The organism is Leifsonia sp. C5G2, from assembly GCF_013359685.1.
In the GTDB taxonomy this organism is placed as follows: Bacteria; Actinomycetota; Actinomycetes; order Actinomycetales; family Microbacteriaceae; genus Leifsonia.
Window position 1 is genome coordinate 1 of sequence record NZ_JABFMV010000018.1, and the last position, 56651, is coordinate 56651.

Annotated in this window: 54 protein-coding genes (1 of these 54 running past the window's edge); 12 read left to right on the forward strand and 42 right to left on the reverse strand. The window is 70.2% G+C overall.

The window, feature by feature from the left end; all coding sequences use genetic code 11:
- Nucleotides 1–112 precede the first annotated feature (112 nt).
- Genes dhaM through trpD form a run of 4 tightly spaced genes read right to left on the reverse strand, consistent with a single transcriptional unit; the run spans nt 113 to nt 3567 of the window.
- Nucleotides 113–817 (reverse strand): dihydroxyacetone kinase phosphoryl donor subunit DhaM, encoded by a 705-nt coding sequence (gene dhaM / locus HNO83_RS18095; RefSeq protein ID WP_175338930.1) that lies wholly within the window; start codon nt 815–817, stop codon nt 113–115.
- Nucleotides 814–1446 (reverse strand): dihydroxyacetone kinase subunit DhaL, encoded by a 633-nt coding sequence (dhaL, locus tag HNO83_RS18100; RefSeq protein WP_175338931.1) that lies wholly within the window; start codon nt 1444–1446, stop codon nt 814–816. Before dhaL ends, dhaM begins: the two co-directional genes overlap by 4 nt.
- A gap of 32 nt (nt 1447–1478) precedes the next feature.
- Entirely contained in the window at nt 1479–2477 is a 999-nt protein-coding gene (gene dhaK / locus HNO83_RS18105; RefSeq protein ID WP_175338932.1) for a dihydroxyacetone kinase subunit DhaK, read from the reverse strand.
- 40 nt (nt 2478–2517) lie between these two features.
- Nucleotides 2518–3567 carry an anthranilate phosphoribosyltransferase gene (trpD, locus tag HNO83_RS18110; protein WP_175338933.1) on the reverse strand — a complete coding sequence of 350 codons (1050 nt, stop codon included), beginning with the start codon at nt 3565–3567 and terminating at the stop codon, nt 2518–2520.
- Nucleotides 3568–3698: 131 nt separating this feature from the next.
- Between trpD and ctaE the strand changes: the two genes are divergently transcribed.
- From ctaE to HNO83_RS18135, 5 genes are all read left to right on the forward strand, one after another.
- The gene (ctaE, locus tag HNO83_RS18115) at nt 3699–4337 is read left to right on the forward strand and encodes an aa3-type cytochrome oxidase subunit III (RefSeq protein WP_175338934.1); all 639 of its coding nucleotides are present in this window, start codon (nt 3699–3701) and stop codon (nt 4335–4337) included.
- Between the two features lie 24 nt (nt 4338–4361).
- Nucleotides 4362–5207 (forward strand): cytochrome bc1 complex diheme cytochrome c subunit, encoded by an 846-nt coding sequence (qcrC, locus tag HNO83_RS18120; protein WP_175338935.1) that lies wholly within the window; start codon nt 4362–4364, stop codon nt 5205–5207.
- A 45-nt stretch (nt 5208–5252) separates the two neighbouring features.
- A complete protein-coding gene (gene qcrA, locus HNO83_RS18125) occupies nt 5253–6320 on the forward strand; it encodes a cytochrome bc1 complex Rieske iron-sulfur subunit (RefSeq protein ID WP_175338936.1) in 1068 nt (355 codons plus the stop codon).
- A complete protein-coding gene (gene qcrB / locus HNO83_RS18130; protein ID WP_175338937.1) occupies nt 6317–7936 on the forward strand; it encodes a cytochrome bc1 complex cytochrome b subunit in 1620 nt (539 codons plus the stop codon). The genes qcrA and qcrB overlap by 4 nt, the downstream gene beginning before the upstream one ends.
- Nucleotides 7937–8029: 93 nt before the next feature.
- Complete coding sequence (locus HNO83_RS18135; RefSeq protein ID WP_175338938.1) at nt 8030–8842, forward strand: methyltransferase domain-containing protein; 813 nt, start codon at nt 8030–8032, stop codon at nt 8840–8842.
- Nucleotides 8843–9333: 491 nt separating this feature from the next.
- On the opposite strand, the gene HNO83_RS18140 is transcribed toward HNO83_RS18135, so the two are convergent.
- From HNO83_RS18140 to HNO83_RS18160, 5 genes are all read right to left on the reverse strand, one after another.
- The gene (locus tag HNO83_RS18140) at nt 9334–9756 is read right to left on the reverse strand and encodes a cytochrome c oxidase subunit 4 (RefSeq protein ID WP_175338939.1); all 423 of its coding nucleotides are present in this window, start codon (nt 9754–9756) and stop codon (nt 9334–9336) included.
- Between the two features lie 3 nt (nt 9757–9759).
- On the reverse strand, nt 9760–11508 hold the full coding sequence (gene ctaD, locus HNO83_RS18145) for an aa3-type cytochrome oxidase subunit I (protein ID WP_175338940.1): 1749 nt from the start codon (nt 11506–11508) through the stop codon (nt 9760–9762).
- Nucleotides 11509–11518: 10 nt separating this feature from the next.
- Nucleotides 11519–12415 (reverse strand): aa3-type cytochrome oxidase subunit II, encoded by an 897-nt coding sequence (ctaC, locus tag HNO83_RS18150; RefSeq protein WP_175338941.1) that lies wholly within the window; start codon nt 12413–12415, stop codon nt 11519–11521.
- A gap of 145 nt (nt 12416–12560) precedes the next feature.
- A complete protein-coding gene (gene erpA / locus HNO83_RS18155) occupies nt 12561–12917 on the reverse strand; it encodes an iron-sulfur cluster insertion protein ErpA (protein WP_018191347.1) in 357 nt (118 codons plus the stop codon).
- Between the two features lie 77 nt (nt 12918–12994).
- Nucleotides 12995–14449: a dipeptidase gene (locus HNO83_RS18160; RefSeq protein ID WP_175338942.1), complete on the reverse strand. Its 1455-nt coding sequence runs from the start codon at nt 14447–14449 to the stop codon at nt 12995–12997.
- Nucleotides 14450–14488: 39 nt separating this feature from the next.
- Here HNO83_RS18160 and HNO83_RS18165 point away from each other — a divergent pair, with 39 nt between their 5' ends.
- Nucleotides 14489–15082: a DUF3043 domain-containing protein gene (locus HNO83_RS18165; protein WP_175338943.1), complete on the forward strand. Its 594-nt coding sequence runs from the start codon at nt 14489–14491 to the stop codon at nt 15080–15082.
- Nucleotide 15083: 1 nt separating this feature from the next.
- Complete coding sequence (locus HNO83_RS18170) at nt 15084–16016, forward strand: RNase H family protein (protein WP_175338944.1); 933 nt, start codon at nt 15084–15086, stop codon at nt 16014–16016.
- Here HNO83_RS18170 and HNO83_RS18175 read toward each other — a convergent pair.
- The 3 genes from HNO83_RS18175 to hisD are packed head-to-tail and all read right to left on the reverse strand — an operon-like array spanning nt 15984 to nt 18844.
- Entirely contained in the window at nt 15984–17027 is a 1044-nt protein-coding gene (locus tag HNO83_RS18175) for a quinone-dependent dihydroorotate dehydrogenase (protein ID WP_175338945.1), read from the reverse strand. The genes HNO83_RS18170 and HNO83_RS18175 overlap by 33 nt on opposite strands.
- A gap of 19 nt (nt 17028–17046) precedes the next feature.
- On the reverse strand, nt 17047–17517 hold the full coding sequence (nrdR, locus tag HNO83_RS18180) for a transcriptional regulator NrdR (RefSeq protein WP_175338946.1): 471 nt from the start codon (nt 17515–17517) through the stop codon (nt 17047–17049).
- A 16-nt stretch (nt 17518–17533) separates the two neighbouring features.
- Entirely contained in the window at nt 17534–18844 is a 1311-nt protein-coding gene (gene hisD, locus HNO83_RS18185; RefSeq protein ID WP_175338947.1) for a histidinol dehydrogenase, read from the reverse strand.
- 60 nt (nt 18845–18904) lie between these two features.
- Between hisD and HNO83_RS18190 the strand changes: the two genes are divergently transcribed.
- On the forward strand, nt 18905–19435 hold the full coding sequence (locus tag HNO83_RS18190; protein ID WP_175338948.1) for a flavin reductase family protein: 531 nt from the start codon (nt 18905–18907) through the stop codon (nt 19433–19435).
- A gap of 90 nt (nt 19436–19525) precedes the next feature.
- On the opposite strand, the gene dnaE is transcribed toward HNO83_RS18190, so the two are convergent.
- From dnaE to HNO83_RS18305, 23 genes are all read right to left on the reverse strand, one after another.
- Entirely contained in the window at nt 19526–23044 is a 3519-nt protein-coding gene (gene dnaE / locus HNO83_RS18195) for a DNA polymerase III subunit alpha (protein WP_175338949.1), read from the reverse strand.
- 70 nt (nt 23045–23114) lie between these two features.
- A complete protein-coding gene (locus HNO83_RS18200; protein WP_175338950.1) occupies nt 23115–23540 on the reverse strand; it encodes a helix-turn-helix domain-containing protein in 426 nt (141 codons plus the stop codon).
- Between the two features lie 45 nt (nt 23541–23585).
- Nucleotides 23586–23795, reverse strand: a complete 210-nt coding sequence (locus HNO83_RS18205) for a type II toxin-antitoxin system HicA family toxin (RefSeq protein WP_175338951.1) — start codon at nt 23793–23795, stop codon at nt 23586–23588.
- Between the two features lie 80 nt (nt 23796–23875).
- The gene (locus HNO83_RS18210) at nt 23876–24796 is read right to left on the reverse strand and encodes an RluA family pseudouridine synthase (RefSeq protein WP_175338952.1); all 921 of its coding nucleotides are present in this window, start codon (nt 24794–24796) and stop codon (nt 23876–23878) included.
- Nucleotides 24797–25369 carry a signal peptidase II gene (gene lspA, locus HNO83_RS18215; protein WP_175338953.1) on the reverse strand — a complete coding sequence of 191 codons (573 nt, stop codon included), beginning with the start codon at nt 25367–25369 and terminating at the stop codon, nt 24797–24799. It lies immediately after the preceding gene.
- A 31-nt stretch (nt 25370–25400) separates the two neighbouring features.
- Nucleotides 25401–26216, reverse strand: coding sequence for a DivIVA domain-containing protein (locus HNO83_RS18220; protein WP_175338954.1), 816 nt, complete (start codon nt 26214–26216; stop codon nt 25401–25403).
- Nucleotides 26217–26364: 148 nt separating this feature from the next.
- On the reverse strand, nt 26365–26661 hold the full coding sequence (locus HNO83_RS18225) for a YggT family protein (protein WP_115697119.1): 297 nt from the start codon (nt 26659–26661) through the stop codon (nt 26365–26367).
- A 74-nt stretch (nt 26662–26735) separates the two neighbouring features.
- On the reverse strand, nt 26736–27263 hold the full coding sequence (locus tag HNO83_RS18230) for a cell division protein SepF (RefSeq protein WP_175338955.1): 528 nt from the start codon (nt 27261–27263) through the stop codon (nt 26736–26738).
- A 39-nt stretch (nt 27264–27302) separates the two neighbouring features.
- Nucleotides 27303–28004: a YggS family pyridoxal phosphate-dependent enzyme gene (locus HNO83_RS18235; RefSeq protein WP_175338956.1), complete on the reverse strand. Its 702-nt coding sequence runs from the start codon at nt 28002–28004 to the stop codon at nt 27303–27305.
- Complete coding sequence (ftsZ, locus tag HNO83_RS18240; RefSeq protein WP_175338957.1) at nt 27970–29148, reverse strand: cell division protein FtsZ; 1179 nt, start codon at nt 29146–29148, stop codon at nt 27970–27972. The genes HNO83_RS18235 and ftsZ overlap by 35 nt, the downstream gene beginning before the upstream one ends.
- 142 nt (nt 29149–29290) lie before the next feature.
- Nucleotides 29291–30283 carry an FtsQ-type POTRA domain-containing protein gene (locus tag HNO83_RS18245; protein ID WP_175338958.1) on the reverse strand — a complete coding sequence of 331 codons (993 nt, stop codon included), beginning with the start codon at nt 30281–30283 and terminating at the stop codon, nt 29291–29293.
- 12 nt (nt 30284–30295) lie between these two features.
- On the reverse strand, nt 30296–31726 hold the full coding sequence (gene murC, locus HNO83_RS18250) for a UDP-N-acetylmuramate--L-alanine ligase (protein WP_175338959.1): 1431 nt from the start codon (nt 31724–31726) through the stop codon (nt 30296–30298).
- A 67-nt stretch (nt 31727–31793) separates the two neighbouring features.
- Nucleotides 31794–32864: a UDP-N-acetylglucosamine--N-acetylmuramyl-(pentapeptide) pyrophosphoryl-undecaprenol N-acetylglucosamine transferase gene (locus tag HNO83_RS18255; RefSeq protein WP_175338960.1), complete on the reverse strand. Its 1071-nt coding sequence runs from the start codon at nt 32862–32864 to the stop codon at nt 31794–31796.
- A complete protein-coding gene (gene ftsW, locus HNO83_RS18260) occupies nt 32861–34102 on the reverse strand; it encodes a putative lipid II flippase FtsW (RefSeq protein ID WP_175338961.1) in 1242 nt (413 codons plus the stop codon). Before ftsW ends, HNO83_RS18255 begins: the two co-directional genes overlap by 4 nt.
- A gap of 163 nt (nt 34103–34265) precedes the next feature.
- Nucleotides 34266–35783 (reverse strand): UDP-N-acetylmuramoyl-L-alanine--D-glutamate ligase, encoded by a 1518-nt coding sequence (gene murD / locus HNO83_RS18265; RefSeq protein ID WP_175338962.1) that lies wholly within the window; start codon nt 35781–35783, stop codon nt 34266–34268.
- Entirely contained in the window at nt 35780–36895 is a 1116-nt protein-coding gene (gene mraY, locus HNO83_RS18270; RefSeq protein ID WP_175338963.1) for a phospho-N-acetylmuramoyl-pentapeptide-transferase, read from the reverse strand. Before mraY ends, murD begins: the two co-directional genes overlap by 4 nt.
- Nucleotides 36892–38316 carry a UDP-N-acetylmuramoyl-tripeptide--D-alanyl-D-alanine ligase gene (locus HNO83_RS18275; protein ID WP_175338964.1) on the reverse strand — a complete coding sequence of 475 codons (1425 nt, stop codon included), beginning with the start codon at nt 38314–38316 and terminating at the stop codon, nt 36892–36894. Before HNO83_RS18275 ends, mraY begins: the two co-directional genes overlap by 4 nt.
- The gene (locus tag HNO83_RS18280; RefSeq protein WP_175338965.1) at nt 38317–39861 is read right to left on the reverse strand and encodes a Mur ligase family protein; all 1545 of its coding nucleotides are present in this window, start codon (nt 39859–39861) and stop codon (nt 38317–38319) included.
- Between the two features lie 11 nt (nt 39862–39872).
- Entirely contained in the window at nt 39873–41615 is a 1743-nt protein-coding gene (locus HNO83_RS18285) for a peptidoglycan D,D-transpeptidase FtsI family protein (RefSeq protein ID WP_175338966.1), read from the reverse strand.
- A 19-nt stretch (nt 41616–41634) separates the two neighbouring features.
- Nucleotides 41635–42318 (reverse strand): cell division protein FtsL, encoded by a 684-nt coding sequence (gene ftsL, locus HNO83_RS18290; protein WP_175338967.1) that lies wholly within the window; start codon nt 42316–42318, stop codon nt 41635–41637.
- Nucleotides 42318–43298 carry a 16S rRNA (cytosine(1402)-N(4))-methyltransferase RsmH gene (gene rsmH, locus HNO83_RS18295; RefSeq protein WP_175338968.1) on the reverse strand — a complete coding sequence of 327 codons (981 nt, stop codon included), beginning with the start codon at nt 43296–43298 and terminating at the stop codon, nt 42318–42320. Before rsmH ends, ftsL begins: the two co-directional genes overlap by 1 nt.
- Nucleotides 43299–43411: 113 nt before the next feature.
- Nucleotides 43412–43843 carry a division/cell wall cluster transcriptional repressor MraZ gene (mraZ, locus tag HNO83_RS18300; protein WP_115697105.1) on the reverse strand — a complete coding sequence of 144 codons (432 nt, stop codon included), beginning with the start codon at nt 43841–43843 and terminating at the stop codon, nt 43412–43414.
- A gap of 241 nt (nt 43844–44084) precedes the next feature.
- On the reverse strand, nt 44085–44465 hold the full coding sequence (locus HNO83_RS18305; RefSeq protein WP_175338969.1) for an SCO2097 family morphological protein: 381 nt from the start codon (nt 44463–44465) through the stop codon (nt 44085–44087).
- Between the two features lie 77 nt (nt 44466–44542).
- Between HNO83_RS18305 and HNO83_RS18310 the strand changes: the two genes are divergently transcribed.
- Nucleotides 44543–45673: a polyprenyl synthetase family protein gene (locus tag HNO83_RS18310; protein ID WP_175338970.1), complete on the forward strand. Its 1131-nt coding sequence runs from the start codon at nt 44543–44545 to the stop codon at nt 45671–45673.
- A gap of 82 nt (nt 45674–45755) precedes the next feature.
- Here the strand turns inward: HNO83_RS18310 and HNO83_RS18315 are convergent, their stop codons facing one another.
- Nucleotides 45756–46097 (reverse strand): Rv2175c family DNA-binding protein, encoded by a 342-nt coding sequence (locus HNO83_RS18315; protein ID WP_175338971.1) that lies wholly within the window; start codon nt 46095–46097, stop codon nt 45756–45758.
- Nucleotides 46098–46249: 152 nt separating this feature from the next.
- On the opposite strand from HNO83_RS18315, the gene HNO83_RS18320 reads away from it, so the two are divergent.
- Nucleotides 46250–47356 carry a LysM peptidoglycan-binding domain-containing protein gene (locus HNO83_RS18320; RefSeq protein WP_175338972.1) on the forward strand — a complete coding sequence of 369 codons (1107 nt, stop codon included), beginning with the start codon at nt 46250–46252 and terminating at the stop codon, nt 47354–47356.
- Nucleotides 47357–47442: 86 nt separating this feature from the next.
- A complete protein-coding gene (gene pknB, locus HNO83_RS18325) occupies nt 47443–49344 on the forward strand; it encodes a Stk1 family PASTA domain-containing Ser/Thr kinase (protein WP_175338973.1) in 1902 nt (633 codons plus the stop codon).
- A 111-nt stretch (nt 49345–49455) separates the two neighbouring features.
- Here pknB and HNO83_RS18330 read toward each other — a convergent pair whose 3' ends face one another.
- From HNO83_RS18330 to HNO83_RS18340, 3 genes are all read right to left on the reverse strand, one after another.
- Nucleotides 49456–50787: a class II 3-deoxy-7-phosphoheptulonate synthase gene (locus HNO83_RS18330; RefSeq protein WP_175338982.1), complete on the reverse strand. Its 1332-nt coding sequence runs from the start codon at nt 50785–50787 to the stop codon at nt 49456–49458.
- A gap of 108 nt (nt 50788–50895) precedes the next feature.
- A complete protein-coding gene (locus tag HNO83_RS18335; protein WP_175338974.1) occupies nt 50896–51585 on the reverse strand; it encodes a lysophospholipid acyltransferase family protein in 690 nt (229 codons plus the stop codon).
- Between the two features lie 28 nt (nt 51586–51613).
- The gene (locus tag HNO83_RS18340) at nt 51614–52564 is read right to left on the reverse strand and encodes an ROK family glucokinase (RefSeq protein WP_175338983.1); all 951 of its coding nucleotides are present in this window, start codon (nt 52562–52564) and stop codon (nt 51614–51616) included.
- 148 nt (nt 52565–52712) lie between these two features.
- Here HNO83_RS18340 and HNO83_RS18345 point away from each other — a divergent pair, with 148 nt between their 5' ends.
- Nucleotides 52713–54542 carry an AMP-dependent synthetase/ligase gene (locus HNO83_RS18345; protein ID WP_175338975.1) on the forward strand — a complete coding sequence of 610 codons (1830 nt, stop codon included), beginning with the start codon at nt 52713–52715 and terminating at the stop codon, nt 54540–54542.
- Nucleotides 54543–54562: 20 nt separating this feature from the next.
- Here HNO83_RS18345 and HNO83_RS18350 read toward each other — a convergent pair whose 3' ends face one another.
- The 3 genes from HNO83_RS18350 to def all read right to left on the reverse strand — a co-directional run.
- Nucleotides 54563–55312: an endonuclease domain-containing protein gene (locus HNO83_RS18350; RefSeq protein ID WP_175338976.1), complete on the reverse strand. Its 750-nt coding sequence runs from the start codon at nt 55310–55312 to the stop codon at nt 54563–54565.
- A gap of 309 nt (nt 55313–55621) precedes the next feature.
- Nucleotides 55622–56467, reverse strand: coding sequence for an NAD-dependent epimerase/dehydratase family protein (locus HNO83_RS18355; RefSeq protein ID WP_175338977.1), 846 nt, complete (start codon nt 56465–56467; stop codon nt 55622–55624).
- 23 nt (nt 56468–56490) lie between these two features.
- Nucleotides 56491–56651, reverse strand: the final stretch of a protein-coding gene (def, locus tag HNO83_RS18360; protein ID WP_175338978.1) for a peptide deformylase. 331 nt of this gene lie beyond the right edge of the window; 161 of the gene's 492 nt are visible here — the last part of the coding sequence; the start codon falls outside the window, past its right edge; the stop codon is at nt 56491–56493.

Here is a 56651-nt window from a genome sequence, read left to right on the forward strand (position 1 = left end):
CCCCCTCCCCCTCCCCTGAAGCCAAGAGCTCCTGAGTTCTTCGACCCGAAACGCCGGGCGGAGGTCGAAGAACTCAGGAGCTCTTGGCTTGGCGGGGGGTGGGGCGAGCGGGTCAGACCTCGCCGAAGCCGGTGTCGACGAGGTCGGCGAGGGCGTCGACGGCGGGGCGGCCGTCGGGCGCGTCGGTCGCGATGCGCGCGGTGGAGCCGGCGGTGAGGCCGAGGGACATGATGCCGAGGAGGCTCTTCGCGTCCTTGCCGTTGACGGTCACCTTCGCGGGGAAGGTGTTCGCGAGCTTCACGAACTCGGCCGCCGGACGCGCGTGCAGGCCCTCGGGGTTGCGGACGAGCACCTCGCGCTCATAGGGGCCATCGGCGGGCGCCTCGGCCTGCGCGGGCTCCTCCGATGCCGCGGCGGCCGTGCCCGCCCAGGCGTCGATCGCACCCTCGGCGGCCGCCACGACGTCGTCCAGGCTCCCGCCGGACTCGGCGGCCACTGCTGCGGCCACGCCGCCCTCGACGAACGGCACGTCGACGACGCGCACGCGCGAGCGCTGCTCCTCGTCCAGCATGTCGAGCACGGTCTCGGCGGTCAGCAGCGCCGAGCCGAGGTCGCTGATCACGACGACCCCCGCCCCGCCGTCGGCCTCCGACACACCGGACATCACCTTGGTGAAGCTGGTCCCGATCCCGTCGTCGTCCGTGCCGCCGGCCGGGACGAGCGCAACGGATCCGGCCATCTGACCGGCGAGCGCCACCATGCCGGCGGCGATCTGCGGGCTGTGCGAGACGAAGACGACACCGACCTTCGCGCTCATCCGGCGACCCCGGCCGCCGCGCGCAGCAGCAGCGCCGTCGACTGTGCGCCCGGGTCGCGGTGGCCGGCCGACCGCTCGCCGAGGTAGCTCGCCCGGCCCTTGCGGGCGACGAGCGGGATGGTCGCGTCCGAGCCCTTCTCGGCGGCCTCCGCCGCCGCGGCCAGGACGCCGGCGGCCGAGGCCCCCGACTCCTGCGCCGCGGCGGCGGCGTCCACCGCCGGTGTCCAGGCGTCGACCATGGTCTTGTCGCCCGGCTCGGCCTTCCCACGGGACACGATGCCGTCTCGCCCGGCCCTCAGGGCCGCGACGAGCGCCTTCTCGTCGATCGCCTCGGCGTCGCCCACCGGCTCGGCCGCCTTCAGGAACGCCGTGCCGTACAGCGGCCCCGACGCACCCCCCACCGTCGAGATCAGGGTCATGGCCACCGATCGCAGTGCCGCGTTCGGCGTCGCGTCGTCCGGGAGCTTCTCCAGGGCGGCGACCGACGCCTTCAGGCCGCGGTCCATGTTCTCGCCGTGGTCGCCGTCGCCGATCTCACGATCGAGCGTGTTCAGCTCCTGCTTGTGCTCGCCGATGGATGCGGCGGCCGCGGTGATCCACTCCTTGACCCAGTTCGTGTCCAGCGTCATCGACGCCTCCTTGTCTTGTCGGTTCCGGCTTCCTACAGACCCCAGCGCAGTGCGGCCGTGTGGACGGGCGCATCCCACAGCTGCGTGAACTCGTCATCCAGCTTGAGCACGGTGATCGACGCACCCTGCATCTCCAGCGAGGTGACGTAGTTGCCCACGAGCGACCGGCCCAGCTCGATTCCCCGCTCGTCGAGGATCTCGGCGGCGCGGCGGAACAGGATGTAGAGCTCCGACAGCGGCGTTCCGCCCATGCCGTTGACGAACAGCAGCACCGGCGAGCCCTCGAAGGACAGGTCGGAGAGGATCGCGTCCATCATCCGGTCCACCAGGCGGTCGGCCGGCTCCAGCTTGATGCGCTCGCGGCCGGGCTCGCCGTGGATGCCCACGCCGAACTCGATCTCGTCCTCCGGCAGCACGAAGCCGGGCTCGCCCGCGTGCGGCACCGTGCCGTCGGTCAGTGCGAGGCCGATCGAGCGCACGTTGGCGTTGACGCGCTCCGCGATCGCCGTGACGGCGTCGAGGTCGTCCCCGCGGTCGGCGGCGGCGCCCGCGATCTTCTCGACGAGCACGGTGCCCGCCACGCCGCGACGGCCCGCGGTGTACAGGGAGTCCTGCACCGCGACGTCGTCGTTGACGATGACGGAGCGCACCGTGATTCCCTCGGCGCCGACCAGGTCGGCCGCCGTTTCGAAGTTGAGCACGTCTCCGGTGTAGTTCTTGACGATGTGGAGCACGCCGGCGCCGCCGTGCGCGGCCTTGGTGGCCTCGACGATCGGCATGGGGGTCGGGGAGGTGAAGACCTCGCCCGGCACCGCCGCATCCAGCATGCCCTTGCCGACGAAGCCGGCGTGGAGGGGCTCGTGGCCGCTGCCGCCGCCACTGACCAGTCCGACCTTGCCCTGCACGGGGCCGTCGGCGCGTGAGACGAACTTCGGATCCTGCGACACCCGGACGATGTCGGCGTGAGCCCGGCCGAACCCCGCCAGGGACTCGGTCACGACGTCGGGTACGTCGTTGATGAGCTTCTTCATCGAAACCATTCCTTCCACTGCAGTGGGGTCTCCACTGCTGTCAGTGCGTCGCCGCCACCCATTCTTCGAGCTTCGCGGCCGCAGCCCCGGAGTCGATCGCGTGGGCGGCGACCGCCATTTGCGAACGGAACCGATCCAGGATGGACTCCTGGACCCTCGACGGGTCGGACGCGAGCTCGTAGGACACGAGCCCGGCCGCCGCGTTGAGCAGGACGATGTCGCGCACGGGGCCTTCTTCTCCCGCCAGCACGGCACGCACGACAGCCGCGTTGAACGCGGCGTCCTTCCCGAGCAGGTCCTCGATCCTGGCGCGCGGGATGCCCAGATCGCGCGGATCGATGTCGTGCTCGGTGACGAGGCCCCTCGAGACCTCCCAGACGTGGCTGTGACCGGTGGTCGACAGCTCGTCGAGCCCGTCGTCGCCGCGGAAGACCAGCGCGGTCGCGCCGCGGGTCTGGAACACGCCGACGATGAGCGGGATGCGGTCGAGCGTCGCGACGCCGACCGCGGACGCCTCGGGTCGCGCCGGGTTGCAGAGCGGTCCGAGGTAGTTGAAGACGGTGGGGACCCCGAGCTGGGCCCGCACGGGGCCGGCGTGGGCGAATCCCGGATGGAACGCGCTCGCGTACGCGAAGGTGATGCCGGCGGTCTCCAGCACCTCGGCCACGCGCTCCGCCGGGAGCGTCAGGTCGATGCCGAGGGCGGCGAGCACATCCGACGACCCGGATGACGAGCTCGCCGCGCGGTTGCCGTGCTTGATGACCGGCACGCCGGCCGCCGCCGCGACGATGGATGCCGTGGTCGAGACGTTCACGGTGCCGAAGCGGTCGCCGCCGGTCCCGACGATGTCGAGCGCCATCGGGTCGACCTCGAGCGGCACGGCGTGGTCGAGGATGGCGTCGCGGAAGCCCACGATCTCGTCGACCGTCTCGCCCTTGGCCCGGAGCGCGATGAGGAATGCGGCCAGCTGGGCGTCCGTGGCCTCGCCGGTCATGACCTGGTCCATCGCCCACGCCGCGTCCGCCACGCTCAGGTGCTCCCCGGCCAGGAGCGAGGTCAGCACGGACGACCAGGACTGCGTGTGGGACATGAAGCGATCCTATCGGCGGGCGACACGCCACGGCGACACCGGCCCATCGGGCATCCAGAACCCGCTCTAACCTCGATTCCGGCCGATTCAAGCCCTCTAGGTGGGAAAACCATGGGTTCTTTTCAGCCATAATGGGTTACGTGACGAGCACCTCCATTTCTCCTGCAACGAGTGCGCCGGCGATCAACCGGCCCAATGTCGTGGCCGTCGGCACGATCGTCTGGCTCGGCTCCGAGGTGATGTTCTTCGCGGGTCTGTTCGCGATCTACTTCACGCTCAAGTCGACGTCGCCCGATCTGTGGGCCGCCGAGACGCAGCACCTCAACGTCCCGTACGCGCTGACGAACACGATCATCCTGGTGGCGAGCTCGTTCACCTGCCAGTTCGGCGTGTTCGCGGCGGAGCGCCTGCAGCCGCGCCGCACGGGGTGGAGCCCGGCCAAGTGGGGAATGGTCGAGTGGTTCACCCTCTCCTACCTCCTCGGCGCGATCTTCGTCTCCGGCCAGGTGCTCGAGTACGCCACGCTGGTCTCCGAGGGCGTCTCGCTCAGCGCCAACGCCTACGGGTCGGCCTTCTACCTGACCACCGGGTTCCACGCTCTCCACGTGACGGGCGGCCTCATCGCCTTCCTGCTCGTGATCGGCCGCGCGTTCGCGGTCAAGACCTTCGGCCACAAGGAGGCGACGAGCGCCATCGTGGTCTCCTACTACTGGCACTTCGTCGACGTCGTGTGGATCGGGCTGTTCGCGGTCATCTACATCATCCGATAAGGAAACAGGAGCGTTCTTCACCCCATGCGTCCCCGTACACCCGGAAAAGCACCGGCCTCGCCCGTCCGCACGGCGAAGCCCGCGCGCAAGGCCGGCCGCCGTCACCCCCTGGCCACCGTCGCGCTCCTCGCGATCGGCCTCGGCCTGACCGGCGGAGCCTACGCCGCGTTCACCACCACCACGGCGTCCGCCGAGGAGCCGCAGGTCGCGGCAGCGAGCCAGACCTCGGTCGACGAGGGCAAGAAGCTCTTCCAGTCGAACTGCGCCACCTGCCACGGCCTCGACGCCCAGGGCAGCTCGGTCGCGCCGAGCCTCATCGGCGTCGGCGCCGCCGCGGTCGATTTCCAGGTCGGCACGGGCCGCATGCCGATGCAGATGCAAGGCCCGCAGGCCGAGCAGAAGCCGGTGCAGTTCACCGACGAGCAGGTCAAGGCGCTGGCCGACTACGTCGCGTCCCTCGCCCCCGGCCCGTCGATCCCTGAGCAGAAGTACCTCGACGGCAAGGGCAACGCCGCCCACGGCGCCGAGCTCTTCCGCATCAACTGCGCCATGTGCCACAACGTGGCCGGCGCGGGCGGTGCGCTCACCGAGGGCAAGTTCGCTCCGCCGCTGACCGGCGTCAGCGCCCAGCACATCTACGAGGCCATGATCACCGGACCGCAGAACATGCCGGTCTTCAACGATCTGAACATCACGCCGCAGGGCAAGGCCGACATCATCACGTACCTGAAGTACATCCAGAACAACCCGTCGCCGGGTGGCTTCGAGCTCGGCTCGCTCGGCCCGGTGGCCGAGGGCCTCTTCCTCTGGATCTTCGGTCTGGGCGCCATCGTCGCCCTCACCGTGTGGATCACGGCGAAGTCCAACTAATCCGGATCCAACTTCGGTTACGAACACAGCGTAAGAAGGAGAGCAATGGCACAGGACGACAACGGCGGTCACGAGCTGACGCCCGCCCGTTCGTCTGAGGAGCACCGCACCGGCGACCCCGGTACCGCGGTGGTCATCCGCGACGCCGTCGAGAACCCCGGGTTCCCGCCGCACCGCCCGCGGGTCACCGACCTCGACCCGCGGAAGGAGCGGCGCGCCGAGCGCACCGTCTACACGCTGTTCTACCTCTCGATCGCAGGATCGGTGTGGGCGGTCGCCGCCTACCTCGCCTTCCCGATCGTCGACGGCGACCCGGGCTCCGTGCGCCTGAACAATCTCTTCATCGGCATCGGCAGCGCCCTGGCGCTGCTCGCCATCGGCATCGGCGCCGTCCACTGGGGCAAGGCGCTCATGCACGAGAAGGAGGGCGTCGACCTCCGCCACCCCGTGCGCGGCAGCGAGGCGACCACCGAGCGCGCGGCGGAGATCTTCCGCCAGGCCGACGAGGAGTCCGGCTTCAGCCGCCGCATCCTCGTCCGCAACAGCCTCATCGGCGCGCTGATCGCCTTCCCGCTCCCCGCCGTCGTCCTGTTCCGCGGCCTCGCGCCGGAGAACGAGGACCCAGTGGAGCTGCTCTCCCAGACGATGTGGGCCAAGGGCGTCCGCCTCACCCGCGACCCAACCGGAACGCCGATCAAGGCCTCCGACGTCACGCTGGGCAGCGCCTTCCACGTCATCCCCGAGGGCCTCAACGAGGCTCCGGACATGCTCGAGCAGAAGGCCAAGGCCGCCGTGCTGCTCATGCGCCTCAAGCCCGAGGACCTGCACGTCTCCAAGGGCAAGGAGAACTGGAACTACGACGGCATCGTCGCCTACTCCAAGATCTGCACACACGTCGGGTGCCCGGTGGCGCTCTACGAGCAGCAGACCCACCACCTGCTCTGCCCGTGCCACCAGTCGCAGTTCGACATCACGCACGAAGCGCAGGTCATCTTCGGACCGGCGAAGCGGCCGCTGCCGCAGCTGCCGATCACCGTCGACGCCGATGGCTACCTGGTCGCCCGCAGCGACTTCCACGAGCCCGTCGGCCCGAGCTTCTGGGAGCGCCATTGAGCACCACGACCGCCGCACGCCCTGCGGCACAGACGACGGCTTCGAAGGGCGGGTTCACGGCAGCAGCCGCGAACTACCTCGAAGACCGCACCAGCATCTCGGGCGCCGTCAAGGAGTTCGGCCGCAAGATCTTCCCGGACCACTGGTCGTTCCTGCTCGGTGAGGTCGCGCTCTACAGCTTCATCGTCATCCTGCTGTCCGGAACGTTCCTGACGTTCTTCTTCCAGGCGTCGATGGCGGAGGTGACCTACAACGGCTCGTACGTGCCGCTGAAGGGCATCGAGATGTCCTCGGCCATGCAGAGCACGCTGAACATCTCGTTCGAGGTGCGCGGCGGCCTCCTGGTCCGTCAGATCCACCACTGGGCGGCGCTGCTGTTCGTGGCGGCCATCGGCCTCCACATGCTCCGGATCTTCTTCACCGGCGCGTTCCGCAAGCCGCGTGAGCTGAACTGGGTCATCGGCTTCGTGCTGTTCATCCTGGCGATGGCCGAGGGCTTCACCGGCTACTCGCTCCCGGACGACCTGCTCTCGGGCAACGGCCTCCGCATCATCGACGGCCTGATCAAGGGTCTGCCGGTGGTCGGCACGTGGATCTCGTTCCTGCTGTTCGGCGGCGAGTTCCCCGGCACCGCCATCGTCGGCCGCCTCTACACGCTGCACATCCTGCTGCTGCCGGCGCTCGTCGTCGCGTTCATCGCGCTGCACCTCATGTTCGTGGTCATCCACAAGCACACGCAGTACGCGGCGCCCGGACGCACGCAGGGCAACGTGGTCGGCTACCCGGTCCTCCCGGTGTACGCGGCCAAGGCCGGCGGCTTCTTCTTCATCGTGTTCGGTGTCGTCGCGCTCATGGCGTCGTTCTTCACCATCAACCCGATCTGGAACTACGGCCCGTACGACCCCTCCCCCGTGTCCGCCGGTACGCAGCCGGACTGGTACATCGGCTTCGCGGACGGCGCGCTGCGCCTGGTCCCGCCGGGCTGGGAGTTCGTCTGGCTCGACCGCACCTGGTCGTTCAACATCATCATCCCGGTGGCGATCCTCGGACTGTTCATCGTGACCGTGATGTTCTACCCGTTCCTCGAGGCGTGGATCACGGGCGACAAGCGCGAGCACCACATCCTGGACCGTCCGCGCAACGCGGCGACCCGCACCGCCGTCGGCGCGGCAGGCGTCACGTTCTACGCGGTGTTCTGGGCAGCGGCGAGCTCGGACATCATGGCGACCCACTTCAAGCTGACCATGGAGGGCGTCATCCACGCCCTCCAGGCTCTGCTGTTCATCGGTCCGCTCATCGCGTTCGTCGTGACCAAGCGCGTCTGCCTCGCCCTGCAGAAGAAGGACCGCTCGATCGCCCTCCACGGCTACGAGTCGGGTCGCATCGTGAAGCTGCCCGGCGGCGAGTTCATCGAGGTGCACGAGCAGCTGAGCGACTACGAGCGCTGGCGGCTGGTCTCGCAGGAGGCCTACGAGCCACTGATGCTGCGCCCGAACCGTCGCGGCCGCATCACGGCGGCGAACCGCGTGCGCGCCGGCCTGTCCCGCTGGTTCTTCGAGGACCGGATCCTGCCGCCCACCCGCGGCGAGCTCGAGTCGGGTCACGACCACCACTGACGGTCATCCGTCCTCACCGAAGCGCCGGCGCGGTCATTCGCGCCGGCGCTTCTGTGTCTCCCCCGCCCGCCTGCGCCCACCGGAGCCGCCGTCTTGACCGTTGATCTGCCCCGCCTGGCGTCCTGGCTGCGCTGCCCGGTCTGCACCGCCGACCTGGAACCCGTGGACCGGCTGACGCTCGGCTGCGCCCAGGCCCACCGCCACGACGTGAACAAGCGCGGCTTCGTCTCCCTGCTGGGCGGCGGCACCAAGCTCCTGGGCGACACCCCCGAGATGCTGGACGCGCGCGAGCTGGTGCTGGAGGGCGGCGCCTTCTCCCCCATCGCCGACGCCGTCTCGACTGCCGCCCGTGGCAGCGCCCGGGTGCTCGACGCCGGGGCCGGCACCGGGTACTACCTCCGCGCCGCGCTGGCTGAGACGCCGGACGCCCGTGGCCTCGCCATGGATCTCGCACCGCAGGCGGTCGCGCGTGCCGTGCGTGCCTCCCTCCGCGTAGACGGGCTGGTCGCGGACACCTGGCGGCCGCTCCCGGTGCGCTCGGGGGTCGCGGACACCGTGCTGGACGTGTTCGCGCCACGCAACCTCCCCGAGTTCCACCGCGTGCTGCGTCCTGGCGGATCACTCGTGGTCGTGGTGCCCCGTCCGGACCACCTCGGCTCGCTTCGCGCCGCCGGGACGATGCTCGACATCCCGTCGGACAAGGCGGACGACGTAGCGGCCGCCGCAGAGCCGCTGTACGCCCTCCAGGCGCGCGAAACGGTCGAGTACGACCTCGCGCTCACGGACGCCCTCCGGGCCGCCCTGGCGGGCATGGGCCCGTCGGCGCGGCACGCCGCCGCCGCCGCGCCCGCACACGTCGACACGACGCGCGTCTCCGTCGACGTCCTCCGCCTCACCCGCCGCTGACCGCCGCAGGCCAGACGCCCCCGCCGACGCGCCGCATCCGTGGGACGCAACACGCCGTTCCGGCCGCGCCTTCACGGCGTGTTGCGTCCCACGGATCGCGGCCCGCCCAGGCACCCTGGCGCGACATCGCACATTCGGCACGCGGGTGCAGTCGCGCGCCGAGCCGCGACCACAGCCTGGCGGGGCGCCTGGTTGACGCAACACGCCGAGCCGCGGGCGCAGCAAACGGCGTGTTGCGTCAACCAGGTGGCCGGCGCGGCGCGTGGTCGTTCGACGGCAGCCGCCGAGCCGGCGCGCGTGGGCCGCGCCGGTGGCTGCCTCCCTCGCGGCGCAGAAACGCCAACCGCTGGCACAATCCATGGGACGCAACACGCCGTTCCGGCCGCAGCCCGACGGCGAGTCGTGACCCGTGGATCGTGGGAGTGGCGGGCCGGGACGACGAAAGGGCCGCCTCCGGGTGGAGGCGGCCCTTTCGTGTGGGGTGGTGCGGCTTACCGGGCGAAGTAGCCGCGGTAGTACTCGTAGACCCAGCCGACGATGCAGACCAGGGCGAAGGCGACGCCGATGTAGCAGATCCAGAAACCGACCGCGAGGCCGAGCATGACCAGGCCTGCCGCGAACGCCAGGGCGACCGGCCACCAGCTCCACGGGCTGAAGTGGCCGAGCTCCGGGTCACCGTCGTCGATGTTGGCGTCGAGACGGTCCTCCGGCAGCTCCCCGCCCTGGGAGGCGTGCGAGCGGCCGACGTAGAACGCGATGAACGCGGCCAGGATCGCCGAGAGCAGCAGAGCGACGGTTCCGACCCACTCCACGTTGCGGTGCATCTCATCGAGAAGGTTCCACAGCGTGTAGGTGATCGCCGACAGCAGGAAGAAGACCGACAGGATCCAGAACAGGATGGCATTGGTGCGCATGGGCTACTTCACCTCGTCCTTTGCGACGTCGTGCACGGGAGCGTCGGGGGCGTCCTTCGCGGGGCCCACACCGATCGGGATGCCCGCCTCGGGGTGGTTCAGGTCGAAGGCCGGCGACTCCGAACGGATGCGCGGGATCGACGTGAAGTTGTGCCGCGGCGGCGGGCAGCTGGTCGCCCACTCGAGCGAGCGGCCGTAGCCCCACGGGTCGTTGACGGTGACCTTGGGCGCATTGCGCGCGGTCAGGTACACGTTGACGAAGAACGGGATCATCGAGATCGCGAGGATGCCGGCGCCGATCGACGACACCTGGTTCATCCAGGTGAAGCCGTCCGACGGGAGGTAGGTCGCGTACCGTCGCGGCATGCCGACGACGCCCAGCCAGTGCTGGATGAGGAACGTCGTGTGGAAGCCGATGAACAGCAGCCAGAAGTGCCACTTGCCCAGACGGTCGTTGAGCATCTTGCCCGTCCACTTCGGCCACCAGAAGTAGAAGCCGGCGAACATGGCGAACACGACCGTGCCGAACACCACGTAGTGGAAGTGCGCGACGACGAAGTACGTGTCGGACACGTGGAAGTCGAGCGGCGGCGACGCCAGGATGACACCGGTCAGACCACCGAAGGTGAAGGTGATCAGGAAGCCGATCGACCACAGCATCGGCGACTCGAAGGTGAGCGAGCCGCGCCACATCGTGCCGATCCAGTTGAAGATCTTCACACCGGTGGGCACGGCGATGAGCATCGTCATCAGGGAGAACCACGGCAGCAGCACCGAGCCGGTCACGTACATGTGGTGCGCCCACACCGTGACGGACAGGGCCGCGATCGAGATCGTCGCGTACACCAGCGTCTTGTACCCGAAGATCGGCTTCCGGCTGAACACCGGGAAGATCTCCGACACGATGCCGAAGAACGGCAGCGCGATGATGTACACCTCGGGATGGCCGAAGAACCAGAACAGGTGCTGCCAGAGCAGGGCTCCGCCATTGGCCGCGTCGTAGATGTGCGCGTCGAACACGCGGTCGGCGGCGAGGGCGAACAGCGCGGCGGCGAGCACCGGGAAGGCCATCAGCACGAGGATCGAGGTCACCAGGGTGTTCCAGGTGAAGATCGGCATACGGAACATGGTCATGCCCGGGGCGCGCATCGTGATGATCGTGGTGATGAAGTTCACCGCGCCGAGGATGGTGCCGAAGCCGGACAGGCCGAGGCCCACCACCCAGAGATTGCCACCGATTCCTGGCGAGAACGTCGTACTCGAGAGTGGCGCGTACGCGAACCAGCCGAACGAGGCCGCACCCTGCGGGGTGAGGAAGCCGGCGACCGCGATGAGCGATCCGAACGAATAGAACCAGTAGGCCAGCGCGTTCAGCCGCGGGAACGCGACATCGGGAGCGCCGATCTGCAGCGGCATGAGGACGTTGGCGAAGCCGGCGAACAGCGGCGTCGCGAACATCAGCAGCATGATCGTGCCGTGCATGGTGAACAGCTGGTTGTACTGCTCCTTGGTCTGCACCACCTGCAGGCCCGGCTCGAACAGCTGGGCGCGGATGATGAGGGCCATCACGCCGCCGATGAGGAAGTACACGAACGACGAGATCAGGTACATGTACCCGATGGTCTTGTGGTCCGTCGACGTGATGTAGTTCACCAGGATGTTGCCCTTGCGCTCCGCACCGTTCCTGGTGAGGATCGTGGGCCCTGGCTTCGGGGCGGTCGTGGCCCCCGGTGCCGGTGCTGTCGTCGTCATCTGTGGCGTCCTACTCGTTGCCCTGGGTGCCGGTGGGGGCGCCCGTTCCTGGCAGGTTCTGGTTGCGGTCGTACTCGGAGCCGAGCTGACCCTCGTAGCCCTGGTCGCGCAGCTTCTGGATGTGGGCGTCGTACTCCGACTGCGGCACGATCTTCACGTTGAAGAGCATCGCGGAGTGGTACTCGCCGCAGAGCTCCGCGCACTTGCCCACGAAGGTGCCGGTGCGGTCGGTGGTCTCGAAGTACAGGTAGTTGGTCTTGCCCGGGATCACGTCTTTCTTGTAGAGCATCGCGGGGACCCAGAAGGAGTGGATCACATCGCGCGAGTCGAGCTGGATCGTGATCTTCTTGTTCTCGGGCAGGTACAGGGTCGGGATCTCGCCCTCCTGCACCGAGCCGGGGGTGGCGCTGTTGTCGTCCGGCTGCACCTGGATGCCCGGGTCGTAGACGTTGTCGCTCACGTAGTTGAAGTCCCACGCCCACTGCTTGGCGTAGACCTGGATCTTGAGGTCGGGGTTCGCGTACGGCTTCTCGATGGCCGACTGGTCGCGGGCCGTGAAGGCGAAGAAGCCGAGCACCAGGATGAGCGGCACGATCGTGTAGAAGATCTCGATCGGCATGTTGTAGCGCAGCTGCACCGGGAGGCCGGTCTGGCCCTTGCGGCGACGGTAGACGATGACCGCCCAGAGGGTCAGCCCCCACACGATGATGCCGACGATGAGCAGGACGATCCAGCTCGTCACCCAGAGACCGCTGATGCGCTCGGTGTGGTTCGTGACGGGCGGCTCGCCCTCTACGAAGCCCGGGAGGAATCCGTGCAGCTGGGCCTGCGTGCAGCCCGCCAGGACCGCGACGAGGGCCGCGGCGATCGGGATGGCAGCCCATCGGAGACGGCGATTGTGACGCACCGGTGACCTTTCGAGTGACTACGGGGACAGTTCACATGCAACTGTATGTGGCTGTGTCTACCCTACTCCGACTGACACCCTGATCCGAACAAAAGGGCCGCCCTGTGGAGGGCGGCCCTGAGGTGTTTCGTGTGCTATGGAACCCCTAGTGGAACGAGTCTCCGCAGGCGCACGAACCGGTCGCGTTGGGGTTGTCGATCGTGAAGCCCTGCTTCTGGATCGTGTCCTCGAAGTCGATCGAGGCGCCGTCGAGGTACGGCACGCTCATCTTGTCGACGATGACCTCGACCCCGTCGAAGTCGACGGTCGCGTCCCCGTCGAGCATGCGCTCGTCGAAGTACAGCTGGTAGATCAGGCCGGAGCAGCCGCCGGGCTGGACGGCGACCCGCAGACGCAGGTCGTCGCGGCCCTCCTGCTCGAGCAGGCTCCTGACCTTGGATGCCGCGGCGTCGGTCAGGCCGACTCCGTGGGCCTTCGTCGCGGTCAGCGTTGTGTCGGTCATGGGACTCCTCACCAAAGGTGTTTCGGACGGTGGAACGAAATCTGCGTCGATTGTACGTCGCAGAAGTGGGAATGTGCTCAGGAACCCGTGCGCGCGTTGAGACGGGCCAGCAGCAGCGCCTCCGCGAGCACGGCGCGCTTGAAGACGCCGAGGTGCAGCGACTCGTTCGGGCTGTGCGCCCGCGTGTCCGGGTCCTCCACGCCGGTCACGAGGATCTGCGCCTCCGGGAACTCCCGTACGAGGTCGGCGATGAACGGGATCGAACCGCCGATCCCGGTCTCCACCGCCTCCTTCCCCCACGCGTCGGTCATCGCGCGCTTCGCCTCGGTGGCCGCCCAGCCGGCGGTGTCGACGAGGAAGGGGTCGCCGAGGTCGACGTCCTCGATCGTCAGGTGGGCTCCGAACGGCGCGTGCGCCCGCAGGTGCCGTTCGAGCGCCTCGTAGGCCTCGCGCGCCGGCTGGCTAGGCGCGACCCGCGAGCTGATCCGCACCGACACGCTCGGCAGCAGCGTGTTGGACGCGTTCGCCACGCTCGGCGCGTCGATCCCGGTCACCGTGATGGTCGGCTGCGACCACATCCGGGACAGGATGGGGCCCTTCCCGATGCTCGTCACGCCCGGCAGGAAGCCGGCGTCGTGCGCGAGCTCCTCCTCGTCGAAGGCGGGCGGCTCGGCGGCCGCGTCGTACGAGGTCAGGCCGTCGACGGCGACGGACCCGTCGTCGGCGTGCAGCGTGGCGAGCAGCTTCACCGCGGCGAGCATCGCGTCCGGGGCCGCGCCGCCGTACATGCCCGAGTGCGAGGCGTGCTCGAGCGTGGACACCGTCAGCTTGAAGGTGACGTTGCCGCGCAGCGAGACGGTGAGGGCGGGGGTGTTCACGTCGACGTTGTCGGAGTCGGCGACGATGATGGCATCTGCCGCCAGCGCCTCCGTGTTCTGCTCCAGGAAGGTGGCGAACGAGCGCGAGCCGAACTCCTCCTCCCCCTCGATGAACACGGCGAGACCGAGGTCGAGGTCGTCGCCGAAGACGTCCTTGAGGGCGCGGACCGTGGCGACGTGGCTCATCACGCCGGCCTTGTCGTCGGCGGCGCCACGGCCGTAGAGCCGGTCGCCGCGGACCGTCGGCTCGAACGGCGGGGTGTCCCAGTTCGCCTCGTCGCCCTCCGGCTGCACGTCGTGGTGCGCGTAGAGCAGGACGGTCGGCCGTCCGTTGCGCGCAGCGCGCGTGGCGAGCACGGCCGGCTGCCCGAGGGTGTCACCGTCGCCGATGGGCGCCTGCTTGACCTCCACGCTCTCGAACATCCCGGTGTCGCCGAGAAGACCCGCCACGGCCTCCGCGCTGCGGCGCACGTTGGCCGGGTCGAAGGCGGACCACGAGACGGAGGGGATGCGCACCAGCTGCGAGAGGTCGGCGATCGCCGACGGCAGCCCGGCCTCGACCGCGGCCCGCACCTCCCGCTCTGCCGCGTCCTCCGCGGTCGTCGTGGTGTCGCCGTCGGCGCGCGGAACGGGAGTCTCTTGGCTGGCTGTCATGCGGGTAATCTTAAAGCCCACACAACCGAAGGCTCGAAGTTGGCAAAGCGACAGAACCCGGCCGAGGCGGCGACGCCCGTGGCCGAGACCCCCGAAGAGACGGCAGAGCGGCTGAAGCAGGGCAAGGGCGTCCCCACGCCGAGCCGCCGCGAGCAGGAGGCCGCGCGCAAGCGTCCGCTGGTGCCGACCGACCGCAAGGAGGCGGCCCGCGCCGCCCGAGCCAAGCAGGCGGAGGCCCGCGAGAAGGCGCGCATCGGCATGGCGGCCGGCGACGACCGCTACCTGACCGCCCGCGACCGCGGACCGCAGCGCCGGTACGTGCGCGACTACGTCGACGCGCGGTTCTCGATCGGCGAGTTCCTCATCCCGGTGATGCTCATCGTCATCGTTCTCACGTTCCTCCCCTGGCCCGCCATGCAGGTCTACGGCCTGTTCGCGCTGTGGGGCTTCTTCCTCATCGCGGTCATCGACTGCTTCGTGCTCGGGTTCCTGATCCAGCGGCGCATCGGCGAGAAGTTCGGCAAGACGAAGGTGGAGCGCGGGCTGCGCTGGTACGGCGCGATGCGCGCCCTGCAGCTGCGGGTCATGCGCCTCCCGAAGCCGCAGGTCAAGCGCGGCCAGTTCCCGAGCTGACGTGGCGATCGTCGCGGCGGCGGACGGCTCCGCCCTCGGCAACCCCGGCCCTGCCGGCTGGGCCTGGTACGTGGACGACGCCCACTGGTCGGCGGGCGGCTGGCCGCACGGCACCAACAACCAGGGCGAGCTCATGGCGGTCATCGACCTGCTGGAGTCCACCGCCCATCTGGGCGAAGACCTGCACATCTTCTGCGACAGCCAGTACGTCATCAACGCGGTGACCAAGTGGATGCCGGGCTGGAAGCGCAAGGGCTGGCGGAAGGCCGACGGCGCCCCCGTGCTCAACCGCGAGCTTCTGGAGCGGCTGGACCGCGGTCTCGCCGGGCGCACCTACCGATTCGAGTGGGTCAAGGGCCACGCCGGCCACGAGCTCAACGAGGCCGCCGACGAGCGCGCCCGCGCCGTGGCGCTGGCGTACCAGAAGGGCGACCCCATCCCGATCGGTCCCGGCTGGCCCGACCCTGCCGCGGCGGGGCGCGCCGAGACGGTGGAGGCTGCGGCCGCCGCACCGGAGCCGACGCCTGCCGAGGCCCCGGCCGAGCAGGACACGACGGTCGCCTTCGATCTGTTCGACTCCCTCCCGACCGAGGAGTCGGACGAGGAGGTCGTCGCCCGGCTGGAGCGCGAACTGCTGGAGCCCGCGGTGCGCTCCGACGCGTCCCGGCTCGCCGAGCTGCTGCACCCGTCGTTCGAGGAGATCGGCCGCTCCGGCCGGCTCTGGGGCCGCGACGCGCTTGTGTCCGAGCTCGCCGACGAGGGGCCGTTCACGGCCGGCCTCGAGGTGCTCGGTGTCGACCGGGTCGCCCCCGAGGCACTGCTGCTCACGGCACGCACGACCGACGACCGCGGCGCGACGCTGCGCAGCTCCCTGTGGGTGCGCAGCTCCGGGCGCTGGCGCCTACGCTTCCACCAGGGCACGCCGGAGGCGTAGCAGCCCGCGATTGATCTGCCGCGCCCACAGCGGGCCGCGGTAGAGGAACGCGGTGTATCCCTGCACGAGGGTTGCGCCGGCGTCGAGCCGCTCCTGCACGTCCTCGGCGGTCTCGACGCCGCCGACCGAGATGACGCACAGCTCCGGCGGGACCACCGCGCGGATGAGGCGCAGTACCTCGAGCGACCGGGCGGCCAGCGGGGCGCCGCTGAGTCCGCCGGCGCCCGCGGCCTCGACGACGGCCGGGTCCGTCACGAGACCCTCGCGGGAGATCGTGGTGTTGGTGGCGATGATGCCGGCGAGCCCGAGCTCCACCGCGAGACGTGCGAGGCGCTCCACCTGCTCGTCGGTCAGGTCGGGCGCGATCTTCACCAGCAGCGGCGTCTCCCCCGCGACCTCCTTCACGGCGGTCAGCAGGGGGCTCAGCAGTTCCAGCTCCTGCAGCCCGCGCAGGCCAGGGGTGTTCGGCGAGCTGACGTTGACCACGAGGTAGTCGGCGACGGGCGCGAGCGCGCGGGCGCTGGTCAGGTAGTCGGCCGTCGCATCCTCGACCGCGACGACGCGAGACTTGCCGATGTTGACGCCCAGCACGGGACGTCGACGAGCCCGACGCACCTTCAGCAGCCGGTTCGCTGCGGCCTCCGCGCCGTGGTTGTTGAAGCCCATCCGGTTGATGACCGCACGGTCGGGGATGAGCCGGAAGAGGCGCGGCTTGTCGTTGCCGGGCTGTGGGCGGGCGGTGATCGTGCCCACCTCCACGTGCCCGAATCCGAGCGCGCCGAGGCCGAGGACGCCCTCGCCGTCCTTGTCGAAGCCGGCCGCCACGCCGAAGGGCGAGTCGAACCGGTGCCCGAGCGCCTCCACCGCGAGAGACGGGTCGGCGCCGGTGAACCGGCGCGCCAGGCCGCCCAGACCGACGGCCGGGAGGGTGCGGATCACCACGAAGGCGAGGTGGTGGGCCCGCTCGGGGTCGAGGCGGGAGAGGACGAGGTCGAAGAGTGCGCGATACATGCCGATAGCAGAATATCTGCTATCCGGCTTCGACCGGCTCCGGATGGTGCGCCAGCCGCAGCGAGCGGATGGCCTCCTCGAAGTCGTCGAGCGAGTCGAAGCCCTGGTACACGCTCGCGAAACGCAGGTACGCCACCTCGTCGAGCTCGCGCAACTCGGGCAGGATCGCGAGCCCGATGTCGTTCGCCTCGATCTGCGACGCGCCGGTGGAGCGGATGGTCTCCTCCACCTTCTGCGCGAGCACAGCGAGGTCGGAGTCGGTGACCGGCCGGCCCTGGCAGGCCTTGCGCACGCCGAGCACGATCTTCTCGCGGCTGAACGGCTCCGCCACCCCGCTGCGCTTGATCACGCTGAGGCTCGCGGTCTCCGTCGTCGAGAAGCGGCGGCCGCACTCCGGGCACTGCCGGCGCCGTCGGATGGACAGGCCGTCGTCGCTCGTGCGCGAGTCGATGACGCGGGAGTCCGGGTGGCGGCAGAAGGGGCAGAACATGGAGGGATTCTATCGCTCAGCGGGTGCGGAACCGCTGAGTGACCGCTTCCCCGTGGGCCGGGAGGTCTTCGGCGGTCGAGAGGGCGACGATCCGGTCCGCGACCTCGCTCAGCGCCTCGCGGTCGTAGCGCACCACCTGCTGCGGGCGCAGGAACGAGTACGCGCCGAGGCCCGGCGAGAAGCGGGCCTGGCCTCCGGTGGGCAGCACGTGGTTGGAGCCCGCGAGGTAGTCGCCGAGGCTGACCGGCGAGGTCGGGCCGACGAAGATGGCGCCGGCGTTGTGGATGGATGCGAGCAGCGCCTCCGGGTCGGCCGTCTGCAGCTCGAGGTGCTCGGGGCCGTAGGCGTTGCTGAAGGCCGCAGCCGCGTCCAGGTCGTCCACGAGCACCACCGCGGACTGCGGGCCGCCGAGGGCCGTGCGCACGCGCTCGGCGTGCTTCGTGTCGTCGGCGAGGCGGCCGAGCTCTGCGACCACACGGTCGGCGAAGGCGGGGCTGTCTGTGACGAGCAGCGACGCCGCGGCCTCGTCGTGCTCCGCCTGGCTGACCAGGTCGGCCGCGACGTAACCCGCGTCCGCCGTGTCGTCGGCGATGACGAGGATCTCCGTCGTGCCCGCCTCCGAGTCGATCCCGGTCTGGCCGCGGACGACGCGCTTCGCCGCCGCCACGTAGATGTTCCCGGGCCCGGTGATGACCTGCACGGGCGCGAGGCCGAGCTCCTCGACACCGTAGGCGAGCGCGCCGATCGCGCCGGCGCCGCCCATGGCGTACACCTCGTCGATGCCGAGCAGGCCGGCGGCGCCGAGGATGACGGGGTGGACCGCTCCCCCGAACTCGCGCTGCGGGGGGCTGACCAGGGCGACGGACGCGACGCCGGCGACCTGAGCCGGGACGGCGTTCATCACGACGCTCGACGGGTAGACGGCCTTCCCGCCCGGGACGTACAGGCCCGCACGCTCGACCGGCTCCCAGCGCTGCACGATGCTCGCGCCGGGCCGGATGACGGTCTCGGCGGCAGGCGGCACCTGCGCGGCCGTCGCCCGGCGGACGCGGGCGATGGCCTCCTCCAGCGCCTCCCGGACGTCGGCAGGAAGCCCGGCGACGGCGGCGTCGATCTCGGCCTGCGGCACCCGGACGGAGGCGGGCGCACCGCCGTCGAAGCGCTCGGCCTGCTCGCGCAGGGCGGCGGCGCCGCGCTCCCGCACGTCGGCGATCAGGTCGGCGGCGACGGACATCGCGACCTGCACGTCCACGACGGGACGGGGCACGAGGCGCTGGAAGGCGGCGCGAGTAGGCTGGACACCGCGGAGGTCGATGGTCTGGATCATGGCCTATCCAGCCTACCGACATGGAATCCCGGACCGCCCCAGAACGTTGGCAGAGCATAGATGAACAGCGCATCCCCCGACCCCACCGACGGCGCCGTCAGCGACGCGACCCCGGACCTCGTGGCGTTCCGCCAGGCGTTCCGCCGGCACGCCGCCGGGGTGGCGATCGTCACCGCGCAGCGGGAGGACGGCACGCCCGTCGGCTTCACGGCGACCTCACTGGCCTCGCTCGCGGCGGTGCCTCCGCTCGCGACGTTCAACATGGCCCTGTCGGCGTCGAGCTGGCCGGCGATCGCGGAGACCGATCGCGTCGTCATCCACACGCTCGGCGTGCGCAACCGCGAGGTCGCGCAGATCCTCTCGGGCGACAACCAGCAGCGCTTCCTCGGCGACCACTGGTACCGCGGCCCGCACGGCCTGCCCGTGATCCGCGACACGACGGCGTGGATGGTCGGCCGTATCCTCGAGCGCACCCAGGTGCACAACAGCGCCGTGGTGATCGTGCAGATCGAGGAGGGCGCCCTCGGCGAGGACGACGCCCCGCTCGTCTACCACGAGCGCACCTACTGGCGCCCCGGCACCCCGGTCTGAGCCGCCCGCGTCCGCCGAGTGGTGACATGATGTCGCCACTCGGCGCGGATTACCGCGTCTACTCACCACTCGGCGGGTGAGCGGGCAGGGTCAGACGAGGCAGTTAGGGCCCAGGAGGGCTTTCAGTTCGCCGTAGAGGTCCGGGGAGACCCGGACGGGCTTGGGGACCTCGAACACGCGGGCGACCTGGCCTTTGACCAGGCGCAGGCGGACCTCGGCCTCGCCGGGGTGGCGCGCGAGCACCTCGGCCAGGGACGAGACCGTGTCCGTGGTCGCGCGCTGGTCGGGCATCGTGATCATCAGGGTCCCGCCGACGTCGTCGGCCTGGCCGAGGTCGGGAGTCATCAGCGAGTAGGCGTGGAGGTTCATGCCGTCGTCTCGCATGCTCACCCGGCCGCGCACGACGACGATGGTGTCGCCCTTCAGCGCGTGCGAGTACTCCTGATACGCCTTACCCATGAACATCACGGTGATCTCGCCGCCGAAGTCCTCGACCTGGATCATGCCGTACTGGTTTCCGGACGCCTTCGCCACGCGATGCTGCACGCTCGTGACGAGGCCGGCGACCGTGACCGTGTCGCCGTCCTGCGTGTTCTCCGACGACACCAGCTCGGCGATGCCCGTGCTCGCGAGCTTGGCCAGCTGCAGCTCGAGTCCGGCGAGCGGGTGGTCGGAGACGTACAGGCCGAGCATCTCGCGCTCGAAGGCCAGCTTGTCGCGTTTGGCCCACTCCGGCCTGTCCGGGATGTGGTGCTGGGTCTGCGCCACTTCGTCTTCGCCCCACAGGCTGTCGAAGTCGAAGCCCACGTCGCCGTTGGCCTCGTTGCGCTTGATCTTGACGGCCGACTCCACCGCGTCCTCGTGCACCTCGACGAGCGACCGCCGGGTGTGCCCGAGCGAGTCGAACGCGCCCGCCTTGATGAGCGACTCGACGGTGCGCTTGTTGGCGGCGTGGATGGGCACCTTGTTCAGGAAGTCGTGGAACGACTCGAACCGGCCCTTGCTCTCGCGGGCCTCGCGAACGCCCTCGACGACGTTCGCGCCGACGTTGCGGACGGCGCCCATGCCGAAGCGGATGTCCTCGCCGACGGCGGCGAAGTACAGGTTCGACTCGTTGACGTCCGGCGGGAGCACCTTGATGCCCATTCGGCGGCACTCGTTGAGGTAGAGCGCCATCTTGTCCTTCGAGTCGCCGACGCTCGTCAGCAGGGCGGCCATGTACTCCGCCGGGTAGTGCGCCTTGAGGTACGCGGTCCAGTACGAGATCACGCCGTAGGCGGCGGAGTGGGCTTTGTTGAACGCGTAGTCGGAGAACGGGAGCAGGATCTCCCACAGCTTGTTGACCGCGTCCATCGAGTAGCCGTTGTCGGTCATGCCCTGGGAGAAGCCCGCGAACTGCTTGTCCAGCTCCGACTTCTTCTTCTTGCCCATCGCGCGGCGCAGGATGTCTGCTTGGCCGAGCGAGAATCCCGCGACCTTCTGCGCGATCGCCATCACCTGCTCCTGGTAGATGATGAGGCCGTAGCTGGTCGAGAGGATGTCGGCGAGCGGCTCGGCGAGCTCCGGGTGGATGGGCGTGATCGCCTGCAGGCCGTTCTTGCGCAGCGCGTAGTTGGTGTGCGAGTTCGCGCCCATGGGGCCAGGGCGGTACAGCGCGATGAGCGCCGAGATGTCCTCGAAGTTGTCCGGCTTCATCAGCCGCAGCAGCGAGCGCATCGGGCCGCCGTCGAGCTGGAACACGCCGAGAGTGTCGCCCCGGGAGAGCAGCTCGTACGCGCCGCGGTCGTCGAGCGCGAGGTCTTCGAGGACGAGCTCCTCCCCGCGGTTGTCGCGGATGTTGTCGAGGGCGTCGTTGATGATGGTGAGGTTGCGGAGCCCCAGGAAGTCCATCTTGATGAGGCCGAGGGACTCGCAGGCCGGGTAGTCGAACTGCGTGACGATCTGGCCGTCCTGCTCCCGCTTCATGATCGGGATGACGTCGATCAGCGGGTCGGACGACATGATCACCCCGGCCGCGTGCACGCCCCATTGGCGCTTCAGGTTCTCCAGGCCCAGCGCCGTGTCGAACACGGTCTTCGCCTCGGGGTCGGACTCGACCACCGCGCGGATGTCGACCGCCTCCTTGTAGCGGGGGTGGTCCTTGTCGAAGATCCCGGTGAGCGGGATGTCCTTTCCCATGACGGGCGGCGGCATCGCCTTCGTGAGCTTCTCGCCCATGGAGAACGGGAAGCCGAGCACTCGGCCCGAGTCCTTGAGCGCCTGCTTGGCCTTGATGGTGCCGTAGGTGACGATCTGGGCGACGCGCTCGGAGCCGTACTTCTCGGTCACGTACTTGATGACCTCGCCGCGGCGGCGGTCGTCGAAATCGACGTCGAAGTCGGGCATGGAGACGCGGTCGGGGTTGAGGAAGCGCTCGAAGATGAGCCCGTGCTGCAGCGGGTCGAGGTCGGTGATCCGCATCGCGTACGCGGCCATGGAGCCCGCACCGGAGCCTCGGCCGGGGCCGACGCGGATGCCGTTGCGCTTCGACCAGTTGATGAAGTCGGCGACGACGAGGAAGTAGCCCGGGAAGCCCATCTGCGAGATCACGCCGATCTCGTAGTCGGCCTGCTTGCGCACCTCGGGCGTGATGCCGTCGGGGTAGCGCTGCTCGAGGCCCTTCTCGACCTCCTTGACGAACCAAGTCTGCTCGGTCTCGCCCGCCGGGACCGGGAAGCGCGGCATGTAGTTGGCGGCGGTGTCGAACTGCACGTCGCAGCGCTCGGCGATCGCGAGGGTGTTGTCGCACGCGTCGGGGTAGTCGCGGAACAGCTGCCGCATCTGCTCCGGGGTCTTGAGGTAGAACTCGTCGGCGTCGAACTTGAAGCGGTTGGGGTCGTCGAGCGTCGAGCCGGACTGCACGCACAGCAGCGCCGCGTGGCTCTTGGCGTCCTCAGCGTGGGTGTAGTGGAGGTCGTTGGTGGCGACCAGCGGCAGGCCCAGGTCTTTCGCCAGCCGGATGAGGTCGGACATGATGCGGCGCTCGATGCCGAGGCCGTGATCCATGATCTCGGCGAAGAAGTTCTCCTTGCCGAAGATGTCGCGGAAGTCGGCCGCAGCGGCACGGGCGGCCTCGTACTGACCGAGCCGCAGGCGGGTCTGCACCTCGCCGGAGGGGCAGCCGGTGGTGGCGATGATGCCCTTCGAGTACCGGCTGAGCAGCTCGCGGTCCATGCGCGGCTTGAAGTAGTAGCCCTCCATCGACGCGTACGACGACAGCCGGAACAGGTTGTGCATACCCTCGGTCGTCGCCGCGAGCATCGTCATGTGCGTATAGGCGCCGGAGCCGGAGACATCGTCGCCGCCGCCGTCTCCCCACCGGATACGGGTCTTGTCAGTGCGGTGCGTGCCCGGCGTGAGATACGCCTCGGTGCCGATGATCGGCTTGATGCCCGCGTCGGTCGCCGTGCGCCAGAAGTCGAACGCGCCGAACATGTTGCCGTGGTCGGTGATCGCGACGCCGGGCATGCCCTGCGCGGCCGCCGACTCGATGAGCGGCTTGACGCGCGCCGCTCCGTCGAGCATCGAGTACTCGCTGTGGACGTGGAGGTGGACGAAGGAGTCGCTCATGACCCCTTCAGCCTAAGGCCGACGGCCGACCTTCGCAGGCCGACTCACAGGCCCGGAGTACGACTTCCCGTCAGGCGCTGGCCCGCTCCGGCAACGCCTCGGGCCCGCCGTCTCGGCGCTGCGCCAACTGGTGGACGCGCTGCGGAGAAAGGCCGAGGATCCGGCCCGTGTCTTTCATGGTGAGCCCTTCAGCCCGGAGAGCCTGGACCGCCGCTCGCCTGAGAGCGGCCGCGGTCGCCTCATCCCTCCGTGCCCGATCTTCGAGCGTCACGGCCTCATCCCATGCGGCTCGCGCCGATTCGGGAATCTCGACGGCGACATCCACGTCGACGGTGTCCGGGTCGATGTCGAACCACAATCCGATCACCTCACGGGCGACCTCCTCGACCTCCGAGAGATGACGCGCCTGACCGACCGTATCGGGATCCTCCACCGTGACGAGCCACCATCGCCCGTCGCGTCGGGCTGTGGCGTGATAGGTCTTCCGCTCAATCATTGCCCTGTCCCTCCATCCGTCCGCCTCATCATCCGCTCCGCCTCGTCATCGCCAGCTCTGCGGGGTTTCCGGCAGCTTCTTGATCAGCTGTCCGACGATCCCCGCACTCACCTCGCCGTGAACGGGGATGGACTCCTTCACGGACTCATCGGGCAGACCCCAGAGTTCGTGGCTGCCCTTTGCATGGCGAAGGTAGACCCAGCCGTTCGCTCGGACGACCTTGATGACGTCGCGGTGTTTCTGCGGCTTCGGCATCACGATACTCTAGCCCCCCTAGATGAGTCCATCAACCGGGGCTAGATATATTTGTCCGCTATTGCCGGGGCGCGGACGACCTACGACGCCCGGAGCACGTCCAGGGCGTGTTGCAGGTCCTCCGGGTAGGTGGTCCGGAAGGTGACCCACTCCCCCGTCGCCGGGTGCTCGAAGGCGAGCTGGACGGCGTGCAGCCACTGCCGCGTGAGGCCGAGCTTCGCGCTCAGCACGGGGTCGGCGCCGTACATCGCGTCGCCGACGCAGGGGTGGCGCTGGGCGGCCATGTGCACGCGGATCTGGTGGGTGCGGCCGGTCTCCAGGTGGATCTCCAGCAGGCTGGCCGCGGGGAACGCCTCGATCGTCTCGTAGTGCGTCACCGACGGCTTCCCGCCGGCGACGACGGCGAACTTCCAGTCCGACCGGGGGTGGCGGCCGATCGGCGCGTCGATCGTGCCGGAGAGCGGGTCGGGATGGCCTTGCACGACGGCGTGGTAGATCTTCTCGACCGTGCGGTCGTGGAAGGCGCGCTTCAGCGCCGTGTACGCGCGCTCTGACTTCGCCACGACCATGAGGCCGCTCGTCCCGGCGTCGAGGCGGTGCACGATGCCCGCGCGCTCGGCCGCGCCCGAGGTCGAGATGCGGAAACCGGCCGCGGCGAGGGCGCCGAGCACCGTCGGGCCTTCCCAGCCGACCGAGGGGTGGGCGGCGACCCCCACGGGCTTGTCGACCACGACGATGTCGTCGTCGTCGTAGACGATCGTGAGGTCGGGGACGGCGATCGGGACGATCTCGACGTCCGACTTCGGCTGCCAGGTCACCTCGAGCCAGGAGCCGGCGCTGAGGCGGTCGGACTTGCCTGCTTCACGGCCGTCGACGGTCACCCCGCCGGCCTCGGCGATCTCGGCGGCGAAGCTGCGCGAGAAGCCAAGGAGCTTGGCGAGTCCTGCGTCGACGCGCGAGCCCTCGAGCCCGTCCGGGATGGGGAAGCTGCGCGACTCCATCTAGCTCTTCGGCTCGTCGCGCCGGTCCGGAGCGGGCTCGGCGGCGTCCGGCTCGACATCCAGTCCGGCGTCCGTCTCGTCGACGCCGTCCTCGTCATCGTCGTGCGCGTGCCGCCCGTCCAGCCCGACTCCGCGAAGGGTCAGGATCAGGAACAGCGCCATGCTCGACACGATCGCCACGTCGGCGAGGTTGAAGATGGCCGGCAGCAATGGGATCTGCAGGAAGTCGACCACATGGCCGACACCGAAGCCCGGTTCCCGGAAGAGCCGGTCGGTCAGGTTGCCGAGCAGGCCCCCGAGCAGCAGACCGAACAGCACGGCCCAGGCGGTCGAACGGATGCGCGGGGCGTACCAGATGACAAAGCCGAGGACGCCGACGCCGACGATGGAGAAGATCCACGTCGAACCGCTGCCGATGGAGAAGGCAGCGCCTGCGTTCTTCACGAAGTGGAACTGGAGGAGCTGGCCGAGGACCTCGATCTGCTGGCCCTCGAAGAGGTTCGAGACGACGAGGACCTTGGCGATCTGGTCGATGAGGTACACGCAGAGCGCCACCACCGCCAGGATCACCAAGGCCTTGACGCTGACCTTGGGCCGGGAGGGATTAGCCTCCAAAGCCGGGGAAGACCGGGGGCTGGCCCTGGCTGCTGGAGTCGTCGGAGCCGCCGGCCGGAACGGGTGCGGGCACGCCGCCCGCGTTCACGGACGCGCCGGAGCGGGGAGCAGAGCCGCCGCCCTGGACGGGCGCGTCGAGGTCGCGGAGCTGACCCTCGATGTACGACTTGAGGCCCTTGCGGTAGTCGCGCTCGAACGTGCGGAGTTCGTCGATGCGGCACTCGAGGGTGGTGCGCTCCTGGTCGAGGGCGCTGATCTGGGCGCGCTGCTTCGACTCGGCCTCCGCCACGATGCGGGCGGCGGTGGCGTGGCCCTCGGCGATGAGCTGGTCGCGCTTCTCGACACCCTCGCGCACGTGCTCCTCGTGGAGGCGGCGCGCGAGCTGCAGCAGGTTGTTGGTGGCGTTGGGGTCGTTCGCGTCGTCGGCGGGCGCCTGGTAGGCCGGAGCGGCCTGCTGGGCCTGCTCGGCCTGCTGCTTGGCCGCAGCGGCCTCCTGCTGCGCCTGGGCGAGGCGCTGCTTGAGCTCCTCGTTCTCGCGCTGCAGGCGCTCGGCCTGGCCGTTGTCGGCCTGCGCGGCGGGAGCGGCCGCCGCGGGGGCACCCTGGCCGCCGCTGCGCTGCAGCTCCGCGATGCGCGAATCGCTCGCCACGAGGCGCTGCTTGAGCTCCTCGTTCTCCTGGTTCAGGCGACGCAGCTCGACGACGACCTCATCGAGGAAGTCGTCGACCTCGTCCTGGTCGTAGCCCTCGCGGAACTTCGTCGGCTGGAACCGCTTGTTGACTACATCTTCCGGAGTCAGCGCCATGGCAAGCCACCTTAGATCGTGAAATTGGAACTGGAACGCGTTCAGTCAACGCTAGCAAAGCGGGCGTCTGTCGCGCGATCCGGCGCACGGTCAGCGCGTCGGTCGCTCAACGATACAACGGCCCGTCCCGCGGGAGCCGGAGCGACGCTCAGCGGAATCCCAGGGTGACGTACAAGCCGATGATGACGACGAGCATCGTCAGGCTCCAGCCGAAGTCGAAGGCGACCGGCCCCATGGAGACCCGCGGGATGATGCGGCGGAAGAAGCGGATGGGCGGGTCGGTCACCACGTAGGTCGACTCTGCCAGCACGAGCCCGAAGCCCCGCGGCCGCCACTGGCGCGCGAAGACGCGCACCAGATCCAGCACGAACCGTGCCCACAGCACGAAGAAGTAGATCAAGAGGGCGTAATAGAGGACGGTCGCGAGGATCGAGACGATGATCACCCCTCCAGTATGGACGAAAGCGCACCGGCTCCCCTGTGAGGCAGCCGGTGCGCTTTCGTGCGTTGCTGGAGGCGTCAGGCCTGGGCGAAGAAGGACGCGTCGACCTCGGCGTCCTGGCCGCCGTGCTCGCCGGAGACGACCACGTGGCTCGGCGAGAGCAGGAAGACCTTCGGCGTGACCCGCTCGATCTTGCCGTAGAGGCCCTGCGACAGGCCGCTGGCGAAGTCGATCAGCCGGCGGGCGTCGCCCTCGCTCATCTGCGAGAGGTTGATGATGACCGGGATGCCCTCCCGGAACGACTCGGCGATCGCCTGGGCGTCGCGGTACTGGCGGGGGTGGACCGTGAGGATCTCGTTCATTTCCTGTACCGATGCATTCCGTGCGGTGTTGGTCTTGCGCAGCGGCGTGACCGGAGCGCGGCCGGCCGCGGGCGCGACCGGAGCGGGATGGGGGACGGCCTGGACCGGCGACGGGGCGGGGGTGTGCACCGGCGCCTCGCGTCGCGGCTGGTGCGACGTCTGCTCCTGCGGCTGGTCGTCGAACTCCAGCTCCTCGTCGGCGAGGCCCAGGTAGACCATCGTCTTCTTCAGCGGGTTGGCCATGGCTTCCTCCGTACGCCCTTCGAACTCTTCGTTTCGAGATTAACGAAGCTCCGGCCGATTCCCGGTAATGGCGGTCCCGATCCGAAGGTGTGTCGCGCCCGCGGCGATCGCCTCGGGGTAGTCCTGCGACATCCCCGCGGAGATGAAGACGGCGTCGGGCGCGAGCGACCGGACCCGCTGGGAGGCCGCCCGTACGCGCTCGAACGCGCGCGCGGGCTCCTCCCCCAGCGGCGCGACGGCCATGACACCCAGCAGGCGGAGGCCGGGCGTGGCGAGGACGTGCTCGACCAGCGGCTCCAGATCGCGGTCGGCGACGCCGCCGCGGGCCGGGTCGTCCGTCAGGTTGAGCTGCACGAAGGCGTCGACCGTCGACTCGTCCGATGCCAGCGCGTCCACCAGGGACACGCGGTCGAGCGAGTGGATGACGGAGGCGTACCGGCGCGCCTGCCGCGCCTTCTTGCTCTGCAGCTGCCCGACGAAATGCCAGGTGAGCGCGAGGTCGGCGAGCTCCGCCGCCTTCTCCTGCGCCTCCTGGTGGCGGTTCTCCCCCACGTCCCGCACGCCGAGCGCCGCCAGCTCGCGCACGAGCGAGGCCGGGTGGAACTTGGTCACCACGATGGTGGTGAGCTCCTCCGGCGAGCGGCCGGCGGCCCGGGCGGCGTCGGAGACGCCCTCCCGGACCGCGGCGAGCCGCTCGGCCAGCCCGTTACTTGAGGAAGTCGGGGATGTCGAGGTCGTCATTCTCGTCGTCGAACGCCGGGTCCTTCTGCGGTGCGGCTTCGGCGACCGGCTGCTCGCCGGTCTGCCAGGCCGAGGTCTCCGGGGCCGGGATCTCCCCCGCCTCGACCTCGGCGGAGGAGGCGATCTGCGACTGCTCGGAGCCGGCCTCCACGAAGCTGGCGCGGCGCGCGTCGGCGGTGACCGGACGCGAGTTCGGCTCGCCGCCGTCGAAGCCCGCCGCGATCACGGTCACGCGCACCTCGTCGCCGAGGGTGTCGTCGATGACCGCACCGAAGATGATGTTCGCCTCCGGGTGCACCGCCTCCTGCACCAGTCGCGCGGCGTCGTTGATCTCGAAGATGCCGAGGTTCGATCCACCCTGGATGGAGAGCAGGACACCGTGAGCGCCGTCGATCGAGGCTTCGAGCAGCGGGGACGCGACGGCCAGCTCGGCCGCCTTGATCGCCCGGTCGGCGCCGCGCGAGGAGCCGATGCCCATGAGCGCGGAGCCCGCCCCCTGCATGACCGACTTCACGTCGGCGAAGTCGAGGTTGATCAGGCCCGGGGTGGTGATCAGGTCGGTGATGCCCTGGACACCGGCGAGCAGCACCTGGTCGGCGGTGGAGAACGCCTCGAGCATGCTGATGCCGCGGTCGCTGATCTCCAGCAGCCGGTCGTTGGGCACGACGATGAGGGTGTCGACCTCTTCCTTCAGGCGCTGGACGCCGGCCTCGGCCTGCTGCTGGCGGCGCTTGCCCTCGAAGGAGAACGGCTTGGTGACGACACCGATGGTCAGGGCGCCGATCGACTTGGCGATGCGTGCGACGACGGGGGCGCCGCCGGTGCCGGTGCCGCCGCCCTCTCCGGCGGTGACGAAGACCATGTCGGCGCCCGCGAGCGCCTCCTCGATCTCCTCCGCGTGATCCTCGGCGGCGCGGCGGCCGACCTCGGGGTCGGCTCCGGCGCCGAGGCCGCGGGTGATCTCACGCCCGACGTCGAGCTTCACGTCGGCGTCGCTCATCAGGAGCGCCTGCGCGTCCGTGTTGATGGCGATGAACTCGACGCCGCGGAGGCCGAGCTCGATCATGCGGTTGACGGCGTTGACGCCGCCTCCGCCGATGCCGACGACCTTGATCACGGCGAGGTAGTTCTGTTGTGCTGTCACGTCCGGCCTCCACGGGAACCTTCAACCTCTAGCTGAGGCTTAAAGTCTTGCTGAGTATGCAATTCTCGATCCGACGTTAGGTGCGCCAGGCCCGCGCCCGCGGAAGCTGCGAGGCGTGTCGGAAAACTGCCGTCCATCCCGGCTATCCCGTCGTCACGCTGTGCGGCGAGGAGACGTCGTAGCGGGACGCGTCCGGGGCGCTCGTGAGCAGTGCGGCGAGGTCGGCGGCCTTGAGACCGGAGTCCTCCGCACTCCCCCACACGACGGTCGCCTTGCGGCCGCGGAGCGTGAAGCTCACGTCGTCCTTCGTCTTCGCCGTGATCGTGTCCACCTGGGCGAGGACACCGGCCGGCAGCGCGCTGAGCACACCGGCGGCCGCCGCGAAGCCCGAGTCGGCGTCGACGTCCGCCGCGCCGCCGCCGGCGGTGATCAGCGGGTAGCCCTCTGGCCGCTGCTGGCTGCTCGAGATCGGCACCTTCGCGGCATCCACCAGGGTGAAGGCGTTGCCGCGCTGGATGACGCCGACCGGCTGCCTCTCCACAACGCGGACGACGATCGTGTCCGGCGGATGGCTCTCCACGGTGTAGCTGCGGATGAGCGGGAACGCGGCCAGGTCGCTGGAGATCCCGCCGGAGCTCAGCAGCGGCAGCGGCGTCCCGAGCTGGTCGGAGAGCTTCTTCTCGACGGCGGCCGCATCCAGCCGGGAGGTTCCGGTCACCTGGATGTGGCGCAGCGCCAGCAGCGGCGAGTACGCGACGAGCCCCACCGCCACGACGAGCGCGACGACGACGCCCGCGGCGGCGAGCCAGGCGATGCGACGCCGGCGCGAGCGCTTCGTGAAGCGGCGCACCTCGCCGCGCTCGACGCGCTTGCGCTCCCGCCGCGCGGCGCGCAGGGCCTTGTCGATCTCACGGTTGCTCGGCAGCCGCGAGTACGGCGGCTCGTCGGCGAGCGGGCCGCGGACCGGAGTGGCTCCTGCCGCAGAGTCCGGCCGCAGCACGGGGATGGGCTCGGTGACCGTCTGCACGCTGCGCCCGCGTTCCTCCGCGGCGCGCGGCGGCGAGGCCGCGGCGCTCGGCGGGGCGGCCTCGGGGGCGGGTGCCTCCGACCGGTCGAACCCCTGGGGACGCTTCACCGGAGGGACCCGCTACTCCGCGACGGCGGCGTCCGGGTGCTCCCGGCGCAGCGAGTCGAGCAGCTGGGGCACGATGCGGTACACGTCGCCGCAGCCGAGAGTGATGACGAAGTCGCCCTCGCGCGCGATCTGCGCCGTGTGGTCGGCGGCCTGCTGCCAGTCGGCGATGAAGGCGACGTGCTCGGGATGCTCGAAGCGGTCCGCGACGAGAGCACCGGTGACGCCCGGCTCCGGGTCCTCGCGGGCTCCGTACACGTCGAGCACGACGGTCTCGTCCGCGTAGGTCTCCAGCGTCTCGGCGAACTCCTTCGCGAACAGCCGGGTGCGGCTGTACAGGTGCGGCTGGTGGACGGCGATGATGCGTCCACCCCCGACGACCGTGCGCGCGGCCGACAGTGCGGCGGCGACCTCGGTCGGGTGGTGTGCGTAGTCGTCGTAGACGCTGACGCCCGCGACCGTGCCGTGCAGCTCGAAACGGCGCTCCGTGCCGCCGAACTCGGCGATCGCGGCGAGGGCCGCCGCCGGCTCGAAGCCGAGGCCGGTCAGCACGGCGAAGGCGCCGCCGGCGTTGATGGCGTTGTGGCGGCCGGGGACGCGCAGGCGGGCCGCGTAGTCCTCCCCGCGGTAGCGCAGCGAGAACGAGACGGGACCGTCGGTGACGATGGAGTGGACGCGCACCTCCGCGTCCTCCGCCTCGCCGAACGTGACGATGCGCTTCTCCGGCGCCTGCTCGCGCAGCCGGCCGGTGACGTGCACCGCGCCGGGGTCGTCGGAGGACACGACGACGAACTCGTCCGCTTCGCGGGCGAAGGTGACGAACGCGTCCTCGAAGGCCTCCAGCGACCCGTAGTGGTCCAGGTGGTCGGGGTCGACGTTGGTGATGAGCGCGACCGCGGTGTCGTAGAGCAGGAACGAGCCGTCCGACTCGTCCGCCTCGACGACGAACAGCTCGCCCGTGCCGGTCTGCGAGCTCGTGCCGAGGGAGGCGATGACGCCGCCGTTGACGAAGCTCGGGTCCTGGGCGAGGCCGAGCAGCCCCGTGATGATCATGCCCGTGGAGGTGGTCTTGCCGTGGGCTCCGGCCACCGCGACCAGGCGCGAGCGGTTGATCAGCCAGGCGAGCGCCTGCGACCGGTGCAGCACCGGCAGGCCCTTCGACAGCGCCAGCTGGTACTCCGGGTTGTCCTGCCAGAGGGCTCCCGTGACCACGAGCGTGTCGGCGTCGCCGACGTTCGCGGCGTCGTGGCCGATCGCGATCGTGGCGCCCAGGGCGCGCAGGGTGTCGATGTTGGCCGAGTGACGGACGTCGGAGCCGGTGACCGTGTAGCCGGCCTCGAGGAACAGCCGCGCGATGCCGCTCATCCCCGAGCCGCCGATACCGACGAAGTGGAGCTTTCCGAGCTCCTCCGGGAGGGCGAGGGTCAGGTCGGGCTTGATCGTCACGGGTGCAGCTTTCGGTTACGTGAAGGGGACTCCATCGCGTACCAGGCTACGCGACGAAAGGTTCGGATCAGCCGAGGGCGCGCAGGATGAGCGCGACCATGCGGTCGGAGCCGTCGCGCACTCCGGCCGAGGCGGCGCGCTCCCCCATCCCGGCCACCCGCGCGCGGTCGGCGAGGAGCGGGAGCAGGTTCGCATCCACCCACGCCGGCTCGAACGCGGCGTCGTCGACGAGCACGCCGCCGCCCGCGCGGAGCACGCCCGCGGCGTTGTAGCGCTGCTCGCCGTTGCCGATCGGGAAGGGGACGTACACGGCGGGGATTCCGAGGGCGGCGAACTCGCACACCGTCGCCGCACCGGCGCGTGCGACGGCGACGTCCGCGATCGCGAGGGCCAGATCCATCCGGTCGCAGTACTCGAGCAGGCGGTAGCCCTCGACACCCGGGTCCGCGAGCTCGCCGCGGCCGCCCTGGATGTGCAGCACCTGCCAGCCGGCGGCGGTCAGCTCCGTCGCGCGGGCGGCGACCGTCTGGTTGATGCGGCGGGCGCCGAGCGAGCCGCCGGTGACGAGCAGGGTCGGCAGCGCGGGGTCCAGCCCGAACTCGGCCGCGGCCTCGGGCCGGGCGGCCGCGCGGTCGAGCTGTTCGATCTCGAAGCGCAGCGGCATGCCGACGAAGGTGGGATGCGGTAGCGGCGTGCCCTCGAACGCCACGCCGACCCACGGCGTGTAGCGGGCGCCGAGCCTGTTGGCGAGTCCGGGCCGTGCATTCGCCTCGTGCAGCACGAGCGGCACGCCCTCCGACCGGGCGGCCGAGTACGCGGGCGCCGCCGCGTAGCCGCCGAAGCCGACGACCGCGTCGATCCCGCGGTCCCGGATCAGCTCACGCACCGTGCGGATCGAGCGGCGGTACTCGCCGGGGAAGCGCAGCGCAGCGCCGTTCGGGCGGCGGGGGAACGGCAGCTTCGGGATGGTCGCCAGCTCGTAGCCGCGCTGGGGCACGAGCCTCGCCTCCAGCCCCTCCTTCGTGCCGAGCACCAGCACCTCGGCGCCGGGGTCGTCGCGGCGGAGCCGGTCGGCGACGGCGAGCAGCGGGTTGACGTGACCGGCGGTGCCCCCGCCGGCCAGCAGGTAGCGCGTCACCGCAGCGCACCCGCCTCGGCGGTCTGCAGGGCATCCTCGTCGGTCTGGGCGTCCCGCTGGGACTGCCGGGCGAACGACAGCACGATTCCGATGGCGATCATGGAACTGATCATCGCAGTCCCACCCGCAGAGATCAGTGGGAGGGGGACCCCGAGCACCGGGATCACCCCCAGCACCACCGCGATGTTGACGAACGCCTGGCCGATCAGCCAGACCATGATCGCCGCCGTGGTGACGCGCGCGAACGGATCGGTCGAGGCGTGGATGATGCGCAGGAACGCGATGGTCAGCACCACGAACAGGAGCAGTACGACGACCGCCCCGATGAGGCCGAGCTCCTCGCCGATGATCGCGAAGATGAAGTCGGTGTCGGCGGCGGGCAGCCAGGACCACTTCGAGTGCGAGTTGCCGAGCCCGACGCCGAAGACGCCGCCGGAGGCGAGCGCGTAGAAGCCGTTCTTGATCTGCCAGTCCACGTCCGGGTTCGCCACGCTCGTGCCGCCGAAGTACGCGGCGATGCGCCCCACCCGGCTGGCGCTGGAGAGCGCCACCGCGATGGCGAGCACACCCACGATGACGACGCCGGTGAGCAGGTAGCGCATCCGCACGCCGGCGAAGAACAGCGCGCCGAGGATCAGCGCCGCCAGGATCATGGTCGTCCCGAGGTCGCCGCCGAGCGTCACGAGCGCGGTCGCGCCACCGGCGACGGGCACGACCGGGATGGCGACGTGCTTCCACTGTGTGAGCATGTCGCGCTTGCGGGCGAGCACCACGCCCAGCCAGACGACGAGGGCGAGCTTGATCGCCTCCGACGGCTGCAGGGTGAGGGACCCGACCTTGAGCCAGTTGCGGTTGCCGCCGATCTCCATGCCGAGCGGGGTGAACACCACGAGCAGCTGCAGGAAGCAGGCCGCGCCCAGGAAGAACCAGATGGTCTTCTTCCAGAACGCCCGCGGGATGCGCGACACCAGGAACATGAGCGGGAGGCCGACCAGCGCGTACGCGCCCTGCGACCAGAACCGGGAGAAGAAGTTGTCGCTGTCGTTGTGGGACTCGACCGCAGACGACGACAGCACCATGACCAGGCCGAACACGACCATGAACAGGGTGACCCCGAGCAGCAGGAAGTAGTTGGCCGACTCGGAGGTCATGGCCCGGCCCAGCTGGATGCGCGTCGTCAGCGCGCCGAGGCGGGAGCGGTCCGCGCTGCGGCCGGGGGTACGAGGCACACTCGTCACGCGCCTCACCTCCCAGTCGTTCCGTCGGCTGTCCCAGTCTCGTCGCGGTCCCGCCCAGGGCGCCGGAGCGGGGGCGCGTGTCGCCCGAATGCGGCGACTGCGGCCTCCCGGGACGTCTGCGCGTGCGCGCCGCGCCGCAGACGTCCCGCGACGCCGCAGTCGGCTAGGAGGCGGACTCGTCGAGGTAGGCGTTGACGGCCGACTGGAAGCGGCGGCCGCGCTCGGCGTAGTCGGCGAACTGGTCCATGGAGGCCGCGGCGGGCGCGAGCAGCACCGTGTCGCCCTCGCGGGCGAGGCCGCCGGCCAGGCGGACGGCGGTCGGCATGACCTCGTCCGTGTCGGCGGACTCGACCTCGAGCACGGGCAGCTCCGGGGCGTGCTTGCGGAACGCGGCCAGCAGCTCGGCGCGGTCCACGCCGATCACGACGGCCCCGCGGAGGCGGCCGACGTGCTTTCCGACCAGGTCGTCCACATCCACACCCTTGAGCAGCCCGCCGACCAGCCAGACCACCGACGGGTAGGCGCGCAGCGACGCGTCGGCGGCGTGCGGGTTGGTCGCCTTGGAGTCGTCCACCCAGTTCACGCCCGCCTCCACGCGCACCAGCTCGATGCGGTGCGCGTCGAGCCGGAACGCGGTGAGCACATCCCGGATCACCTGCGGCTCGACGCCCCAGGAGCGGGCGAGGGCGGAGGCGGCCAGGATGTTGGCGACCACGTGCGGCGCGGAGAGCCCCGCCTCTTCCAGCTCCTCCAGCGTGGTCAGCTCGATCGCCGCGTTCGCGCGGTCCTCCAGGAACGCGCGGTCGCACAGGATGCCGTCCACGATCCCGAAGTCGCTCGGGCCCGGGACGCCGAGACCGAAGCCGATGGCGCGGGCGCCCTCGACCACATCGGCCTGCTCCACCATCCGGAGCGTGTTCTCGTCGGCCTTGTTGTAGACGCAGGCGACCTGCGTGTTGTCGTAGACCTTCGCCTTGGCGGCGATGTACGCCTCCATCGAGCCGTGCCAGTCGAGGTGGTCGTCGGCGATGTTGAGGCAGGCGGCCGAGAACGGCGACAGCTCGCCGCCTGCGTTCCGGTTCACCCAGTGCAGCTGGTAGCTCGAGAGCTCGACGACGAGCACGTCGAATCCCTCCGGGTCGCGGATGGCGTCGAGCACGGGGACGCCGATGTTGCCGCACGGTGCGACGCGGTTGCCGCCCGCGAGGATCATCGTCGCCGTGAGCTGCACGGTGGTCGTCTTGCCGTTGGTGCCGGTGACGCAGATCCAGTCGGCGGGACCCTCGGCGCCGTCCGGCCGGGCGACCTTGTCGCGCAGGCGCCAGGCCAGCTCGATGTCGCCCCAGACGGCGGTGCCGCGCTGCCCGGCCCAGACCAGCAGCGGGTGGTCCCAGTGGAAGCCGGGCGACGCGACGACGAGCTCGGGGTCGAACTCAGCGAGACGCTCCGGCGGCGCGCTCAGGTCGGGCTGCTCGACGAGCTCCGCGCCGATCACCTCGAGCAGCATCCGCCGCTCGTCGTCCGCCTTCGCGGCGACCACGAGCACCTGCGCGCCGAGCTCGGCCAGGGTGTCCGCCACCGAGAAGCCGGTGACGCCGAGGCCGTATACGGCGACCCGCAGGCCGCTCCAGTCGGCATGCCAGCTGGTCAGCCCGGCGAGACGGTCGTCCAGGGCGGTCATGTGGCGAGCCACTCCAGGTAGAACGAGCCGACGCCGGCGGCCACGAGCAGGCCGCCGATGATCCAGAACCGGACCACGACGGTGACCTCGGCCCACCCCTTCAGCTCGAAGTGGTGATGGATGGGGCTCATCAGGAAGATGCGCCTGCCGCGGGTCAGCTTGAAGTACGCCCGTTGCACGATGACGGACCCGGCCTCGATGACGAAGATGCCGCCGATGAGGACCAGCAGCAGCTCGGTGCGGCTCAGGATGGCGAGGGCGGCGACCGCGCCGCCGAGCGCCAGCGAGCCGGTGTCGCCGAGGAAGATCTGCGCGGGCGACGTGTTCCACCAGAGGAAGCCGACGACCGCTCCGACGATCGCCGTCGCGACGATGGCGAGGTCGAACGGGTCGCGCACGTCGTAGCACTTGGCCACGTTCTCGACGCTCAGCTTGACGTTCGCGCAGGACTGGATCGACTGCCAGAAGCCGATGATGATGTACGCGCCGATCGCGAGGATGGAGGCGCCCGAGGCGAGGCCGTCCAGACCGTCGGTGACGTTGACCCCGTTCGAGGTGGCGGCCACCAGGAAGTTGATCCAGAGCAGGTACAGGCCGTAGCCGACGAGCACGCCGATCACGCCGAACTTGGTGATCGCGCCGAAGTCGATGGCCGGCAGGTCGCGGATGAACGACACGCTCATCGTCGCCGGCGTGTAGTCGTTGCCGTTCGGGAACCGGATCGCCAGGAACGCCCAGATCGTCGCGACGACGACCTGGCCGGCGACCTTGGCCCACCCGGTGAGCCCGAGGCTGCGCTCGCGCCGGGTCTTCAGGAAGTCGTCGATGAAGCCGACCACGCCGAGCCCGACCATGAGGAACAGCACGAGCAGCGCGGACACACTGGTCTCGTCGCCGGTCAGCAGCAGCGCGGTGAAGTAGCCGAACAGGGTGCCCAGGATGACGACGATGCCGCCCATGGTCGCGGTGCCGCGCTTCGCGTGGTGGCTCTGCGGCCCGTCGTCGCGGATGAACTGCCCCCACTGCAGGCGGCGGAACAGCCGGATGAACAGCGGCGTCAGGAACAGCGTGAACGCCATCGAGAGCGCACCGGAGGTCAGCAGGGCTCTCACGAGAAGATCTCCCCGAGTCGGTCGCCGAGGAAGCGCAGCCCGGCCGAGTTGGAAGACTTCACGAGCACGGTGTCGCCCGGGCGCAGTGCGCCTGCGAGGTGGTCGAGCGCCGCGTCCTGGGTGTCGAAGTAGAGGGACTCCCCGTCCCACGAGCCCTCGTTGATCGCCGTGATGTGCATGCGGCGCGCGGAGGGGCCGACGACGACGAGCTGGTCGATGCCGAGGCGGACGGCGAGCAGGCCGATGCGGTCGTGCTCCTCGCCCGAGAACTCGCCCAGCTCGCTCATCTCGCCGAGCACGGCGACCGTGCGGCCCTCGGGCTCCGCGATCTGCGCGAGCGTCTTCAGCGCGGCCGACATCGAGTCGGGGCTCGCGTTGTAGGCGTCGTTGATGACGGTCACCTCGCCGCTGCCGAGCACCTCCATCCGCCAGCGCTCCGCCGTCCTCACGGTCTGCAGCGCGGCGACGATGGTGTCGATGTCGACGTCGAGGACGTACGCCGAGGCGGCGGCCGCCAGCGCGTTCATCACGTGGTGCTCGCCGAGCACCTGGAACCGCACGGGGCGGGACTCGCCCTCTCCCCCGTCGCGCGGCGGCAGGTGCAGGGTGAACGACGTGCCGCGGCGGTCGGAGACGACGTCGGTCGCGCGCACGTCGGCGCGCTCGTCGAGGCCGAACCAGAGCACGCGGGCCACGGTCTTGCCTGCCATCGTGGCGACGCGCGGGTCGTCGATGTTCAGCACCGCGACATCCGACTCGAGCAGATCCGTGACCATCTCGGTCTTCGCCTGCAGGGTCTTCTCGATCCCGCCGAACTCGCCGGCGTGGGCGAGGCCGACCTTGAGCACGACGCCGACGTCCGGCCGCGCCATGCGCACCAGGCGGGCGATCTCGCCGATGCCGCTCGCGCCCATCTCGGCGACGAGGAACTGCGTCTCCTCGGTCACCTGGAGCATCGTCACCGGGGCGCCGACCTCGTTGTTGAAGGACGCGCGCGGCGCGATCGTCGGGCCGACCTGCTCCAGCACGGCGCGCAGCAGGTTCTTGGTCGTGGTCTTGCCGTTGGAGCCGGTGATGCCGACGATCTTCAGCAGGCCGAGGGCGCGCACGCGCGCGATGACCTCGGTCGCGAGGTCGCCGAGCGCGACGACGGTGTCCTCCACCAGCAGCTGCGGGACGGGAAGCTCCAGCGGGTGGTCGACCACGACGAGCGCTGCACCGGCCTCGACCGCCTGCGGCGCGAAGAGGTGCCCGTCGGTCACCTCGCCGGGCTTGGCGAAGAAGATCGAGCCGGGCTCGACCTCACGGGAGTCGGTGGTGGAGAGGCCGGAGACCACGGCGTCGGGCGAGACGTGCGTGCCGTCGAGAAGCAGGGTGCCGCGGGTCGCCGCGGCGATCTCGGCGAGGGTCATGGCGATCATCTACAGCCACCCGGCCTCTCGCAGGGCGAGGCGCACATCCTCGCGGGCGGAGTACGGCAGGCGCTGGCCGGCCACCTCCTGGTAGTCCTCGTGGCCCGGGCCGGCGTACAGCACGACGTCGCCTTCGCCCGCGAGCGAGAGGGCCGTGCGGAATGCGGCACGCGGGTCCGGCACCTCGTACAGCTCGCCGTCCGGCACGGCCGAGCGGGCGCCCTCCAGCAGGGCGGCACGGATGGCGGCCGGGTCCTCCCAGCGCGGGTGGAAGTCGGTGATGACCACGGCGTCCGCACCGCGGGCGGCGATCGCACCCATGTCGGTGCGCTTGGTGGTGTCGCGGTCGCCGTCCGCGCCGAACACCATCACGATGCGGCCCTCGGTGACCTTGCGCAGCGCGCTCAGAGTCGAGAGGAACGCGTCCGGGCTGTGGCCGTAGTCGATGAAGACGACCGGACCGCGGTCGCCGGAGAGCCGCTCCGCGCGGCCCGGGATATAGGCGTCGATGCCGCCGTCGCGCTCCAGCGCCGCGCCGATCGCGTCGAGGTCGTAGCCCGACTCCACGAGCATGACGATGGCAAGGGCGGCGTTCGCGGCGTTGTAGGCGCCGAGCAATGGGATGCTGGTCTCCAGGCCACGGCCGTCCGGGCCCTCCAGGCTGAACCGGGTGCTTGCGAGGGTCTCCTCCAGCACGGTCAGCGTCCACTCGGCGTCGGAGCCGGCCGAGCTGGACAGGGTCGCCAGCGGGATGCGCGACTGCTCGACGAGCCTGTGGCCCCACTCGGAGTCGACCGTGACGACGCCACGGCGGGCGCGGTCGGGTTGGAACAGCTCCAGCTTTGCGGCGAAGTAGTCGTCCATCGCCGCGTAGTCGTCGAGGTGGTCGTGGCTCAGGTTGGTGAAGCCGACGACATCGAACACGATCCCGTCGACGCGGTGGCGCGTGAGGGCCTGCGCCGACACCTCGATCGCGGCGGCGCGGACGCCCTCCTCGCGCATGCGGGCGAGCAGCGCGTGCAGCTCGCTCGCCTCCGGGGTGGTCAGCTTGCTCGTGATGACGGTGTCGCCGATGCGCCGCTCGGCGGTGGAGCTGAGGCCGGAGACGACCCCGAGCTGGCCGAGGATCGCGTTCAGCAGGTACACCACCGAGGTCTTGCCGTTGGTGCCCGTGACGCCGAAGAGCGTCGCCTGATTCTCGTCGGTGCGGTAGATCCAGGCGGACACCGCGCCGAGCGCGGCCCGCGGGTCGGGCGTGACGATGACCGGCAGACCGGACTCCTCCGCCAGCGCCGCACCCTCCTCGTCGGTGAGCACGGCGACCGCGCCCGCCTCGGCGGCCGCCGCCGAGTAGCTCGCGCCGTGGACGTTGCGGCCGGGCACGCCGACATACAGGTCGCCGGGTTCGACGGCGGAGCTCGCCAGGGCGGCTCCGGTCACCTCGACGCCGTCGAGGTCGCCGCGGCTGTCCAGCCCGAACTCCGCTACCAGCTGGGCGAGCGGGCGGGCGACGGGATGCTCGGGGCGCAGGGAAGAGGGCGCCGGTCCTGTCACGAGGCTCACTTTCAGTAGTACGGCGGGTAGTCGGCCGGGCTCGACGTCGAGGGCTTCACCCGGTAGGTCTTCAGCACCTGACTCATGATCGTGTGGAACAGCGGAGCGGCGGCTGCCGACGAAGTAATGGTAGTCGGGAACCCGAGGTTGACCGAAACGACGTACTGCGGATCGTCCACCGGTGCGACGCCCATGACCGACACGTAGTAGGAGGGCAGGTAGCCGCCCTTGCCGTCGGGCTGCTGGGCCGTTCCGGTCTTCGCGGCGATGCGGTAGCCGGGGATCTGCAGCTGCTTCTTGAGCTCGCCCGAGGTGACCACCGACTCCATCATCCCGAGCGTGGTCGAGGCGGCCTGAGCGGAGACGACGGGGGTCTGCTTCGCGCTCGGGACATCGGTGACCGAGCCGTCGGGGTGCTGGCAGCCCTCGACGAGCGACAGCGGGATGCGGTTCCCTCCGTTCGCCAGCGCCTGGTAGGCGCCGACCATCTGCAGCTGGGTCGCCGAGACGCCCTGGCCGAACATCGTGGCGTACTTGGTCTGGTCGTCCCAGTCCTTCACCGGATGAAGTTCGCCGGCCGAGTCGCCCGGGTACGGCAGGCCGGTCGGTGTGCCGATCCCGAACTTCTTCATGTAGTCGTAGCGGGTCTGATCGCTGAGCGCGCGACCCAGCTGCGACATGCCCGTGTTGGACGACATCATCAGGACGCCCGTGAGCGTCAGCCGCAGCGGCGGGTGGTACCCGGCGTCGTGCAGGTCCGCGCCGTTGCCCGACTTCCACTGGTACGGCGCGAGCACCGGGGTCGTCGGCGATGCCTTGCCCTGGTCCAGCAGCATCGCGGCGGTCAGCGCCTTGAACGTCGAGCCCGGCTCACGCGGGTCGGTCAGCGACTGCAGCCGCCAGAACGACGGGTCGGTGGCGTCGATGTTGTTGGGGTCGAGGGACGGCCACTGCGCGATCGCCTTGACCTTGCCGGTCTTCGCCTCCGCGACCGTGACGAAGCCGAACTTGGAACCGGTCGCGCTCACCTGCTGTGCCAGCGTCTGCTCGGCGAACCACTGCAGGTCGCTGTCGATCGTCAGCTTGAGCGTCCCGCCGTCCTTCGCCTGCTTCTGCACGACGGTGCTGCCGGGGATCGCGACCCCGTCAGCCCCGCGCTGGTAGGTCTCCTCGCCGTTCTGGCCGGCGAGGCAGCCGTTCTCACTGGCCTCCAGGCCCTCGTCCCCGCCCTGGGAGAGGAAGCCGAGCAGATTGCCTGCGACGGCACCGTTCGGGTAGCTGCGGGCCTGCTTCTTCGTGAAGGTCAGCCAGGGGTACGGGAGCTTGTCGAGCTTGTCGAAGGTGCCGACGTCCATCCCGGACTTGATCAGGACGTACTGGGACTTGGGGTTCTCCTTGAGGGCGCCGTCGATGAGCGCCGCGACGGCGTCGCCGCCCTGGCCGGTGATGGCGCCGATCTTCGCCGCCGCCTCGACCATCTTGTCCCGGCCACCCGCGATGGCGTCCTTCGGTGACGCGGCCGCGGTGTAGGTGTAGATGGTGGTCGCCAGGACTTTACCGTCGGCGTCCACGATGTCGCCGCGGTTGCCGAGCAGCGGAGTCGACACCTCCTTGGCGTTCACCGACTCCTTCTGCAGCTCGTCGGCCCGCACCACTTGGATGTCGACCAGCTTGGCACCGAGGATGCCGACGGTCGCGGCGACGGCCAGGACCGTGGCCGCGGTCCGCCGCCGCAGCATCTTCTTGCCGACCATGCCCGCGTCCGTCCCGTCGTCAGTGCGTCACCGGGGTCGGCAACGCTCCCTGCAACGGTACGGTCGGCTTCTGCTGCGGCGCGTTCGCCGCTCCCGTGGAGGCGGAATTCCCAGTTTGCGGCGCGGCGGTCTGCCCGGGCTGCGTCACCAGCGGGACACCGGCGAGCAGGGAGTTCGGCACCAGGTTGCCCTGGCCGCCGGTCACCGTCCCGGCCGCGCCGCTCGCAGCCAGCGGGGCGCCGAGCACCGCGCCGTCGGAGAGCCGCAGGTAGGCGGGGCTGCTGTTGCTCACCATGCCGAGGGCGTTCGCATTCGCCGCGAGGTTCTGCGGCGAGGACACCCGGCCGAGGTCCTCGGACACGGCCTGGTACGACCGCTGCAGCTGCGTCTGCTTCGCCTGCAGCGAGTTCAGCTGGTACGCGCCCTGCGAGATCCCGATGCTCAGCAGCAGCTGGGCGACCACGATCGCGAGCAGCGTGCCGACCGCGATTCCGGCGTAGAGGGCACGGGGACGCGCCCGGCGCTGCGAGCGCGACGGCACGACCTCGAGGTGGCTGCGCCGGGACTCCCGGGTCCCACGGAGCTCATGCTGCTCGCGCGGCTCCTCGGCCGGCAGCGCCGCCGCGGTGGCGGCGCCGGTCCACAGGGCGGCCGGGCGCCGGCGTGCGGTGACCGTGACGGCTTCAGCCAGGGTGCTGCTCATCAGCGCCTCCTCTTCTCGTCGTTGTTCGATGCGGGCCGCACCCGCTCGGCCGCCCGCAGCCGCACCGGGGTGGCGCGAGGGTTGGCGGCCTTCTCGTCGTCGTCCGCGAGCTCGGCGCCGCGGATCAGGAGCTTGAGCTCCGGCCGGTGCTCAGGCAGCTCGACCGGCAGTCCCGCCGGAGCGCTGGAGGTCGACCGCGCCTGCAGCTCGCGCTTCACGATGCGGTCCTCGAGCGACTGGTAGGCCTCCACGACGATGCGCCCGCCGACGGCGAGCAGGTCGATGGCGGCCGGGATGGCGCGCTCCAGCACCGCGAGCTCCTGGTTGACCTCGATGCGCAGCGCCTGGAAGACCCGCTTGGCCGGGTGCCCCTGCCGCTGCACCGCGACCGGGGTGGCCTTGGTGATCAGGTCGACCAGCTGACCCGAACGCACCAGCGGCACCGTCTCGCGTGCCTCCACGATGCGGGCGGCGTAGCGGCCGGCGAGCTTCTCCTCGCCGTACTCGCGGAAGATGCGCCGCAGGTCGGCCTCGGAGTACTCGGCGAGCACCATCTCGGCGGTCAGCTCGCTCGTGGAGTCCATCCGCATGTCGAGCGGCGCGTCCTTGGAGTACGAGAAGCCGCGCTCCACCCGGTCGAGCTGCAGCGAGGAGACGCCCAGGTCGAACAGGACGCCGTCGATGTGGTCGAAGCCCTCGCCCTCCACCGCCTCCCGGATGCCGTCGTAGACGGTGTGGACGAGATGCACGCGGTCGCCGAAGCGCTCCAGGCGCTGCCCGGCGATGTCCAGCGCCTCCGAGTCGCGGTCAAGGCCGACGAGGACCGCCTCCGGGAACCGTTCCAGGATGCCGGCCGAGTGGCCGCCCATCCCGAGGGTCGCGTCGACGAACACGGCACCGGGCTTCGCGAGCGCCGGGCCGAGGAGCTCGATGCAGCGCTCGAGCAGGACGGGGGTGTGGATGCGGTCGTTGTCGCTCATGGCCTACGGGACGGTCCGCTTGGCCCTGATCCCGGATCCCCATCCATCCCGACCTGACACCGGGGAAGTGGTGTCAGGGCGTATGGCTGGGAGTCCGGCGCCAGGGACGCGCGTCAGAAGAGTCCCGGGATCACCTCCTCCTCCGTGTTCGCGAACGCTGCTTCCTGCTCCGCCAGGTAGGTCTCCCAGGCCTGGGCGTCCCAGATCTCCGCGCGGCTGCCCGCGCCGATCACGACCAGGTCGCGATCGAGTCCCGCGTACGTCCGGAGCGAGGCCGGGATGGTCACCCGGTTCTGCTTGTCCGGCACCTCTGCACTCGCCCCCGAGAGGAAGACGCGCAGGTAGTCGCGGGCCTGCTTGCTGGTCACCGGCGCCTGGCGGATCTTCTCGTGGAGCGACTCGAACTCCGCCTTCGAGAAGACGTAGACGCAGTGCTCCTGACCACGGGTCAGGACGAGACCGGACTCGAGCTCATCCCGGAATTTGGCCGGCAGGATGATGCGCCCTTTCTCGTCGAGTTTGGGGGCATGCGTACCGAGGAACATCGGCTGCCACCCCCACTCTCCCGGCCCAGGTTGCGGTGTGCCTCCACTTTACTCCACTTCCATCCACAAATTGAAGCACCTTGACCGGATTGCCCCGAAATGGGGGCGTCGACCCGCGGAATCACGCGGATCTTTGGGGTGGAGGGAAGTGGAGGGTCCGGGAGCGTCCGCGGGCATGAAAAAAGGGCCGATCGGAGACGATCGGCCCTTCCGGGAAGTGTTGGGGAGGACGGTGGAGGGGTCAGCCCTCTCCGCCGTCGTTGCGCTTGTCCCAGCGGTCGTTCATGCGGTCCATGAAGCCGTTCTGGCCACCGCGCGCCTTGGCGCGCTTGGGCTCCGGGGCGCCCGGCTCCGCGGCCACACGCTTGCCCGGCGCGATGGCGACGAGCACGCCGGCGAACATGAAGATGAAGCCGAGGATGCCCACGAGGGGCTGCTGGAACCAGACCCCGACGACGAGGACGATCACGCCGACGACGGCGAGCAGGATGCCGAGGACGATCGACCGGTAGGCCGGCCGCGCTCTCTTCCCTCCCACCTTGGCGACGAAGTCTGCGTCGTTCTGGTAGAGACTGCGTTCCATCTCTTCGAGGAGGCGCTGCTCGTGTTCCGAAAGCGGCATCCGTATCCCCCTCTTTCCGTGGGTTCGAGGCTAGGTGAGCCTGATTCTAACCTCGCCGGTCTGGCTAGGCTAGGCGTGTGTCAGAAAGCATCCGGTTCGTCGACCTCATCCAGTCCAGAATCGATGGATTCCTCGATGCACGTGCCTCCATTCTCGTCTCCATCGCCGACGAGCTCTCTCCGGTCGCGGCCTTCTCAAGGGATTTTCTCAGCGGCGGCAAGCGGTTCCGGGCGCTGTTCTGCTTCTGGGGCTGGCAGGCGGTGCGCACGAGCAGCGACGGCGGCGACGACGTCCAGGACGCCGGGGCGGTGACGGCCGGAGGGGCACTCGATGCGGTGGTCTCGGTGGCGAGCTCGCTCGAGCTGTTCCACGCGGCCGCGCTGGTGCACGACGACCTCATCGACAACTCCGACACGCGCCGCGGCGCACCGGCCGCGCACAAGCGGTTCGAGCGGCTCCACGACGAGGAGGGCTGGGGCGGCTCCGGCGCCGCGTTCGGCACGGGCGCGGCGACGCTGCTCGGCGATCTTCTCCTCATCCTCAGTGACGAGCTGTTCGACGAGGGCCTGACCCAGCTGGTCAGCGCCCCGGCCCGCCGGGCGGCCCGCGCCGAGTTCAACCGGATGCGGATCGACGTGACCGCCGGTCAGTACCTCGACATCTTCGAGGAGATCGGCTGGGCCGGGAGGCCGGACGGCGACCAGCTGGCGCGCGCGGAACGCGTGATCGTCTACAAGTCGGCCAAGTACTCCATCGAGTCGCCGCTGCTGATCGGCGGGAGCCTCGCCGGCGCCACCCTCGGCCAGCTAGACGCGCTGCGCTCCTTCGGCCTCCCCCTCGGGATCGCGTACCAGCTGCGCGACGACCTGCTCGGCGTCTTCGGCGACGCCGAGGTCACCGGCAAGCCGAGCGGCGACGACTTGCGCGAGGGCAAGCGCACGGTGCTCATCGCCCTCACCCGCCAGGCCATCCCGTCGGGCGCCCGCGCGGCGCTCGACGAACTGCTCGGCGACCCCGAGCTGACGCCGGAGCAGATCCGCACGATGCAGCTCACCATCCGGGAGTCCGGGGCGGTGGAGGTCGTGGAGCGGATGATCGCCGACAACGTCGCGCGGGCTATCGCCGCGCTCGAGGCGGCCCCGCTCGGCGCCGCCGCGAAGGCGCAGCTGCGCGACCTCGCGGTGACGGTCACCCGCCGCAGCGCCTGACCGCGCCCTCCCGGAACGTCTGCGCCTGCGCGCGCGGCCGCGGTCGTTCCGTGCGACCGCAGTCGCGAAACGGAGCGGGCGGTCAGGCCAGGGCCTGAGCCACCCTGCGGACCTCGGCCTTGCGACCGGCCCGCAGCGCCTCGATCGGGGAGGTGCCGAGGCTCTCCTCCTCGGCGAGCAGCCAGTCCACCGCCTCGTCGTCGGTGAAGCCGTCGTCGCCGAGGACGATCAGGGTTCCGCGGAGCTCGCCGAGCGGCTGCCCGTCGCGGAGGAAGGCGGCGGGGACCTTGAGGACCCCGTCGATGCGCTTGGCGGCGAGATGGCGGTCCTCGATGAGGCGGCGCACCCGGCTCACGCTCAGGCCCAACTGCTCGACGAGGTCGGGGACGGTCAACCATTCACTGGTCTGGACGGGCTCGGTCACCCCTCCAGCGTGCCATGAGTGGCGCCGGTTCGAGAAGCCGCACCGATTGTTACGATCGCGTAAACTGTTGTCACATTCGTCACTTCCGTTGACTCCTTAACTGTTCTGTGCCAGCGTGGGGTGTCGTCGTGTCACTCAAACAGGGGGTTCCCATGGCTCTGGCAGACACCGGCAGGATCCGCGCCGCGCTGGGCACCGTCCCGATCGCGGTCGCGAGCTCCCTGGCGATGACGCTCAACCTCGTGACGCCGGCCCAGGCCGCCCCACCGGAGGACACCCGGGCCGACCACCCCGGCGACACCGGCCGGATCGCACCGCTGGAGGGCGCGACGGTCACCAGCACGATCGGACGCCCCGCGAGCGCGTCCCCGGCGCGCACCGCTGTCGCGGCCGTTCCTGCCACCTATCGCGTCCAGTCCGGCGACACGGTGTCGGGCATCGCCGGCCGGTTCGGCCTGTCGACCGCCGCCGTCCTCGCCATGAACGGCCTCAGCTGGAAGAGCCTGATCTTCCCCGGCCAGGTGCTCGCCCTCGCCGGCCCGGCCGCCGCGCCCGCTCCCGCCGCTCCCGCCGCCCCCGCGCCGGCACCCTCCGCTCCGGCGACGACCACGTACACCGTCGTGCGCGGCGACACCGTCAGCGGCATCGCCGGGCGGTTCGGCGTCAGCACGAAGGCGGTGCTCGCGGCCAACGGGCTGACCGCGTCCGCCCTCATCTTCCCCGGCCAGCACCTCCGCATCCCGGGCATGACGACCGCGTCCCTCGACCGGCCGGCCGCGGTCCCGGCGCCGGCCGCACCCGTCGTCGCCTCACCCGCCCCGCTCCCCGCGGTCGCCGCGGGCCAGGTCGTCGCTCTCTCCGACGAGATGCGCGCGAACGCCCAGCTCATCGTCCGCATCGGCCGCCAGCAGGGCGTCCCCGACCAGGGCATCGTCATCGCCCTCGCCGCCGCCGCGCAGGAGTCCGGCCTGCGCAACGTCCGCTACGGCGACCGGGACTCGCTCGGCCTGTTCCAGCAGCGTCCGAGCACCGGGTGGGGGACGCCGGACCAGGTGCTCGACCCCGCGCGCGCGACCCTCGCCTTCTACGGCGGCGCCGGAAACCCCAACCCCGGCCGCACGCGCGGCCTGCTCGATGTTCCCGGGTGGCGCTCGATGACCGTGACCCAGGCGGCCCAGGCCGTGCAGCTCTCCGCGTTCCCCGACGCGTACGCCAAGTGGGAGGCCTCCGCCCGCGCCTGGCTCACGCAGCTCGGCTGAGCCGGAATGTCACAGCCGGGTCACAGCCACGACGTCCACCGGTGTTTTGCAGGCTTGCGGCATACGTCGTTCCCTAGACTCGATCCGTGACCACGAGCCAGACCGACCCCATGATCGGCCGTCTCATCGACGGCCGCTATCAGGTGCGCTCGCGGATCGCCCGTGGCGGCATGGCCACCGTGTACCTGGCGACCGATCTCCGCCTGGAGCGGCGCGTGGCCATCAAGATCATGCACGGCCACCTCGCCGACGACTCCACCTTCAAGAGCCGTTTCGTCCAGGAGGCCCGCTCGGCCGCCCGGCTGGCGCACCCGAACGTGGTCAACGTGTTCGACCAGGGCCAGGACTCCGACATGGCGTACCTGGTCATGGAGTACCTGCCCGGCATCACCCTGCGCGACCTGCTCAAGGACTACGGCAAGCTCACGCCCGAGCAGACCATCGACATCATGGAGGCGGTGCTCTCCGGTCTCGCCGCAGCGCACAAGGCGGGCATCGTGCACCGCGACCTCAAACCGGAAAACGTGCTGCTGGCCGACGACGGCCGCATCAAGATCGGCGACTTCGGCCTGGCCCGCGCCGCCAGCGCCAACACCGCGACCGGGCAGGCGCTGCTCGGCACCATCGCCTACCTCTCCCCCGAGCTCGTCACCCGCGGCGTCGCCGACGCCCGGAGCGACATCTACGCGCTCGGCATCATGATGTACGAGATGCTGACCGGCCAGCAGCCCTTCCAGGGCGAGCAGCCGATGCAGATCGCCTACCAGCACGCCAACGACGCGGTGCCCGCGCCCAGCGCGAAGAACCCGGCCGTGCCCGCCGAGCTCGACGAGCTCGTGCTGTGGGCGACCGAGAAGGATCCGGACCGCCGCCCGCACGACGCGCGGGAGATGCTCGACCGGCTGCTGGAGGCGGAGAAGTCGCTGCGCGGCGAGGCCGTGCTGCAGCCGACCGTCGTTCTTCCCCCGGCCTTCGAGGTGGAGGCGGGCGAGACCCAGATCATCAACCCGGCCATCCGGCAGCAGGTCGCTTCCAGCACCCCGGCCGCCACCGCGACGCTCGCCAAGGCGGCGCAGAAGAGGCGCTCGAAGGGATGGTGGCTGTTCGCGCTCGTCATCCTGCTCGCCGGCGTCGCCGCCGGCACCGGCTGGTACTTCGGCGCCGGTCCCGGTTCGCTGGTCGCCGTCCCGAACGTCGTGAACACGGCACCGGACGCCGCCGCGAGCCGGCTCGTCAAGCTCGGCTTCACGACCGCGCAGGCGCCGGAGTACAGCACGACCGTCGCCAAGGGCCTGGTGTCGAGCACCGACCCCGCCGCGGGCGTGCACGCCGCGCACGGCAGCACGGTGACGCTCCGCGTGTCGCAGGGCCCCAAACCCGTCGACATCCCTGCCCTTGCCGGAAAGAGCGTCGACGAGGCGAAGAGCCTCATCACCGGTGTCGGCGCGAAAGTGGGCGACACCGCGCAGCAGTTCGACGGCAAGGTTCCGGCGAACACCGTCCTCTCGGCGACGCGCGCCGACACCGGCGCCGACATCTCCGGCGGCGGCTCCTACTTCGAGGCCGCCGCGGTCAACCTCGTGGTCTCCGCCGGGCCGATCCCGGACGTGGCTGGCAAGTCGGTGGAGGACGCCACGGCCGCCCTGGCCAAGGTCGGTCTGCTGACCTCCGCAGGCCCCCAGAGCTACAGCGACACGGTGCCGGAGGGCAAGGTCATCTCGGCCCAGGCGCAGCACGAGCCGGTGCGCCCGAACGACACCCTGCTGCTGGAGACCTCGAAGGGCCCGGAGCCGGTGACGGTCCCCGACGTCGTGAACAAGAACTGGGCCGACGCCAAGAAGGCGCTGACGGACGCCGGCTTCCAGCTCAAGTACTCCGCCATCGCCGACGTCGCGCCGTCCGCGTTCGTCGTGTCCAAGATCTCCCCCGGCGCGGGGACCCAGCAGCCCAAGGGCTCCACGATCACCGTCAACTTCGCCGGCTTCTGAGGCGCGGGCGCGCCTGGTTGCGGGCGCGGCTGGTTGGGGCGCACGCAGACCACCTCACGAGACACGCCGCCGTCCCGGCGGGACGACGGCGTGTCCTGAGGGCCGGCCGGCTCAGTTCGTCGCCGACAGCTCCTCGGCCACCAGGAACGCCAGCTCCAGCGACTGCATGTGATTCAGGCGCGGGTCGCACAGCGACTCGTAGCGCGTTGCGAGGGTTGCCTCGTCGATGTGCTCCGACCCGCCCAGGCACTCGGTGACGTCGTCGCCGGTGAGCTCGACGTGGATGCCGCCGGGGTTGGTGCCCGCGGCCCGGTGCGCCTCGAAGAAGCCCTTCACCTCGTCCACGACGTCGTCGAAGCGGCGCGTCTTGTAGCCGTTCGGGGTCGTCAGGCCGTTGCCGTGCATCGGGTCGGTCACCCACAGCGGCAGCGCGTCAGTCCGCTTGATGGCCTCGAGCAGCGGCGGGAGCGCATCCCGGATCGTGCCGGCGCCCATGCGCGTGATGAACGTCAGCCGGCCGGGCTCGCGCTCCGGGTCGAGCTTGTCGATCAGCCGCAGCATGTCGTCGCGCGACGTGGTCGGGCCGAGCTTCACGCCGATCGGGTTGCGCACCCGGGACAGGAAGTCGACGTGCGCGCCGTCGAGGTCGCGCGTGCGCTCCCCGATCCAGACGAAGTGCGCCGACGTGTTGTACGGCGTGCCGGTGCGCGAGTCGATGCGCGTCATCGGGCGCTCGTAGTCCATCAGCAAGGCCTCGTGGCTGGAGTAGAACTCCACCCGCTTGAGCTCGTCGAAGTCGGCGCCCGCCGCCTCCATGAACTTGATGGCGCGATCGATCTCGCGCGCGAGGCCCTCGTAGCGCTGGTTGGCCGGGTTGGCCGCGAAGCCCCTGTTCCAGCTGTGCACCTGGCGCAGGTCGGCGAAACCGCCCTGGGTGAAGGCGCGGATGAGGTTCAGCGTGGAGGCGGCGGTGTGGTAGCCCTGCACCAGCCGGCGCGGGTCGGCCTGGCGCGACTCCGGGGTGAAGTCGTAGCCGTTGACGATGTCGCCGCGGTATGCGGGAAGCGTCACGCCGTTGCGCGTCTCGGTGTCGCTGGAGCGCGGCTTGGCGAACTGCCCGGCCATGCGGCCCATCTTGATGACAGGGACGGACGCGCCGTAGGTCAGCACGACGGCCATCTGCAGCACGGTCTTGACCCGGTTGCGGATCTGGTCGGCGGTCGCGCCCGCGAACGTCTCGGCGCAGTCACCGCCCTGCAGCAGGAACGCCTCACCCGCGGCGGCCCGCGCGAGACGGGTGCGGAGCTGGTCGACCTCGCCGGCGAAGACGAGCGGCGGCAGGGTCGCGATCTCGGCGGAGGCGGCGGCCGCGGCCTCCGGGTCGGGCCACGCCGGCTGCTGCTTGATCGGGAGCGTGCGCCAATACTCCAGGCCCTCGATCACGGACTCGTCTGGTCGCACGACGGGCTCTGTGGTCTGTAGCACTGGTCTTCCGCTCACTCGGTGTTGGATGGGATATCCGAGCCTATCGCGAATGCCGGGGCGCCCGTCCTACTGTGACAGCGACGCCCGCTTCTCCTTGACGGTGCTGGCGTAGACATCCATGTACTCCTGCGCGCCGAGGCGCTGCAGCTCGTACATGATCTCGTCGGTGACGGAGCGCAGGATGAAGCGGTCGCCCTCCATCCCCTCGAAGCGGGAGAAGTCGAGCGGCTCGCCGACGATGATGCCGATGCGGCCGATTCTGGGCAGGCGCTTGCCGATGGGCATGATCTCGGCGGTGTCCACCATGGCCACGGGGACGACCGGGACGCCGGCCTCCAGGATCATGCGGGCGACGCCGGTGCGGCCGCGGTACAGCTTGCCGTCGGGGCTCCGGGTGCCCTCCGGGTAGATGCCGAGGATCTCGCCGCGCGCCAGCACCGCGAGCCCGGTGTTGAGCGACGCCTCCGACGCCTTGCCGCCGGAGCGGTCGATCGGGAGCTGACCCGTCGCGTTCATGAACGCCTTCGTCGCCCAGCCCTTCAGCCCGCGGCGGGTGAAGTAGTCGCTCTTGGCGAGGAACGACACGTGGCGGTCCACCTCGAGCGGAAGGAAGATCGAGTCGATGAACGACAGGTGGTTGCTCGCCAGGATGACAGCACCCTCCGCGGGGATGTTCTCCAGTCCCACCACCCACGGCCGGAAGATGCCGCGCAGGATCGGTCCCGCGATCACGTACTTCATCAGCCAGTAGAACATCGAACCGAAGCCTAGCCCCGCGCGGCGCCTAGAGCGAGGAGGCGTGCAGTCGCGCCAGGTCGGCCGCCCCGACCACCCCGGCGTCGTTCACCAGTTCTGCGATGGCGAACTCGGGCTCGGGGTGGAAGCCGCGCGCCGGCAGGTTCTCCAGGTAGGCGAGGCGGATCGGCTCCAGGAGCAGCTCCCCCGCCTGCGCGACGCCGCCGCCGAAGACGAACAGCTGCGGGTCGAGGATGGCGCCGAGACTCGCGCAGGCCTGGCCGAGCCAGTCGCCCAGCTGCCGGAGCGCGGCCAGCGCGCCCGGGTCGCCCACACCGATCAGCGCGCTGATGTCGGCGCCGGTGAGCGCGCCGGTGCGGGCCCGCACGTCGGCGAGGCCCTGACCGATGCCGCCGGCGTCGGCCAGCTCGTTCGCCATCCGCTGCAGCGCGCGGCCCGACCCGTACTGCTCGATGCAGCCGTGTGCGCCGCAGCCGCACGGGAGTCCGCCCGGGACGACCCGCATGTGGCCGATCTCGGCCCCCGCGCCGAAGCCGCCGCGGAACAGCCGGTCGTTGCTCACGATCGCGCCGCCCACGCCCGTCCCGATGGTCAGGACGACCATGTCGGAGACCAGCCGGCCCGCGCCGTAGCGGAACTCGGCCCAGCCGGCCGCGTTGGCGTCGTTCTCGATGATGACCGGGAGGTCGAGGCGGGCCTCGAGCTTGTCCCGGAACGGCTCGTGGCGCCAGTTGATGTTGGGCGCGTAGTACACGGTGGACTGCGCGGCGTCGATGAAGCCTGCCGCCGCGACTCCGGCTCCCGCGATCTCCTCCGGCCCCTCGGAGAGCCGCCGGATCATCGCGACGACCGCGTTCTCGATCTCCTCCGGACGGCTCGCGTCGGTCGGAACCCTGTCTTCCCGCACGATCGTGCCGAGCTCGTCGACGACGGCCCCCGCGATCTTGGTCCCTCCGATGTCGATGCCGATGGCGTGCACGTATGGCCTTCCTGCGGGGGTGGGGGCGTGGGGCTGCGGGCGGCCGTAGGTCGAGAGGACCCCCAGCCGGACCATCTAGAGTGTAATCAACCGATAGGGCCGAAGCCATTCGGTCGTCCGCCCGTCCGCCGGTATCGAGGGAGCTACCGTGAATCTGTTCGAAACCCCCGTCGTCGTCCCGCTCGACCCCGAGGCCAACGCCACCGACCTGCTGGTGCAGCGGGTCGCCGAGACCCCGGACCAGCCGCTGTTCAGCCTGCCGGACGGCGACGGTTGGAAGGACGTCACCGCGGCGGAGTTCCACCGCCAGGTGATCGCGCTGGCGAAGGGGCTCGTCGCAGCGGGCATCCAGCCCGGCGACAAGATCGGGCTGATGTCGAAGACGCGCTACGAGTGGACCCTCATCGACTTCGCCACGTGGTTCGCGGGCGCCGTGCTCGTCCCGATCTACGAGACCTCCTCCCCCGCGCAGGTGCAGTGGAACATGTCCGACTCCGGGGCCATCGCCGTCTTCCTGGAGACGGCCGAGATGTTCTCGCGTTTCGACGAGGTCCACCCCGAGCTGCCGCTCATCGACACGGTCTGGCAGCTGCACCTGGGCGACCTGGACAAGCTCGCCGCCGCCGGCAAGGACGTGCCCGACGAGGAGATCGAGCGGCGCCGCCGCCTCGCGGTCGGTTCCGACATCGGGACGTTGATCTACACCTCTGGCTCCACCGGGCGGCCGAAGGGATGCGTGCTGACGCACTCCAACTTCGTCGAGCTCTCCCGCAACTCGGCCGAGGCGCTGAAGGAGGTCGTGCAGCAGCCGGGCGGCGCCTCCACGCTGCTGTTCATCACCACCGCGCACGTGTTCGCGCGCTTCATCGCCGTGCTCTGCGTGACCGGCGGTGTGAAGGTCGGCCACCAGGCCGACACCAAGCAGCTGCTCCCGGCGCTGGCGAGCTTCAAGCCGACGTTCCTGCTCGCGGTGCCTCGCGTGTTCGAGAAGGTCTACAACTCGGCGGAGCAGAAGGCGGAGTCCGGCGGGCGCGGCAAGATCTTCCGCGCGGCGGCGGAGGTCGCGGTGGAGCACTCGAAGGCCGTCGAGGCGGGTTCCGTGCCGTTCGGCCTGAAGCTGAAGTTCGCCCTGTACGACCGGCTGGTGTTCTCCAAGCTGCGGGCCGCGATGGGCGGCCGTGTGAAGTACGCCGTCTCCGGGTCCGCGCCGCTCGGCGCGCACCTCGGCCACTTCTTCCACAGCCTCGGCATCAAGGTACTCGAAGGCTACGGCCTGACCGAGACGACTGCACCCGCCACCGTGAACCGGCCGGACATGTTCAAGATCGGCACGGTCGGCCCGGCCCTCCCCGGCGTCGATCTGCGGCTGGCGGAGGACGGCGAGATCCAGGTGCGCGGCATCAACGTCTTCAAGGAGTACTGGAAGAACCCGGAGGCCACGGCCGCCGCGTTCGACGACGGCTGGTTCCGTACCGGCGACCTCGGCTCGTTCGACGCGGACGGCTACCTGACGATCACCGGCCGCAAGAAGGAGATCATCGTCACCGCGGGCGGCAAGAACGTCTCCCCGGCGGCTCTCGAGGACCCGATCCGCGCGAACCCGCTGGTCGGCCAGGTCGTCGTCGTCGGCGACCAGAAACCGTTCATCTCGGCTCTGATCACCCTCGACACGGAGATGCTGCCGACCTGGCTCGCCAACAACGGCGAGGACAAGGACATGACCCTCGCCGAGGCGTCGGTCAACCCGGCCGTCCACGCCGAGATCCAGCGCGCCGTCGACCACGCGAACGCGGGCGTCTCGCGCGCCGAGAGCATCCGCAAGTTCGTCGTGCTCGCCACGGAGCTGACGGAGGCGAGCGGTCACCTGACGCCGAAGCTCAGCATCAAGCGCAACGTCATCCTGGCCGACTTCGCCGACGTCATCGACGGCATCTACAGCGACAACCCCCGCACCGAGGGCTTCTCGCTCGCCCACTGACCCCCTCCCCTCACGATTCGTCACGAATCGCTCCCGTTCGTGACGGACGGACGCGATTCGTGACGAGCGGTGCCGCCGAAGGCTGCGAGGCGCGCGATCAGGGAGTCGCGATCGCGGAAGAGGTCGTCGCCGGTGACTCGGACGACCCGCCAGCCTTCGGCCTCGAAGTGCTCGCGACGGCGGATGTCGGCAGCCCACTGCCGTCGCTCCCGATGGCCGTCACCCTCGTACTCGAAGGCCAGGCGCGGCTCCCGGATGCTGAGGTCGGGATGAAGAGTCAGGCGGCCGCCGTCGACGACGACCGGACTGTTGACGTCGAGGTCCAGAAATCCGAGCTCTTCCAGCAGCAGGCGAAGCAGGGTCTCCGGCCGAGAGTCGGCGCCGACGCGGATGCGTGGGAGCGCCCATGCTCGTGTGCGCGCGCCGGGTGAACCGCGGTGCCGATCGACCGCATCGGCGAGGAGTCCGACATCCGTCTGTGCCCCACGCGAACGCGCTCCCACCAGATGGTCACCGGCTGCGACCAGATCCGAGCCGCCGAGCACCGTGGACAGCTGGCACCAGACCTCCTCCGGCGTGCAGACAGGCAGCCCGTCGACCGAGCTGCCGGCGAGCCCTCCGAGGCTGTGCCCGATCACTCCCCGGCCGCGCGGAGGCGTCCGCGGGAAGGGCACCGCGACATGCAATGCTCCGCTCGCGAGGTCGGCGGGGAGCGGAACGCCGAGCAGCTCGGCCGCCGTCAGATGGCTGAACAGGGCCTGCTGCGGCATGAGGGGAAGGTAGGCGCGACACAGCGAACGGACGCTGCCCGGCGCGATCCCGACGCGGACTCCGTGGAAAGGGCGCAGCGGATCGGGGTGGCGTGCCCGTCGGGTGGTCGCCGCAGCCCTCAGAGTTCGATCGTCTCGCATGCTCCATGGTCTCGGCGCATACCGGGCCGCGGTGACGGTGACCACAATCTGTGGAGAAGTCGCTCATCCACAACCGACTCCCCCACAACTCGCGGCTGCGACTCGTGACGAATCGACGCGACTCGTGACGAATCGACGCGATTCGTGACGAATGGCGGGACGCGCGGGTCAGACCTCGTCGCGCCAGGAGTGGGTGGGGGCGTAGCCCAGGACGCGGCGGGCCTTGTCGATCGAGAGGAGGGTGTCGTTCACGCCCAGTTCGCGCTTCAGGGGCACGCCGGGGAAGACCTCGGCGACGAGCTCGTCGTTCGGGCGGCTCATCACGGTGTCGGCGGCGGCGATGATGAAGCGGTCGAAGCCCGTGGTGTCCCACTCCAGCGCGCGCCGGATCGCCTGGGCGCCATCGCGGGCGTCGATGTAGCCCCACAGGTTCCACTTGCGGGCGTAGGGATCGTCGTCGTACGCCGGGAAATCCGCGTAGTCCTCCGGGTCCATCACGTTGCTGAAGCGCAGCGCGACGATCTTGAGCGCCGGGTCCCAGCGCACCAGCTCGATCGCCATCTGCTCCTCGAGGTGCTTCACCAGCGAGTACGTGCTCTCCGGCCGCGCCGGGTAGTCCTCATCGACCGGGATGTACGGCGGCGGCACGTCGAACGGCAGGCCGAGCACGGTCTCGCTCGACGCATATACGACGTTGCGGATGCCCGCCCGCCGCGCCGCCTGGAACACGTTGTAGGTGACCCGGATGTTGTTGTGGAAGGTCGCGACGTCGCTCAGGATGCCGGGCGCCGGGATGGCCGCCAGGTGAACGATCGCATCGAAGCCGTCGTGCTGGTCGTTGACGCCGAGGATGGCGTCCACCGTCTGGCCGTAGTCGGTCAGGTCGACCCGGACGAAGCCGGGCCCGCGCTCCCCCGTCGCATCGAGGGAGACGACGACGTCCCCCGCCTTCCGCAGCTCGCGCACGACCGTGCGTCCGAGTTTGCCCGATCCTCCGGTGACCGCAATGCGCATACGGCCATCCTAGGCCGCGCCGGTCAGAACCAGTCCGACTCGCGCACCTGCTTCATCGCCTCGCGACGGGAATCCTTGTCCAGTCGGTCGAGGTACAGTTTGCCGTCGAGATGGTCGGTCTCGTGCTGCAGCGCCTGCGCGAGCACGCCGGTGCCGGAGACCTCGATCGCGTTGCCGTCGAGGT

Excerpts from the sequence above, each read along its gene's own strand:
- dhaM (WP_175338930.1), bottom strand. The coding sequence starts at position 817 with ATGAGCGCGAAGGTCGGTGTCGTCTTCGTCTCGCACAGCCCGCAGATC.
- dhaL (WP_175338931.1), bottom strand. The coding sequence starts at position 1,446 with ATGACGCTGGACACGAACTGGGTCAAGGAGTGGATCACCGCGGCCGCC.
- dhaK (WP_175338932.1), bottom strand. The coding sequence starts at position 2,477 with ATGAAGAAGCTCATCAACGACGTACCCGACGTCGTGACCGAGTCCCTG.
- trpD (WP_175338933.1), bottom strand. The coding sequence starts at position 3,567 with ATGTCCCACACGCAGTCCTGGTCGTCCGTGCTGACCTCGCTCCTGGCC.
- ctaE (WP_175338934.1), top strand. The coding sequence starts at position 3,699 with ATGGGTTACGTGACGAGCACCTCCATTTCTCCTGCAACGAGTGCGCCG.
- qcrC (WP_175338935.1), top strand. The coding sequence starts at position 4,362 with ATGCGTCCCCGTACACCCGGAAAAGCACCGGCCTCGCCCGTCCGCACG.
- qcrA (WP_175338936.1), top strand. The coding sequence starts at position 5,253 with ATGGCACAGGACGACAACGGCGGTCACGAGCTGACGCCCGCCCGTTCG.
- HNO83_RS18140 (WP_175338939.1), bottom strand. The coding sequence starts at position 9,756 with ATGCGCACCAATGCCATCCTGTTCTGGATCCTGTCGGTCTTCTTCCTG.
- ctaD (WP_175338940.1), bottom strand. The coding sequence starts at position 11,508 with ATGACGACGACAGCACCGGCACCGGGGGCCACGACCGCCCCGAAGCCA.
- erpA (WP_018191347.1), bottom strand. The coding sequence starts at position 12,917 with ATGACCGACACAACGCTGACCGCGACGAAGGCCCACGGAGTCGGCCTG.
- HNO83_RS18160 (WP_175338942.1), bottom strand. The coding sequence starts at position 14,449 with ATGACAGCCAGCCAAGAGACTCCCGTTCCGCGCGCCGACGGCGACACC.
- HNO83_RS18175 (WP_175338945.1), bottom strand. The coding sequence starts at position 17,027 with ATGTATCGCGCACTCTTCGACCTCGTCCTCTCCCGCCTCGACCCCGAG.
- nrdR (WP_175338946.1), bottom strand. The coding sequence starts at position 17,517 with ATGTTCTGCCCCTTCTGCCGCCACCCGGACTCCCGCGTCATCGACTCG.
- hisD (WP_175338947.1), bottom strand. The coding sequence starts at position 18,844 with ATGATCCAGACCATCGACCTCCGCGGTGTCCAGCCTACTCGCGCCGCC.
- HNO83_RS18190 (WP_175338948.1), top strand. The coding sequence starts at position 18,905 with ATGAACAGCGCATCCCCCGACCCCACCGACGGCGCCGTCAGCGACGCG.
- dnaE (WP_175338949.1), bottom strand. The coding sequence starts at position 23,044 with ATGAGCGACTCCTTCGTCCACCTCCACGTCCACAGCGAGTACTCGATG.
- HNO83_RS18200 (WP_175338950.1), bottom strand. The coding sequence starts at position 23,540 with ATGATTGAGCGGAAGACCTATCACGCCACAGCCCGACGCGACGGGCGA.
- HNO83_RS18205 (WP_175338951.1), bottom strand. The coding sequence starts at position 23,795 with ATGCCGAAGCCGCAGAAACACCGCGACGTCATCAAGGTCGTCCGAGCG.
- HNO83_RS18210 (WP_175338952.1), bottom strand. The coding sequence starts at position 24,796 with ATGGAGTCGCGCAGCTTCCCCATCCCGGACGGGCTCGAGGGCTCGCGC.
- HNO83_RS18220 (WP_175338954.1), bottom strand. The coding sequence starts at position 26,216 with ATGGCGCTGACTCCGGAAGATGTAGTCAACAAGCGGTTCCAGCCGACG.
- HNO83_RS18230 (WP_175338955.1), bottom strand. The coding sequence starts at position 27,263 with ATGGCCAACCCGCTGAAGAAGACGATGGTCTACCTGGGCCTCGCCGAC.
- HNO83_RS18235 (WP_175338956.1), bottom strand. The coding sequence starts at position 28,004 with ATGACGACCTCGACATCCCCGACTTCCTCAAGTAACGGGCTGGCCGAG.
- murD (WP_175338962.1), bottom strand. The coding sequence starts at position 35,783 with ATGACCGCCCTGGACGACCGTCTCGCCGGGCTGACCAGCTGGCATGCC.
- HNO83_RS18275 (WP_175338964.1), bottom strand. The coding sequence starts at position 38,316 with ATGATCGCCATGACCCTCGCCGAGATCGCCGCGGCGACCCGCGGCACC.
- HNO83_RS18285 (WP_175338966.1), bottom strand. The coding sequence starts at position 41,615 with ATGGTCGGCAAGAAGATGCTGCGGCGGCGGACCGCGGCCACGGTCCTG.
- ftsL (WP_175338967.1), bottom strand. The coding sequence starts at position 42,318 with ATGAGCAGCACCCTGGCTGAAGCCGTCACGGTCACCGCACGCCGGCGC.
- rsmH (WP_175338968.1), bottom strand. The coding sequence starts at position 43,298 with ATGAGCGACAACGACCGCATCCACACCCCCGTCCTGCTCGAGCGCTGC.
- mraZ (WP_115697105.1), bottom strand. The coding sequence starts at position 43,843 with ATGTTCCTCGGTACGCATGCCCCCAAACTCGACGAGAAAGGGCGCATC.
- HNO83_RS18305 (WP_175338969.1), bottom strand. The coding sequence starts at position 44,465 with ATGCCGCTTTCGGAACACGAGCAGCGCCTCCTCGAAGAGATGGAACGC.
- HNO83_RS18320 (WP_175338972.1), top strand. The coding sequence starts at position 46,250 with ATGGCTCTGGCAGACACCGGCAGGATCCGCGCCGCGCTGGGCACCGTC.
- HNO83_RS18335 (WP_175338974.1), bottom strand. The coding sequence starts at position 51,585 with ATGTTCTACTGGCTGATGAAGTACGTGATCGCGGGACCGATCCTGCGC.
- HNO83_RS18350 (WP_175338976.1), bottom strand. The coding sequence starts at position 55,312 with ATGCCGCAGCAGGCCCTGTTCAGCCATCTGACGGCGGCCGAGCTGCTC.
- HNO83_RS18355 (WP_175338977.1), bottom strand. The coding sequence starts at position 56,467 with ATGCGCATTGCGGTCACCGGAGGATCGGGCAAACTCGGACGCACGGTC.